We start from the raw sequence: 40,926 nt of genomic DNA, 5'->3' as shown, positions 1-40,926 counted from the left end.
TCACACCGAATCAGATGTATGAGAAAGAGAAAACCGAGCTAATGGTTTAACTCGGTTTTAAATGAAATACTGTCAATCTATTTCAGGACGTGACATTGATTAGCGTTTAATGACGATGGAATCAATGCCACTATGCTGTAAAGTTTGTTGTGCTGCTAAAGCGGCTTCTTGACTGTCATAAGGGCCAGAAAATACACGATACCAAGTTTGTCCATTTTCAACAGTTCTCACTACATCGGCGGATAATCCATTCAAAATAATTTCTGCGCGACGTGCGTCTGCACTATCAGGATCTGGATAGCTACGGACTTGTAGGATATACGTTGTCGGTGCAGGTGGTGTTTGTTCACTTGCACTAATATTGGCTGAATCTTCTGTCGTTGTAGTTTCAAGTCGAGGAGACTCAATAATTACGATATTGCCTTGTTGTTTGGTTTCAGGCACGGCTTGTTCGGGAATCGGAGTCACTTGTTGTTGTGGCAACAAATCATAGAAACGGTAATCTTTATTGGTGTTTTCTTCTTGATAGTGTTCAGAAGGCACCTGACTTTTTGTGGGAACAGGTTGCCATGGTTGCCATAGCATCAGCATGACGATGGCACATAAGATCGCTAGAATGGCGACAAACATGCCTAGCCATTTCGGGATAAGCGGTTTTTTGGGCTTATTTGGTCGTTCAGATACACCACGTTGCGTTTTTCCAAACACCTGAAATTCCTCTTGATTCTATTATGTTATTTCTAGCTTGAATCGTCTGAGAAACAAAGCATTATATTAAAAATAATGCTTTGTTTACTGTATTTTACTCACTCTTGTGTAAGAGCGTTGCTTTACTTACATCGCCACTTCGGGCATATGAGCCATATATGGCGCAAGATCTTGCAGCGATGTAAAGCGTTGCTTTGCTAATTACCGTTCACCTCAGGCATAGCCTTCGGTCTTGCGGCAATGCAAAGTGTTACTTTGCTTACATTGCCTCAGGAGCGGATACACCCAATAATGTTAAACCATTTCTTATCACTTGCTGTACGTTTATTGATAATAATAAACGGGCTTGTGATAATGGAATATTTGTTTCATCTACAAACTTCACACCATCTTGTGCGTACCAGCCATGGAATAGTGCAGCTAAATCTTTAAGATAGTTACCAATTTGATGTGGTTCACACACATTCGCTGCTCGCACCACAATTTCAGGGTAAGCTGCTAATTTCGCGAGAATTTCTGTTTCAGTATCTAAAGTCAATAGATCAGCAACTTGTCGTGCAGATATCACATCAAATGCAATGCCTTTTTCTTTAGCACGATTCACAATACTGTTTACACGTGCATATGCATATTGAATGTAATACACCGCATTGTCTTTGCTTTGTGAAACCGCAAGGTCTAAGTCAAAGTCGATGTGTTGTTCAGATTTACGCATCACATAGTAAAAACGCGCTGCATCATTACCGACTTCTTTACGCAAATCACGTAGAGTCACGAACTGACCTGAACGAGATGACATTTGTACCATCTCACCGCCACGCCACAAGCTGACGAACTGAACCAAAAGCACAGTCAATTTCTTCGAGTCATAGCCCATTGCATCAATGGCAGCTTTGACACGTGAAATATAACCGTGGTGATCTGAACCCCAAATATCAATCAGGTCAGTATAACCACGTTGTAATTTATTCAAGTGATAGGCAATGTCAGAGGCGAAGTAGGTGGTCTGACCGTTACGACGTTTCACTACACGGTCTTTTTCATCACCAAACTCAGTTGATTTAAACCAGATGTTGCCTTCTTTTTCATAGAGGAAGCCACGTTGATCTAAGGTTGCAAGTGCTTCATCAATCTTGTCAGCTAATGATGCTTCACTAAACCATTCATCAAAAGTCACACCAAAATCAGCAAGATCGTCTTTGATGTCATCTAAAATGGCATGTAACGCTGCTTGATGGAAAACGCGATAAGCAGCGCCTAAACGTTGTTGTGAGTTCGCAATTAGGCCATCAATGTGTTTTTCTTTATCGCCTGAAAGTACAACTTTGTTGCCTTCAGCATCAAGTTCTTCTGCATATTGAACATCTTCAGGCACGTCTTTATAGATATCAACAACTGGACGAACGTGTGCATCGCCATCTTGGTCAATAATGCTTTGTGCGATTTCTTTGACGTAGTCACCTTGGTAGGCATTTTTAGGGAATACCAGTGTTTGGCCAGTCAATTCTAAATAACGTAAATAAGTTGAAGTCGCCAAAATATCCATTTGACGACCTGCATCGTTGACATAGTATTCGCGGTCAACTTGCGCACCTGTGGCTTCTAATAAATTTGCAACCGTCATGCCATACGCTGCACCACGACCATGCCCCACATGTAGGCTAGAGGTTGGGTTGGCAGAAACAAATTCGACTTGGATTCTTTTGGCTGCATTGGCTTGGCTACGACCATATTGATCTTTTTGTGCCTGAATTTGATCAAGCACAGCAAAGCGTTGGTCTGCATTTAAAAAGAAGTTAATAAAACCAGGACCTGCAATTTCTGCTTTATTAATGTCAGCCACTTCAGGGAGTGCTGCTAAAATCTTTTCAGCAAGATCGCGTGGTTTCATGCCAGCCGCTTTAGAGCCGATCATGGCAATATTGGAAGCAAAGTCACCGTGACTTCGGTCTTTGGTACGGGTTAAATGGCTCGTGTTTGTCCAATCTGAAGGGAGTACACCTTGTTGTTGAAGGGATTGTACCGCATGATCAAGAGCTGCTTGTATTGCCGTATTCATAGTTACCGAAATAAATGTCGCGGAAAAACGTTAAATATAGCAAATTTTGAGGGCTTAAGGGGAGAGTCTATTCAGGGAATTCACATATTCCGATCAATCTTTTTTGAGTCCCACGTTGAGTGGAGATCATAAAGATGCTACACCATCGCGTGGCATAGCATCTTGCTGTTTTAATCTTCCAGTATTTGTTCTAGTAAGGTATGACTAGGCGCAAAATAATAAGCACCATCAACAGCCGTCGTGAAATGCAGTAAACGGTCATGAATACCATCACCTGCTGTGCCAAACATACGTTTTAACATTGCATCAATAATCGTTAAATTATTGGTATACGCGACAAAGAATAAGCCTTGTTCACCTTTGCCATCACCATAAGGGAGGCTGTGACGTAAGATTTCCATTTCTTCGCCCTCTTCATCTTCAACCACCGTACGGGCAACATGCGCATTTTTAGGCTTGGTCTCATCGTCTAGCTCGATTGATTCAAGCTTGGTGCGTCCCATGACATGCTCTTGTGCATCGACTTTGAGTTGTTGCCATTTCGCTAAATCGTGTACATAACGTTGTGCGAAAATAAAACTACCATCAGCAAAGATACCTGCGGATTCAGGCAACAAGGTTGCTTCGGCACGATCATCAGGGAATTGTGGGTTTTCAGTTCCATCAATAAAACCTGTTAAATCACGACCATCAAATTGACGGAAGCAAGCGCGCTCATCGAGTACTTCGACTTTGTTCTGAATCCCTGCAAAGAACGCTTGGCTCATGCTAAAGCAAAGATCGGCACGCGCACTGGCAAGATGAATAAATACATCGGCTGGCACGACTGGCATATTAAATGCCCCGAGTTGGGGATCTAATTGTTTAAACCCTTCAGGCATTTGTGCGTGTAACTTGGACCAAAGTTCAGGACCGAAGGCGATTGCAGTTTTGATCTGAGCATTTGGGTGTTGAGTGATCAAGCGATCACGAGTTAAAAGCAAAGCTGTAATTTGTTGTTTTAATTTGACAATCGTAAGATCTTTTAAACGCAGAACAATAAAACGTGCATGATCAGAAGGTAATGGAAGAATGACAGATTGAGCAGTCATTAATATCTCCTTAGTCATTTTAAGGCGGCAAAAAAAGGAATCATTGTGCCTGATGCGAACAGGGTTGAATAGTTTATTGCTGATGATTTTTACGATGCACGCTATTGCTAAAACCATTGCCCATCGTCTTTTCCTGCTGTAACGATAGATTAAATAGCATGTTTCAAATGCTTAGTTGGTTTTGATATGAGGGAATACTTTTTGTACTGCAAAAATCAGCGCAAAACAAAGTGCCATACATAAGACAATACTTAAACCTGTGGCAATGTTGAGTGCCGCACTTGACCATAAGCCGACAGTGATACCAAATTGAGCCAATATAAATGCCCAAATCACCATTTGTTTGGGCGAGTGCGCCAGTAAGCGAGCGCTCAGCGCGGGGATGACTAATAGTGCACCCATCAGTAATGAACCGACTGCACGCAATGCCAATACGGTAAACAATGCCAGTAATAGCATGAAAATCAAACGTTGCCAGTTTGCGTTGACGCCTTCACTCATGGCGACATCTGGGTCAATCGCAACTTGAATTTGGGCGGACCATGAGCGATACAGCGCTATCAGTGCACCTGCAATCACAACTGCAAATATTGGTAATTCAGCCCATCCAACACTGAGTAAATCACCAAACAGGTAGCTTAATAGTTCTGGACGTAAGCTTGGAAGCTGTTGGATGAGCAACAAACCTGAACAAAGTAATGTGGCTGAGCACAATGCCAGTAAAGCATCATTGGGTAAGCGTGAATCGTGCAGAATCCATAAAATTGCAACCAGCAATGCAGCTAAACAAGCCACACCGAACCAAAAAGGTAAATTAAGAATCCCAGCAATTGCCACACCCAATAAGGTGCCGTGTGCCATCGTATCGGCGAAGAATGACATTCTGCGCCACAACATGAGGCAACCCAACGGTGCGGTCAGAAATACCAGCAGTGTGCCCATAATCCAAGCAGGTAATAGCAGTTGTAACCATTCCATCATTGCTTAGACCTTCGGTTCAGGGTGGATATGAGGACGTGGATCATGTGTACATGGTTCGACATGGTCGCTATGCCCACAATCATCGTGATGATGCTGATAGAACATGCGTTGAGTCCCAAAAATAGCTTGGTACTCTGGATGTTGTTGAATGCTTTCAGGTAGGCCGCTACAGCAAATATGTTTATTGAGACATACCACACGATGAGTGCCTTGCATAACCCATTGTAAGTCATGTGAAACCATGAGTACGGCACAACCATAGCGCTCGGGCAGGCTGCGGACATATTCATACAGCTCTGCTTCAGATTGAATATCTAAGCCCTGCATCGGTTCATCCAGCACTAAAATATCAGGTTGGCGCAATAAAGCACGAGCAAGTAACACGCGTTGACGTTCACCGCCAGAGAGTTGTTGTACTTTTGAGTGTTGTAACTGCAGAATGCCAGTATCAGCCATGATTTCTTGGCGCAAATTTGCAGCACAAATCTCTAAGTCAAGTAAGTCTTGGACACGTAAGGGCAGACTGGCAGATGGATTGAATTTCTGTGGCACATAGGCCATCTTTAATTTCTTAGCAAAGCGAACTTTGCCTTTATTCGGTGACATGATGCCCAGTAACACTTTGATGAGTGTGGACTTGCCAGCGCCATTCGGACCAATCAGCGTCACAATTTCTTTTGCTTGTAATGCAAAATCCACATTTCTCAAAATAACACGTTCATCACGTTGAACTGAGATATTTTCAAGCTGGACGAGGGGAGAGCTTACTGCGATTTGCTGCACTGATGACATTTTCCAGAAATTTCAATGATGCTATGTTGAGCAGAAAACTGATCTGAGGTTGCGAGTTGATCAAGTTGTTGAAGCAGTCCTTGTGCGGATGCCTCTTTAACCGAACGGCATTCAGTACAGATTAAAAACGCAGCTTGATGTCCTTCACGTGGATGGCAACAAGGAATATAGGCATTAATAGAGGTTAAACGGTGGATCAGACCTTTTTCTAATAAAAAATCCAAAGTTCGATATACCGTCGGTGGTGCGGCAGGGCGGTCTGCTTGACCTTTAATTTTTGCCAATAAATCATAAGCACCCATCGGTGCAGATGCATTTAAAATCAGCTCAAGGACTTCTTTACGTAGAGGTGTCAGTCGAGCGCCAGTTGCAGCACATAAAAGTTCTGCCTCTGTGATTCGAGCTTTAATATCATGATGACCATGAACACCGTGTAAAGCATTGTCATGTTCATGTGAGCAAGAACTCATAAATGGACCTCATTGTTTGCCTTGAGTCGGTTGATCTATCACGGATAATCTTATGGTCAAAACACCTTGTGCTGTAGATGAGCACGCGAAGTATCTGTGAAATGTCAACGGACCGTATATCATATCATGCAATTCATTTGGAACTAACTATATAAGTCATTCAAGCAAGGAATGGTATTAAGAAGATAAAATAGACATAGGTATTTTTAAACTTTTGTTATATTATAACATGCTTTGCTAGGTTGAGTAGTGTTGTGATGTTGCGCCTTTTTCTATTTGTCTCGTTTTCAATGTTAAGCACATGGGGCTGGACACAAAGTTTGGTCGTCTCAACACATCCAATTTATTTGATTGCAAAAGAAGTGACCAATGGGGTAGAAACGCCAGTTCTTTTACTCAGCGATCAAACGGGGCATGATGTGCAACTCACGCCAGCCCATCGCAAAGCGATTCAAGATGCTTCTTTGGTTGTATGGTTGGGTAAGGCGCATGAAGCACCATTAGAGAGATTGCTACATCAAAATCGAAAAGCTGTCTCACTTTTGGATTCAGGTATTTTAACAGTATTGCCACAACGAAGTTTGCGTGGCGCGTCACTCGAAAATACGATCGACAGCCATGTTTGGTTAGAACCGAATAATGCGGTTCGCATCGCGTTTTTTATCGCGACATTACGTTCGCAGCAATATCCTGAAAATAAAGCCAAATATTTAGCCAATGCCAAAGACTTTGCACAACAAATGCGACAAGCTGCCCAACAGTATGAAGGTAGTAATAGAGCCAAACCCTATTGGTCATACCATGATGCTTATCAATACTTAGAAAGAGCATTGAATTTAAAATTTGCAGGCGCACTCACCAATGATCCGCATATTGCCCCAACAGCTGCACAAATTAAGTACTTAAAAGACAGCCGACCAAAGACAGAAATGTGTTTATTGGCTGAAATTTCAGCCAGCAGTAGCCAGTATAGAAGACTGAATCCCGTCATTTTTGAATCTGTGGACGAAAGTATGAATGGTGAGGACAATTTTATCGCTGCGTGGAAAAAATTGGCTGCAAAAACTGATAAGTGCGTATTAAGTGCCCAAAATTGATCAGAAAATTAAAAAAGCGTTGACTCTATCGTCAGAAAATGTGGTAACGAAAAAAGCAGACTTAGGTCGAGAAAAGATTGCATGTTCAGGGGTGTAACTCTATAATGCCAGCGATTCGAAACGATCCGTAATAAAACTTGTCAAGCAGTTGTGTTGTGAGTGGATAAAAAATGAGCCGGACTAGTCGCTTGATTGACCGACGATTAGCAAAAGCTTTGGTCTTCTTACAAGCATGTATGATTCCAATGGCAGCTTTGCTTGCATGGATGATGAAAGATATAACTGCTGCAATAAGTGCTGCGCTTGGGGCCTCGGTTTGTTGGTTAGCACACTGTTATTTTGCTTGGCAGTCGTTTAGAGCGGCGGGCGCAAGAGCATCAAAACAAGTCATGCTCAACATGTATCGAGGAATACTCGGCAAGTTTGCAATTGTGGTCGTGGGTTTTATTTTAATTTTGAACAATGTTGAACCACTATCACCGGTTGCATTGTTTGGTGGATTTATTCTTGTTCAAGCGATGGCGTGGGTTGCACCTTTTTGGGTGTCACGTCTGCAAAACCGAGGTTAAGCCACATTTTTGAGATTTTTGGAGGGTAAGGTGAGATATTTGCAGTTCGCAGTATTCATTTCCCTCCTTTTAATGATTGACATTGACCAGGTGTGATTTATGGCTGCTGAAGAACATGCCCTGACTTCGACCGAGTATATCAAGCATCACTTGACCAATATGACCTATGGCAAAATGCCAGATGGATCATGGAAGTTAGCTGAGACTGCTGAAGAAGCTCAATCGATGGGGTTCACTGCAATTCACTTGGATTCAATGGGTTGGTCTATTGGACTTGGCATCATTTTTTGCTTAATGTTCTGGATCGTTGCGAAAGCTGCAAATGCAGGTGTACCAACAAAATTCCAGTCTGCAATTGAAATGATTATCGAGTTTGTAGACTCAAGTGTCCGTGACACCTTCCATGGCAAATCACGTTTAATTGCACCATTGGCATTAACCATTTTCGTGTGGATTTTCCTCATGAACTTAATGGATTTAATTCCTGTTGACTGGATTCCTGTATTGGCTCAAGTTATTGGTGCAAACGTATTTGGTATGGACCCTCACCACGTTTACTTCAAGATTGTACCAACGACTGACCCGAACATTACCCTAGGTATGTCGTTGTCTGTATTTGCATTAATCTTGTTTTATAGTGTTCGTGAGAAAGGAATCGGCGGTTTCGTCGGTGAATTGGCACTTAACCCATTTAACCCAAGTAACAAATTTGCAAAAGCGTTATTGATTCCAGTGAACTTAATTTTGGAATTAGTAACTTTCCTTGCTCGTCCAGTTTCGTTGGCTCTACGACTGTTCGGTAACATGTATGCGGGTGAGTTGATCTTCATCTTGATCGCATTACTGCCGTTCTGGATCCAGTGGGCATTATCTGTGCCTTGGGCTATTTTCCACATTCTTGTAATCACGCTGCAAGCATTTATCTTTATGATGCTGACCATCGTTTACTTGAGCATGGCAAGCGAAAAGCATTAATGGTATTGCCTGACTATCAGTTGATGGTTGGGCTTAAATTTTAGTTTAATTTGGTAATAACCTAACCTCTGAGGAATTTTTCATGGAACTCACTTTAGGTCTAGTTGCAATTGCATCTGCTATCTTGATCGCTTTCGGTGCTTTAGGTACTGCGATTGGTTTCGGTCTTTTAGGTGGCCGCTTCTTAGAAGCTGTAGCTCGTCAACCAGAATTGGCTCCACAACTTCAAACTCGTATGTTCTTAATCGCGGGTCTTCTTGATGCTGTGCCTATGATCGGTGTTGGTATTGGCTTGTTCTTCATCTTCGCTAATCCATTTGTAGGTTAATAGCTTAATTCCTAAATCCACATATTGAGGAATAGCGAAATGAATATCAACCTCACATTGATTGGCCAAGCGATTGCATTTGCGGTATTTGTCGCATTCTGTATGAAGTTTGTTTGGCCACCATTAATCAATGCAATTAGTGAGCGTCAGCGTAAAATTGCTGATGGCTTAAATGCTGCTGAAAAAGCGAAAGCGGATCTTGCTGATGCACAATCACAAGTGAAGCAAGAGATCGACGCAGCAAAAGCACAAGCGGCTCAATTGATTGAACAAGCGAACCGTCGTGCAGCGCAATTGATCGAAGAAGCGCGTACCCAAGCTGCGGCTGAAGGTGAACGTATTCGTCAACAGGCGAAAGAAACTGTTGATCAAGACATCAATGCTGCTCGCGAAGAATTACGTCAACAAGTTGCTGCCTTGGCAGTTGATGGTGCAGAGAAAATTCTGAACCAACAAGTTGACGCAGAAGCTCATAATGCCATGCTGACTCAGCTGGCTGCTAAACTTTAAGCGAGGGAAATATGGCTGAATTCTTGACGTTGGCACGCCCATACGCTAAGGCAGCATTTGCTTATGCATCTGAGCAGAATGCAACTGACTCTTGGTCAAATGCGTTACAACTGCTCAGTGCTGCGGTGCAAGATGAGGCATTTTCCGCTTATTTAAATCGTCCTGAGTTGACTCCTGCGGAGCAGGTAGGTCTTTTTGCGAAGATTTTAGGTGAAGATCAAACTCAAGCTGTGTCGAACTTTTTGACACTGCTTGCAGATAATGATCGTTTAATATTATTACCTGAAATCGCGGCAGAATATGAACTACTTAAATCGCAGAACAACAACACATTGGAAGTAGAGATTGAATCTGCTTTCCCAATGGATGCGAAACAAGAGCATATTTTAGCTCATGCGTTAGAAAAACGTTTTAACAGAACAGTACATGTTACTGTGAACGTTGATCCAACGCTCATCGCAGGTGTTGTGATTCGTGCAGGCGACCAAGTGATAGATGACTCTGCGCTTAACAAGCTTGAAAAAATGCGGACTCGTCTTCTTGCCTAACAGCAAAAAGACTGAACTTAAAAAAGATTGAGGAATAGCGCAATGCAACAACTGAATCCATCCGAGATCAGTGCGCTCATTAAACAGCGTATCGGCGATCTGGACACCAGCGCGACCGCGAAGAATGAAGGTACCATCGTCATGGTATCTGACGGTATCGTGCGTATTCACGGTCTTGCAGATGCAATGTACGGTGAAATGATCGAATTCGACGGCGGCTTATTTGGTATGGCACTGAACCTAGAACAGGATTCAGTGGGTGCCGTTGTTTTAGGTAACTACCTAAGCCTGCAAGAAGGTCAAAAAGCTCGTTGTACAGGTCGTGTATTAGAAGTTCCGGTTGGTCCTGAACTTCTTGGCCGTGTCGTAGATGCTTTGGGTAATCCAATTGATGGCAAAGGCCCGATTGATGCAAAACTCACTGATGCTGTTGAAAAAGTAGCACCAGGTGTAATTTGGCGTCAGTCTGTCGATGAACCTGTTCAAACTGGTTATAAATCAGTTGATACCATGATTCCTGTGGGTCGTGGTCAGCGTGAGTTGATTATTGGTGACCGTCAAACTGGTAAAACAGCAATGGCGATCGATGCGATCATCGCTCAGAAAAGCTCTGGCATTAAATGTGTATACGTTGCGATTGGTCAAAAACAATCAACAATTGCAAACGTAGTACGTAAGCTAGAAGAAACTGGCGCTATGGCGTATACAACTGTTGTCGCAGCTGCGGCCGCTGATCCTGCAGCAATGCAGTATTTGGCTCCGTATTCTGGCTGTACAATGGGTGAATACTTCCGTGATCGTGGTGAAGATGCGTTAATTATTTATGATGATTTGTCTAAGCAAGCAGTTGCTTATCGTCAAATTTCATTGTTATTACGTCGTCCACCAGGTCGTGAAGCATATCCAGGTGACGTATTCTATCTTCACTCTCGTCTTCTTGAACGTGCTTCGCGCGTTTCTGCTGACTATGTTGAGAAATTCACGAACGGTGAAGTTAAAGGCCAAACTGGTTCTTTAACTGCATTACCGATCATTGAAACTCAAGCGGGTGACGTATCTGCATTCGTACCAACGAACGTAATTTCGATTACTGACGGTCAGATCTTCTTAGAAACATCATTATTCAACGCAGGTATTCGTCCTGCTGTGAACGCAGGTATCTCGGTATCGCGTGTTGGTGGTTCTGCTCAAACCAAGATCATCAAAAAATTGTCTGGCGGTATCCGTACTGCGTTAGCGCAATACCGTGAATTGGCTGCGTTTGCTCAGTTTGCTTCTGACCTTGATGAAGCAACGCGTAAGCAACTTGAGCATGGTCAACGTGTAACTGAGTTAATGAAGCAGAAACAATATGCGCCTTACTCAATTGCTGACCAAGCTGTTTCTGTTTATGCATCTAACGAAGGCTATATGTCTGACGTAGAAGTGAAGAAAATCGTAGACTTTGATGCTGCGTTAATCTCTTACTTCCGCTCTGAACAGGCTGCGTTAATGCAACAGATCGATGAAACTGGTGATTATAACAAAGACATCGAAGCGGCAATCAAAGCAGGTATTGAGAGCTTCAAAGCGACTCAAACTTACTAAGTTAAGCTTTAGTTAAGTTTGGTTCACGGATCAACCTTCGGAAGCTCGCAAGAGCTTTCGACTACTAGGTTAAGCGTATGGCAAATTTAAAAGAAATTCGCGCCAAAGTAGCTAGTATCAAGAGCACGCAAAAGATTACTCGCGCGATGCAAATGGTAGCTGCTTCTAAAATGCGTCGTGCGCAAGAGCGCATGGCACAGGGCCGTCCGTATGCCGATAATATGCGCCGTGTAATTGCTCACTTGGTACAAGCAAACCCTGAATATAAACACCGTTATATGGTTGAACGTCCTGTAAAGCGCGTTGGCTATATCGTGGTGTCTTCAGATCGTGGCTTGGCAGGTGGCTTGAACATTAACTTGTTCAAGAAAGTTGTGCAGCATGTCAAAGCACAACAACAGCAGTCAATTGAAGTTGAATTTGCTTTGATTGGTCAAAAAGCGGTTTCGTTTTTTAAGAATTACGGCGGTAAAGTGCTTGGTGCGACCACCCAGCTTGGTGATACACCGAGTTTGGAACAGTTAACTGGCTCAGTGCAGGTTATGCTTGATGCATTTGATAAAGGCGAATTAGATCGTATCTATCTCGTTTCAAATGGCTTCGTCAATGCCATGACTCAACAGCCTAAAGTAGATCAACTTGTTCCTTTAGCATCAGCAGAAGAAAGCGATGACCTCAACCGTACTTATGGTTGGGATTATATCTACGAACCAGAAGCAGAAATATTGTTAAATGGTTTGTTGGTTCGCTATATCGAGTCTATGGTTTATCAAGGTGTGATTGAAAACGTCGCATGTGAGCAATCTGCACGTATGGTCGCAATGAAAGCAGCGACAGACAACGCAGGTCAGTTGATTAAAGACCTACAACTCATTTACAACAAGCTGCGTCAAGCCGCGATTACTCAGGAAATTTCCGAGATCGTTGGCGGTGCCGCTGCCGTTTAACATTATTAAGTTTGAATTGAGGAGACAGCAATGAGTAGCGGTCGTATCATTCAGATCATCGGCGCGGTTATCGACGTCGAGTTTGAGCGCAATAGCGTTCCTAAGATCTATGACGCTCTCCAAGTTGACGGTACTGAAACTACGTTAGAAGTTCAGCAACAGCTTGGCGATGGTGTAGTTCGTACCATCGCAATGGGTTCTACAGAAGGTCTTAAACGTGGTCTTACTGTAACCAGTACAAATGCACCGATTTCAGTTCCAGTGGGTCCAGCAACGCTTGGCCGTATCATGGACGTTTTGGGTCGCCCGATTGATGAAGCAGGTCCTGTTGCAACAGAAGAGCGTTTGCCGATTCATCGTCAAGCTCCTTCTTATGCAGACCAAGCTGCATCTACTGACCTTTTGGAAACTGGTATTAAAGTCATTGACTTACTTTGCCCGTTTGCGAAAGGTGGTAAAGTTGGTCTATTCGGTGGTGCCGGTGTTGGTAAAACCGTGAACATGATGGAGTTGATCAACAACATCGCGAAAGCACACTCAGGTTTATCTGTGTTTGCTGGTGTTGGTGAGCGTACTCGTGAAGGTAACGACTTCTATCACGAAATGAAAGATTCTAACGTTCTTGACAAAGTAGCAATGGTCTACGGTCAGATGAACGAGCCACCGGGCAACCGTTTACGTGTAGCGTTGACTGGTTTGACCATGGCTGAATACTTCCGTGATCAAAAAGATGAAAATGGTAAAGGTCGTGACGTATTATTATTCGTCGACAACATTTACCGTTATACACTTGCGGGTACTGAAGTATCAGCATTGTTAGGTCGTATGCCATCTGCAGTAGGTTACCAACCGACACTTGCAGAAGAAATGGGTGTCCTTCAAGAGCGTATTACGTCTACTAAAACTGGTTCGATCACATCGATCCAAGCAGTATACGTACCTGCCGATGACTTGACAGATCCATCACCTGCAACAACCTTTGCTCACTTAGATGCAACAGTTGTATTGAGCCGTGACATCGCATCTTCTGGTATTTATCCAGCGATCGATCCACTTGACTCAACTTCACGTCAGTTAGACCCATTGGTTGTTGGTCAAGAGCATTATGAAATTGCACGTTCTGTACAGAACATTTTGCAACGTTATAAAGAGCTTAAAGACATCATCGCGATCTTGGGTATGGATGAATTGGCTGAAGAAGATAAATTGGTTGTTTACCGTGCGCGTAAAATCCAACGTTTCTTCTCTCAACCATTCCACGTTGCTGAAGTGTTCACTGGCGCACCTGGTAAATTAGTATCGCTTAAAGAAACCATTCGTGGCTTTAAAGGTCTATTAGCTGGTGAATACGATCACATCCCAGAACAAGCGTTCTATATGGTGGGTGGTATTGACGAAGTGATTGCTAAGGCCGAGAAACTTTAATTAGCAACTCTAATTTAGGAGGTTCTCATGGCGACGATGCAATGTGATGTCGTAAGTGTGAATGAGTCAATTTACTCTGGCACAGTAACGATGTTGATCGCTAAAGGTGCAGGTGGTGAACTTGGTATTTTACCTGGGCACGCTCCACTTGTAACTTTACTCCAGCCTGGACCGATTCGTGTTCAGTTGGAAAATGGTACAGAAGAAATTGTTTATGTATCAGGCGGCGTGTTAGAAGTTCAGCCTCATGTTGTGACGGTGCTTGCAGATACTGCAATCCGTGCCGACAACTTAGATGAAGCAGCAATTTTGGAAGCTCGTAAACAAGCTGAACAATTGTTGGCGAATCAAAAGAGTGATTTGGACTCTGCTGCTGCACTTGCTTCGCTTGCTGAAACAGCGGCTCAGCTTGAAACAATTCGTAAAATCAAAAATCGTGCAATGTAATTGCTGATTTAAGATTAAAAAAGCCACCGTCAGGTGGCTTTTTTAATTGAAAAATAACTTAAAAAAATATTTAAATGATTGTCATTTTCATATACAGTGCTTCACGCATTATATAATCAAATGAGAAACATCATAATGAAAATCTTACTTCCTGTTGTGCTTAGCCTTGGATTTGTTGGCTGTGCTACAGTGCCTCAAGCAACACCAGAATTGTCACAACAAGCAAAAAAGCTTGATGCTCCAGCTGAAGGTAACGCTGCGATATATGTTTATCGTTCTAATAGTGTTGTTGGCGCTGCATTGAAAAAAGATGTATGGATTGATGGTGAGTGTTTAGGCGAAACTGCCCGTGGCACATTCTTCTTGAAAGAAGTGACTGGTGATCAAAAACATACAGTTTCGACTGAGTCGGAATTTTCACCAAATCATTTAGTGCTTCAAACTGAAGTGGGTAAACAATATTTTATCCAGCAATATATTAAACCTGGTGTATTAGCAGGTGGGGCGAATCTAAAACAAGTTGATGAACAAGTGGGTAAAAAAGCCATTGCTCAATATCAATTCGCACAGTCTGGTAAATGCAGTAAACCAACGATTAGCCTAGAAAAGAAATAAGGAATCGTCATTGTAAGGCGGCTATTTCTCTATTAAAAATTGGATGAATGAGAAACATAAATCCAATGCTCAGCACTTTCAAAGTTGATCTTGATAACGACCTTGAAGGTGCTTTTTTATTATCTAAAAACATAATATGATGAGGACTTGGGGCGATATGGATCACATCACGCTAAGCGATAAATAACGCGTATATTTAATAAAAAATTAGGAAAAATATGTTAGCCAGTAATGTCTTAAAGTTGCGCTTGGATCGTATTGAACAACAAGGACATCAATTATCCGTCAAAGATCAGTTGAAACTGGTGACGCTTGCTCAACCTGAATTAACCGCAGGCTTATATAGCCATCTCTTTCATGTCACTTTGCCTAAAACATGGCATTTTCAGCATGATACAACAGAAGAAATAAACTGCTCATTACGGCTAAGCGCATTGATTCATCAGGTTTTTATACCAGCCTATAAGCAACATGCGCACCGTTTTGCTTGGTTTGAACAATGTTTGGTATTTCGTCTGCAATATTTGACTCAAAGCTTGAGCCAGCAACAACGATACGACACTGTCACGCAGTTGGCAGACTGTAAAGATAGCCCGCTAAAATTAAGTATTTTAAAGCAATTGCATGATGAATATGATGATGTTGAGATTAAGTATGCATTGGCTGCGCTATATCAACGTTTAGAAGATTGGTCACTCGCAATTGGAATCTATAAAACGGTATTCTCACAACCCGTCTCACATCCTGAGCATATACATTATGATTTTATCCATTGTTTATTGAGTCGGAATCGTCATCACAATGAGCAGGGCAATAGTGATGTGGTTGAAGCATTACAGCATTTGGGGAATTTAGAACAGATCCAACAACAGCAGAAACATGAACAGTTAACACATTGGGCTGTTTCGTTGATGCTGCCTGAGCATTTACAATCAAGTCCCGTTGAGGCAACCAAGCGATTGATTGATCTACAACACCGATTAAAATTTGTTGGCCATTCTTTAAATCATTGGTTGGTCAGCCATGAATTTATGGTGCCTTATTATAAAAATGTGATTGAAAGTGCGCCTAAACTGTTGAATAACAGTGAGCTTGTGATGAGCTTAGATCGGCATAAAGCGGCCAATGAGGCTTTGCAGAAAATTTTAACAGGTCGAGACCTAAAACTGCTGAGTGGTATTCATCCTGCGCATTATAGTTTGGGTTTTATTTGGAACTATTTACACATTAATCCTTTAGTCTTGGATGCCTTAGTGACTGCTTCCAAAGGTCATCCCGATGCATTTTATAACCTAAAACAAATTCCAGCACCAGATTATGATCATGATGCAGCCGTATCACGTCTGTCATCTTACTTGGCAAAGCAACAAGTTGCTTATAACTTGAGTCAGCAGGGGCATACGATTGAGTTTGCAGAACATTCACACTTGGCTGGTTTTGACCTGATTGTAGATGGTACGCCGATGCAGGTGAAGTGTACTCTCGCATCTGAAGCAGTAGAATCCTTTGCAAAAAGCCATCCGCATATTGCAATTATTGTGAATATTGAATTGGCGCATTTGCAAGAGAAGTATACTTCTGTTTTTGCAGATCTAGCATTGAGTTATGAGTCTGTTCAACACATCGCCCAATCGAGTTTGCAAGATTTGGCTGGTGTTGATGATTTTCTTCCTATTCCGCTGATGAATACAGGCTTTGCGGTGTACCGTAATTTTAGCTCGTCACAGACGACACCTGTGTCTCGTCCATATTTAGCCTATAAGCCATCAAACTCAGTGATGAAAAACAGTCTGGCGATTGGCGCTGCGATTGGAGGCATTGTTTCGGGGTCGATCGGTGCTTTTGTTGTGGGGAGTTTTGCAGTTTATCGGACTTGGCGAGTGCAGAAAGTCGAGCAAGCTAAACCTTTGCAAGAAAAGCAACAATTGATTGCTCAGTGCAATCAAATTATGGAGTTACTCATTGATTTCGCTGAGTGGTTTAATCAAAACCTCTTAAAATATCGCGTTGATTTATATGCTTATCAACTTCGACAGATTGAAACGAAACTCATCGGCAAGATCCCCGAAGCTGTGCTTTCCAGCACTTTATATGCTTATCAATTTGAAGCTTATCAACGCGCATTGAAATTGCATCAATGGATGCAAAAACAACTCGCTTATGAAAATCCTAAGCGCAGAGTACAAGCGGGCTGGGTGGCTTTGGCACAGTCAGATCAGTTTATGTCGGTTGAATTAAAGCAGCGGGTTATTCAACTCAATGCTGAATTAATCAAATATAAAACCATGACACAACGTGGCTTACCTTTATCAAACGTTGCTCAACATGCCTCGAATGATATTGCTAAACCTGCTTATCAGATGCAGGCAATGCGGGTTTAGCCGTCATATTTACGCTGCTGTCTGAGATTCAGAATCGGTATTGCCCAAGATGAGGGTCGCTAGTTTAAGCATATCCATTTGAATACGATTAAATTGTTGCTCAATTTTTTCAATGTCCAATTGGCTAATATCCAGTTGACCATGAAGGATGGGCATGTTTAAAAGTTGTTGGTTGGCACTCAATAGGCTCTGACGAATTTGATCGACTTCATTACTTTTTAGATGAAGCGATTGTAAGGTGTCGTGTAAACCATGCAAATTTTGTTTGAGGTCCGCCGTTGTATTTTGCAGTTGTTGGGTATTCTGCTCTTGAATCGCTTGCTCAAGCTGATGCTGTGAGCTTTTGAGCAGAGCCGTATAGTCATCGGTTTTTAGCTGTAGTTGTGCAACGTCACGTACGATATTAAATAGGTTACCACTGCTTAGCTTTTGAATATCCTGCGGTGTTGTTGTATTAGCATCATTGGTGCTGATGCTTGAGTCAAACTCAGTGTTTGGTTCAGCAATTTGATGGTTTTCTTGAGGTACTTGATCACAACCGACGAACGCGAATGCTGTAGCAAGTGTTGTGGCTGAGCACATGGCTTTGATGGAGCGATTTTTCATCATGGCTGAACTGCACCAAAATATGAGAAGATCGTCACTATAATGAGAAAGTATGAAGAAAAAAGTGATTTTTGCAATTCATTAACATTTTAGTCAAAGAAAACAATAGCGATGGGGTGCGGGTTATTGGGCAGAGAAGGACAGCAATACCATCCTTCTCTTTGGATATGTGAAACTTATTTTGCTAATTCAGCTTCAATCGCAGTCACAATGCGCTCGTCATCAGCAGTAATATCTGGTGCAAAACGAGCCACGATCTCACCATTCTTATTGACTAAGAATTTTTCAAAATTCCACAATACTTCGGGTGGGTTATTGGGTGTTAAACCATAATCAACCAAATCTTTCCACCAAGGGCCTTCACCAGTACGTTCAGGAATGGCTTGGGTTAAGGTTTGGTATAAGGGATGTTTATCATCGCCAGCGACTGAGATCTTCGCAAATAATGGGAAGTGCACATCATAATTGAGTGAGCAGAATTGTTGGATTTCATCGTCTGAACCTGGTTCTTGTTCTAAGAAATTATTGGCAGGGAAGCCCAAAATTTCTAAACCTTGATCTTTCTTTGCTTGATAGAGTTTTTCTAGACCTTCATATTGTGGTGTGAGTCCACATTTTGAAGCAACGTTAACAATCAGTAGAACTTTGCCTTGATATTGGTCAAGATCAAGGTCTTGACCTTTGATATCCTTAACAGGAATGTGATAAACCGATTGGCTCATGAGATAGATCCTAATTTATTGTTGTGACAAGTCTTGATTGTTTTAACTGCTATTGGCTGAGAGTGCAATCTTAAAGATATGAAAGCATACAAATAATCGTTATATCGCAGCATTTTTAAGTTGAATTGGGGTCTGTCCTGTATAGCGTTTAAAAAATTCGATAAAGCTAGAACTGTGATGATAACCCAATGCAAAAGCCAGTTGTTTAATGGTCATGCCTTGACGGATTTGATGAATGGCAAAAATGATTTTTGCTCGATTACGCCATTCGGATAATGAAAGTTGTAACTCCTGTTGACTTAGGCGTAGCACATGACGTTCGCTGACAGAAAAGTTTTGTAATACTTGCTGTAAGCTGGTGTTGAATAAATCAGGGTCGGATAATCTTTCTAAGATAGGTGCCAAAATAGGATGGCTACTCTGTGGTAAATAGTGCGAATAGGCTGGGGCTTGTTTGAGTTGATCAAATAGAACTTGCAGTAAATGTTCGAGATATTCAGGATGAGCTGCTTGTTTTTGTTGTTCTAATATTTTGACCACTAAAGCACGGAAAAAAGGTTCGATACTAAAGCAACGACAAATATCACCTAAAGATTCCCCAAATTGGGGGTGTAACCGAATACAAATATAATGAATTTCGTGCTCAACAGGCAGAGATTTATGTTCGGTACGAGGCGGCAACCAGAGTCCATAGCTGGGTGGAGATAAATAATATTTCCCTTCAATGTCAAACTCTAAAGTACCATTTAAACTAAAATTAAAGTCACCCCAAAGGGAAGAATGAGGACTGACAATATCGTCTTTTTGATAAAGAAATTCATGCACTTCTATACCATTCAGAAAAGGGACTTGTTCAGCCACATCATGCTTCATTGGGAGGCTCATGTTAATTTTCGCAGGTGAGTTTAGGATTATTTAAACCGCGTGCCAGTGTAAAAATCAAGACCAGTGAACAGAGCACGAGTGGGAGCATGGCAAAAAATAAGATCGTACCATCAAAATGATCGACAATAATTCCGCCAAACATACTGCCTAAGGCAATCAAAATTAAGAAGGTCAATGTGACCATTGGCATGCCTTTTTCCACTGCTTCAGGTGCATGGGTAAACATCCAAATATTCACCGCAGTTGGGATAATGCCATAGGCAAAGCCCCATAAGGCAGTCAACACAATTGCGACCATGACATGGGTGCCAAACATGGGGAGACTTAAAAATGCAAGAAAGAAGGCAACCCCACTTACTGCAAAGGTATAGCGAATATTGATTTGACCAAGGTAACCCGCAAAGATATTACCGAAAATCCCCGCCACTCCATACACCAACAGTAAACGGCTAATGAGGTTGTCTGAGAAATCAATCTGATGCTTAAAAAAGGCAGAAAAATAACTATAAACGGCAAAGTGTGCAAATCCCATAAAGATAAAAATAATCAGTCCTTTACGGGCAGCAGGATGTTGTACGAGGATCGGGAGTTCTTTCCAGCGTAGGGAAGATGATGGTTTTAATTGCGGCAGGTATAAATATTGGAATATAAAAAGCAAAATTCCCATCAATGAAATGACCGTAAACGAGGTACGCCATCCATTATATTGCGCGAGCCACGTACCCATTGGAACACCCAAGACGCTCGCCAGCGTGACACCGAATGCAACCCATGCGGTTGCTTTGGCAATGGGTAAATGCGGTGGAGCAAGACGACCACTAAGGGCCACTGCAGTTGCCCAAAAGCCGCCAATCGCAATCCCCAAAATAATTCGCCCAAGCAGTAACAGGGCAAAGTTTGGTGCAAATGCCGTGATGAAATTCGCGAGAATCATCAAGAGGGTTAGAATCAGTAACAAGGGTCGGCGATCTAGTGTTTTGGCAGACACGGGAATGAGCACGGCTGCAAACATTCCGACGACGGCGGTTAAAGAAACGGTTAGACCTGCTGTGCCAACAGAAATCTGAAAATCACGTGCGATTTCATTGAGTACACCAACGGCTAGAAATTCACCCGTTACTAAGGCAAAAGCACTGAGGGTCACAGAGAGCAGTGCAAACCAATTGCCTTGCGTTTGGCTGGACTGAATGGGGGGTATTTCGCTAGAAAGGGAGTTTTCCATAATAATTTCCTTTATTGTTAGAGCGATAACAATAAAATTGAAAATGAATAAATTTTTATAACGATCGTTAAAAAATAAAATAGTTGATAAAAGTCGCTGCGTCAATTAATTTAATAGTGATCGTTATAAAAATATCTGTGACTGTTATGACTGATGCATATGAGCCCTTGTTAGCACCGCATGATGACACGCTAAAGAAAAAGCGTGGACGACCAAAGTGTTTTGATGAGCAGCAGGCTTTAGAAAAGGCAATGTTGCTGTTTTGGGAGCATGGTTATGAAGCGACTTCGATTAGTGATTTGACTCAAGCTTTAGCACTGACTGCACCGAGCTTATATAGTAGTTTCGGTGACAAATCAGGATTATTTTATAAATGTATTGATTATTATCTTGCGCATGAAGCTTGCCCAATTGAAGCGATCTTTTTAGAAGCAAAGAGTGCCAAAGTGGCATTCGAACTTTTTCTGTATGACAATGTACAACGCTTAGCCCAACCGAATAAACCTTCTGGTTGTATGTTGGTGGTTGCAACCATGAATTGTTCGGATAATGCTCAAGCCATACAGCACAATATTCTGGAAAAGCGTCTGCAAACCAAACAAAAAATGCTGCAACGTTTACAGCAAGGGCTTGCTGAGGGTGATTTGCTGGAAACAGCACCATTACAGGAAATGGCTGATTTCTACTCCACTGTTTTGCAAGGCTTAACCATACAAGCACGTGATGGGGCAACGGTTGCACAGTTACATAAAGTGGTGGAACACGCGATGCGGGCTTGGGAATTATTCTAAACGATGTCGTAAGCGCGATATAAATGTCTGAAATACGATATTTCAATTAATTGAGACATATTTCACAATACGGACATTGCTGAGATATTGTGAGAAAGGTGATGGGTCAGTTAACAAAGTATCAGAAATGGGCATTTGTATTGCCCTTGGTTGCCGTCTTGATTTGGTCACTCAATATTGCGGTGACACGCTACGTTGCTGACTATATTTCACCTGTGAGTATTAGTTTTTATCGCTGGTTGGTGGCTTTTCTGATTTTGACACCCTTTATGTTGCCAAAAGTTTGGCAGCAACGCACTTTAATTCGCCCATTGCTGGGTAAATTAGCAGTATTGAGTGCTTTTGGCATGGTGTTGTACCAAGGCTTGTCTTATACCGCTGCACATTATACCACTGCAACCAACATGGGGATTGTGAATGCTTTTGTGCCTGTCTTTACCATCTTCATTTCTTATCTGATCTTAAAAGATCGGCCCAATCGTTTTGCTGTTTTGGGGAGTCTGTTGTCATTTGCAGGTTTGATTTATGTCATGAGCCAAGGACATATTTCGAGCTTGTTTGCCCAAGGCGGACACTGGGGTGATGCGGTGATGGTACTTGCGGTTGGCTTTTATGCCTTCTATGGTGTATTCCTGAAAAAATGGCAACTGCAACTGCCATTAATGACCAGTTTATATGTGCAAATTGCATTTGCGTTGTTGTATCACCTGCCATTTTTACTTTGGTTTGGCTTAGACCATATCAATGCTGAAAATGCAGCAAGTGTGTTGTATGCAGGGATGTTCCCATCATTGATTGCACCATTATTATGGATGCTTGCTGTGCAGACAATCGGCCCAAATCGTACCAGTATTTTTATGAATTTAATGCCAGTATTTACTGCAATTATTGCGAGTATTTGGTTGGCAGAAAGCTGGACGATTTATCATAGTATTGGAGGGGTGATGATTCTTGTGGGCATCGTGATGGCACAGAAAAAAATCGTGAAAGCATCATCTCGGGTACTTGAGCCAAGTACCTAAGATCATAAGCTGAGTTGCATTTGTCTAAAATATAGACAAATGCACAAAAAATATAGATATGAAGACGATTCTTTCTATTTGAAATTAAAAGTTTATTTCTAAGAATGGCGATATTTATGTTCAAAAAAAGCTGAGTAAAAATAGAAATATAATTTTATTGAATATACAGAAGTGACAAAATTGGTACGCTTTTCACACTTTTTGTTAGGCAAATAATATATTTGTATAAATAGGATGATTCATCCATAATAAGCGCAGAAGCAAATTGATACATTTTAGATTGATTGCTGACCAGATTTACGAACCCTCTGGATGTGATTATACACATCCTTTTTATGCTCAGTTATCCCTATATAACTGAGCTTTTTTTTGTCTGTTTTTTAGCTCATTATTGGTTCTTTTAAGCTCGAATCACTTCACCTGTGAGCGCATTTAAAATTCGACTGGGTTCTTGGCTTTGTCCTAGATCACCTTTTAAATAATTTAATGCTGAACCAAAATAGTGTTGGGCGTGTTCGAGACTATGCGCTGGGGTTAAACCTGCGGGATTGGCGCTGGTCGAGACAATGAAACCACCAAATGTATTGCATAATTCGATACACAATGGGTGCGTGGTGACACGAACAGCAACCAAAGGATGCTGCCCTTTAATCCATGTTGGAATCTGCTGATCCGCGGGGAGTAACCATGTGGTTGCACGTTCAACAGCGGTGCGGTTAGACCAACTGGTGATGACTTGCTGACGTATTTTTGGCGTCAGCGTTTGCAGTAAATGTTCCACTTGTGCGATTTGTCCAGCCAGTAAAATCACACCTTTTTCCATTGGACGGTGTTTAAGTTCAAGAATCTTTTGAAATGCGTGCTCGTTGAGTGGATCACAACCCAATCCCCAAACGGCTTCTGTCGGATATGCCAGTACTTGACCTTGTTTGAGTAGCTGAGCGGCTTCAGAGATTGAGGACGTAATCATGTGGGGGCGTATAGAATAGCAATAAGAGAGTGGTTTAGTTTAAAGCATTGGGCGACAACGTACATAGCGTCCACCCTGTTGTGTGCATAAACCTAATAATTCAAGTTCCATCAATTGTGCCGTCAACGCGGCAATTGCACTTTGGTTGGACTGGGCGAGTTGATCTAGGTCTTGTCCGACCCAGTCTAACATTTGATAGAGTCCGATGAGATGAGGTGGAAGACTCGGTGCTGCTGGAATAGTGTCTTCAACTTGCTGTTGTTGAGTCTGCCATTGTGTGGGTAATGCCAAATCCTCAATCACTTGCTCTGGATGGTCAACCAGAATCGCGCCTTCACGAATCAGTTGATGGCAGCCTTGATGGTGTTCACTATAAATATGCCCAGGGATCGCAAATACCATTTTGCCTTGATTGGCTGCCTCATTCGCGGTGATCAGTGAACCACTTTTTAATGCGGCTTCCACCACGACGACACCGAGACTTAAACCACTAACAATACGGTTACGCCGAGGAAAGTGTTGCTGTAAAGGCATGGTGGTGGGGAGAAACTCGGTCACAATTGCACCTGACTGTATAATTTGTTGTGCAAGCTGTTTATTTTGAGCAGGGTAAACAGTATCTAAACCTGTGCCGACAACAGCAATGGTTCGCTGATGGGCAAGTCCACCTTGATGTGCAGCTTGGTCAATGCCATGTGCCAAACCACTGCTAATATAAAAACCTTTTTCACTTAAATAGTAGGCAAAATCATAAGCGACTTGTCGGCCATGTGGACTGGGTTTTCGGCTGCCGACCATGGCGATTTGAGGCTGTAATAAGGCTTGTGCCTGACCTTGTCCAAATAAAATCGGCGGATGATCAGAATAAGGTAAAAGTTGGGTGGGATAACCCATATCCTCAGGGGTGAGAATAAAATCGCTATGCTGACAAATCAATTGAACCAGTTGTTCAAACTGTTGTTGTCCTTGAGTGGTTTGGAATATTTCGATGCGTTTTAAGTGATTGGCATGTAAGCCGAGTTGTTGCCATTCTGAAAAACGATCTGCTTGGGTCGCTTGTTCACAATCGCCAAAATAGTGGACGAGTTTTTTGAAACTAGAAAGCGAATGTTGAACCAAATACCACAGCAACACAGTGTGGTAGTGATGAGGTGATAATTGATTCAACATTTCAGATCAGTACTTCATCAGCAACTAGTCTTCAAGACGAGGTGGCTTGATGTTTGAGCCGACTTTAATCGGTAAATCACTTTCGAGTACATAGGCATAGCTAAGACGATCAAAGCTCTTAAAGATCATGACATTACCGACGTATTGTCCCGGTAATTTAACGGTTTCTTTGGTTTTAGGATCTTTGACTGTTTCACCGTCTTGGTAAGCATTAAACACTTGCCCAATTTCAATACCGTCAGTCGTACCACGATCAACGGTCACTACACCATGTTTAGCAGCAGTGCCGATAGAGCCCATTACACGAATGATTTTACCGCCATCTTTCACTTGATTGGCATCAGTCGGATAGAACAGAGTTGGTAACATCGCATCTTGTTCAGCCATGACACGATCGCCACGGCGTACTTCACCATTGTAGCTATCGGTTAACTCAACTGTCGTAATGTCATTTTCATTGCTAATCGCAACCCCTGAAGCCACTTGCGTGAGTTCGATACCGAGATTTTGCTTTTTACCATGTTCATCCACAATGATGTAGGGTTCGCCTTCGCGGAATACGCCATAGCGATGACCATTCTCCAGCCCTTTACCACGTACATAGACACTCTGACCTTTACCTGCAAGGACACGTTTGTCAGCGGTTCCTAAAATGTATGGGGTGTGAGCAATGGTATCTGCTGGAAGAATAGACGTGCGTTCTAACCATTGTTGAATATGCGCCAGTGGAATCACTGGTACACTGTCATTCAAGGCTTCAACACGGACTTGTGGGCGTAAGGTTGAGGTATTGCCCGTGTAGCGACGAATGATCCCTGCACAGCCATCGCCTTCATCTCTGCCAATTAAAGGTTTGCCATTTAAGGTGCACAGTAACAGGCGATCACCAGGATAAATCCAGTGTGGGTTTTTCACGTGTTTATTGCTTGCCCAGATTTCTGGCCAGCGCCAAGGTTTACTTAAAAACTTGCCCGAAATATCCCAAAGTGTGTCACCTTTTTTCACTACATAGACATGAGGTGCACCAGCTTTGACAGAAGGAGGGCTGACATTTGGACTTGCTGCATGAGCGAGATTGACGCTCATCCCCAATCCTGCGCAAATTGCGACAGCAATCAGTTGTTTTTTTAACCCCAAGGCATGAAATGAGTGTATGCCGTTTAAAACCTTTTTCATTATCATAATTCCTAAAAATTATGTGTGTAGTTGCGTTATAATAACGACATTACACACATTTTTTTTTGATCAAGCATTCCCTTCAGTCGGTTTTCTGATCAACGGCATAAGTTGAGGATGTCAGTATGGCCTTATTACCTATTCTAAGTTTTCCGGATCCCCGCCTTCGTACCATTGCCAAGCCAGTCGAAGAAGTCACTGATGATATTCGTCAGCTTGCAGCAGATATGCTTGAAACCATGTACGAGGCGCCGGGTATAGGTTTAGCGGCGACTCAGGTTGATCATCATATTCAGCTTATTGTTATGGACATCTCTGAAGAGAAAAACCAACCGATGGTGTTCATTAACCCCAAAGTCACTCCGCTGACTGTAGATACACAGCCTTATGAAGAAGGCTGTCTCTCTGTGCCTCAAATATACGATAAAGTTGAGCGTCCGTCACGCGTAAAAATCGAAGCAATTAACCTTGAAGGTCAAGCATTTGAGTTAGAAGCTGACGAACTTCTCGCTGTTTGCATTCAACATGAAATGGATCACTTAAATGGCAAACTTTTTGTGGATTATTTATCGCCATTAAAACGCCAACGTGCACGTGAAAAAGTCGAGAAAGTGATTCGTCAGCGTGAAAAAGAAAAAGTTGCAGTAAAACGTTAAACTGTAAAAATCATTTGAAGATGCTTTCTTTGTTTCGTTGTGGCTTGCTGCTCGCATTTGCCGCGGTTTGTTTGCAGATCGCGGTATTTTTGCAACCGTTACTTCCGAAGCAATATCAAATCGCACCTGTGTGTGAAACCATTACTCAAGCTTTACTGTTACCTAAAATACAAATCGACCCAAGCCACGTCGAACATTCTTCGCATCATCATGCCCATCAGCTTGAGCACACTCAAGTTTCGATGCCACAACATGATCATCATGATCCGAATCATCAATGTCAGTATTGTACCGTCTATGCCAATTTGATCTTGCCACCTGAATTGGGGGTTAAAGAGATTTTGGTTCGGATACAAATTCGTTTGGTGGCTTATCAAAACGCCTTTAAGCACGTTTATTTTGCGCTACAACAGCTATTCTTATTACCCCAAGGGCGAGCCCCACCGCGCTTAGCATAAATTAAAAGCATGTTTATCTAGGGTTTGCATGAACTCTAGTCTTGTTGAATTTATGTTTTAAGAGAACCGATCATGGCTCAACCTCAATTTTTACTACAACCGCTTACGGTTGCGATGTTTGCTGCCTCAAATACCGTAATGGTATGGGCAAATACTGAAACTCAATTAGAACAACAGCGTGCTCAAGTCGTTCTGGCACCAATCGTTATTACAGCACAGCAACCCAATCTAAATAATGGTTTGGTGATCCAAGCCGATCCGAAGCAACCGATTCAGCCTGTGCCTGCAACGGATGGTGCGGATTATTTACAAAGTATCATGGGCTTTAATGCTATTAAAAATGGTGGGACCAATGGCGATGTCACCTTCCGAGGGATGTTTGGTTCACGCATTAAAATGTTAGTCGATGGCAGTGAAAACCTAGGTGCTTGCCCATCTCGGATGGATGCACCCACATCGTACATTCAGCCTGAAAGCTTTGACAAAATCACGGTGATTAAAGGACCTCAAACGGTTCAATATGCAACACCGGGGTCTGCGGCAACCGTGATTTTTGAGCGTCAGCCTGAAAATCTCAGCAAAGATCAACCTTATCGTGGTCAAGCCAGTATGTTGATCGGTTCTTATGGTCGTTTAGATCATAATATTGAGGCTGCGATGGGGGATGAAAGTAAATATGCACGTTTGAATGCCAATCGTTCTGTCGCTGATGATTATCAAGATGGTGATGGGACAAACGTTCACTCCAACTGGGAGCGTTGGGGTGCTGATCTTGCCTTAGGTTGGAAACCGACCGATGATGCTTGGTTAGAACTTCGTGCAGGCAAAGGTGATGGTGAAGCGGCTTATGCAGGTCGTGGTATGGATGGCTCGCAATTTAAACGCGAAAGTTTAGCCTTACATGCCGAACAGAAAAATCTCACTGAGGTGATTAAAAAAGTTCAAGCGCAAGTGGATTATAGTTATAACGATCACATCATGGATAACTTTAGCTTACGTACCCCGCCGATGGCCAGCATGAATATGCACGGTATGCCGATGATGGTACCCAATAAAATGTCGATGCGTGTCGATCGGCGTACCTTGAATACGCGTTTGGCTGTGACGACCGATTGGGATAAATTCAGTGTGGTCTCAGGACTTGATAGCCAGCATAACAAGCATGGCGGCGACATGGTAATGTATGCCATGCCGACAATGAGTTCCCCTTATGCTGAGGATTTAAAATTTCAGTCTTATGGCGCGTTTAGTGAGTGGACCTATAACGTTGATGCTGATCAAAAATTAGTTGCAGGTGCGCGCATCGATCAAGTCAAAATTGATCAACTTCAAAATGGTAAAAACCGCAAGGATACCGTGCCAAGTGGATTTATGCGTATTGAAAAGGCGTTACCTGAACATGGCGTAAAAACCTATGCAGGTGTGGGCTATGTCGAACGCACGCCTGATTTTTGGGAATTGTATAGTACCTCAACAGATCGTGGGGTAGGGATCACCGATATGATGGGGGTGACCAGCTATCGTATGGTTGATAACTTAGACAATCTGAAAAATGAACGTACTGCACAGCTCGATATTGGTTTTCAAGCCGAACATGGAGCATGGAATACATGGGCTTCTGCCTATGCAGGTTTAATTAAAGATTTCATTTTGTTGGAATACAATACACCTGATAAGCGGAAACCTTTGGCACGTAATGTTGATGCAACCATTGCGGGTGCAGAAGCAGGCGTGGGCTATCAATTCACTGATCATTTTCAAGCCGATGTTTCCAGCATGTATGCATGGGGCAAAAATATTTCTGATAGTCGTGCCTTACCGCAAATTGCGCCTTTAGAAGGACGTGTGAATCTTCGTTATGTCGATGAAAAATATAGTCTAGGAGTGTTATGGCGTGTAGTAGCCAAACAAAATCGTATTAGCTTGAATGAAGGCAATGTCGTGGGCTATGACATGAATCCAAGTAGAGCATTCGATACTTTGGCTTTGAATGGCACATATAAACTAACGGATGCGGTGGATGTTTCTATGGGCGTGGATAATGTGCTGGATAAAAGCTACACCGAGCACTTAAATAAAGCGGGCGCATCCATGTTTGGATATGGTGCTAGTGAACAGTTCAATAATATTGGACGCAATTACTGGATGCGCATGAGCATGAAGTTCTAATCAACAAAAAAACAAGGTGGAGCTTCCACCTTGTTTTTTTCTATTTTAAGCTAGAGAGTTTAAGCCAAACAATCTTGTTTTGGCATTAAACTATCGCAATACAATGGGTTCATTGCACATTGCAAATCATCAATCTGTTCTTGTGTCACATAACCTTTAGTTTTGAGATATTCAGCCACGCGGTCGTCACGTAAACTCAAAAATGCGGCATCATACACGCCTAACTCAACAAATAATGCAGCCGTTTCTAGACTATTAAAGTGATCTAGGAACACATCATTTTCATACATTAAAAAAATATGTTCGATTTCAGTATTGCTCTCAATTTTTAAGCGCTGTGCTAAATTTTCAGGACGTGTTTTGATAAACAGTAAATCTGAAAGCTCATCAAATTGAGTTCGATCAAGCTGATTTTCACCTGCTTTCACATGACCCAACCATGCTTTAAAGACCAGTACCGCACCACCGCGCAATAACATGCTCCACATTTGATGACGAGTCTCTTGATCAAGATGAGATGATTCCGTTTCAAGTGCTTTTAAGAAAATTTCTTCTTGTTGAGCTAACTTTTCAAATAAACCTAAACCTTGTGGCTGATAGGCCGCAGGCGCGAATACATCAAAATGTAGCTCATCGAAAACATTTAAAGCGAGCGGAACAGCAGCTTGATAGAGTGTATTCAGTGCGCGTAGATGCGTGTCGTTTAATTTGTTTTGAACGAAGATACTTTGCCAGTTGAGTTGTGGTAATAGCGCATTGGCACTGTATTGGCGATAAAACTGTTGTGAGCGATGTTCAGGGGTAGGCTGGGGACTATTCATGGTCAATATCCTTTCTAGCGGTATTATTCTGAGAAACCTTAAAGACATCGGTATTGGTTTCTGTCGATTCGCTAAATTTATGCTTTATTCAGAAAGCAAGTAGAATACGACTAAAGTCTTATATGGCAATTTTTTGTATAAAAATATAATTAAAACAATAGATTAATAAATTGTAAGTAAGTGTACAAACGTTCACTAATGTAAGTGGACATTTTTGCCATAGTCAAAAATCATTTGAGCACTTCGGTCAACTTTTTAGCGACCGAAGGATGGTTTTTTGATGATTCTTGCCTATGTTTCAAAATATTATGCTATTTAGGGTCTGTTGATATTTCAGCCATGCATTGCGTTATCGGCTAAAACGACATAAACAAGGCATGAAACGCAGGCAATGGCGAGACCCTTGTCAAGTTTCATAACGCAGTTTAGGGATGTTTTAGCCATAACCCTATGGGACAGGGACATTTTTTGCCACTACGGCGTTATGTCTTATTTATTTAGAATGACTAAATTGCATAAGCCATGCCTTGTATCGTCTAAAAATGTCCTCTGTCGCAATGAGAGCTATAGCTCGTAAGGTAAAATGTCAACAGACCCTATTCCATCGGCATGATTTTTAAACCTGACAACCATGCACGTAGACCTGCGGGTTTGAGTGGTTTCTTGAGCAGCACAATGTTCTGTTTTTTCAGTTGTTGTGGCAATTCAGGATCAGAATCTGCGGTGATCAGTGCCACAGGAACATGTACAGGTCGATGTTGTTCAATAAAATCCAAACCACGTTGATCGTGATTTAAATGCTGATCAATCAACCAGACCTGAATATCATGTTGCGCTATGAGTTTTAGCGCCTCTTCAGGTTCGCTCGCTGTGAAAATTTGATAGCCCCACTTGTTGAGTAAGGTTCGCATCCCTTCCAAAATGGTTTCATCATTGTCTAAACACAGGACTTTATAGGCGGTATGCTGTAGCGCGATGGTGTGTGTGGCTGGTGCATGTGTTTTTATGGCTTCGGTCAACGGCACTTCAATCATAAAGCAGGAACCTTTGCCCAGCTCGGAATAAACATGCACAGGAAAGTCGAGTAAGTGAGTCATACGTTGCACAATTGCCAAGCCGAGTCCAAGCCCTTGTTCTCCCCAAGGTGATGTATGTCCACAGCGTTCGAATTCTTGAAATAGTTTAAGCCGTTGTTGTTCATCAATTCCCGGGCCTGTATCCCAGACCCCAATCCGAATATGATTTGGGCGTTGTGCTGAGCGTAACACACCGACCACAACGCGACCCTGTGCGGTATAGCGTAGCGCATTGCTGACAAAATTTTGAATAATACGTCGCATCCATTGCGGGTCGGTATCGACCCAAAACTTGGTGTCATGGACGTTGAGCTGAATATTTCTTTGGGCGGCAATGGATTTGAATTGTAATTCGAGGTCATTCAATAGGTCATGTAGAGCATAGGCTTGACGTTTTGGCTGAATGCTTCCACCTTCCAGACGTGCGATATCTAACAGGGCGGATAGCATGCTTTCTGCGCCGTATAGTGCACGATCAAGTTGTTGTAAGGTTTGTTGGTCTTCAGTCGAGTGGATGCTTTGTTCTAATGCGGTACTGAACAATCGTGCGGCATGCATGGGCTGTAATAAATCATGGCTGGCTGCAGCAAGGAAACGACTTTTGGACTGATTGGCTTTATCGGCTTGTTGCAGTGCCAATTGTTGTTCAGTGAGCGCATCTGCGAGCTGTTGGGTGCGATCGTGGACGCGTTCTTCTAACACGGCTTCATTGGTACGGAAAGCGGTGATATCTGCAAAAGTCGTGACAAAACCACCTCCTCTGATTGGATTGCCACGCATTTGGATGACCACACCATCTTTACGAATACGTTCAAACTCATGTGCGCTACCGACTTTCATCCAGTGAATCCGTTTCCGTACATGCTCTTCAACTGAACCTGGTCCACATTCACCACGTTCAGCGTTATAGCGAATCAGATCGGCAATTGGACAGCCGACATAGACCAGATCTTTAGGATAATCAAACAGTTTTAGATATTGATTATTCCATGCCACCAAACACATATTTTTATCCACCACACTCACGCCTTGGGTCATATGGTCAATCATGGTCATGAGTAGGTTTTGATTAAAACGTTGCCATTGTGAGGCTTGGTCCAAAATGTTGGCGACTTGCCCCAAGGCTAAGCCATTATTGATCATGGCGGTGGTTAGCAATGTACGTGCAGAAGCTGCTCCAATAGTCCCTGCGAGATACTGTTCAGTAAAGCGCCACCACATGCCATTGGCCATATGGTTTTCATTTAAAATCACATGATTTTGTTCACAGAATTGTTGAAAGGCTTGGCGCGTCGGTTTTTCACCAGTCACTCGCTTCGCCAAAGCCAGCAAATCGCCAACTTTCAGACGAGCCGCATTTTGATGTAAATCTGTCAGATCAGCCGTAGATTGAGTAGAAGGTAGCGGTTTGCTTTCATAATAAAAAAAGCTTTCAGCCTGAATCTGTTCTGCGACACTGGGGCGATAAAGACGAGAGATCCAGATATATAAAACAAGGTTGAGACCCAAAGACCAAAGTACACCATGCGTCAGTGGTGCAAAGGATTCAAAACCGAGTAACGCTTCTGGACGTAAGCTATGAATGTCAAATGGCCCAAATAACAGAATGTGCTGTGCAAAGTTCTGATAGTGTTCAGGCAAGCTCCGCAGCAAGGTCGGGAAAAGTAGGGTATAACTCCACATCACAAAACCGACAATCAGACCGACATAAACCCCTTGACGGCTTGCCCCACGCCAATATAAACCACCAATCAGGGCGGGTGAGAACTGTGCCACGGCACTAAATGCCAGAAGACCGAACACCGAAAGCTGATTAATATCATTGAAAAAACTAAAAAATAAGAAACCCAGTAACATTACACTCAGGATACTGATCCGCCGTGTCAGCTTCAGGACTTTGGGCAACTGTCGGTCATGTCGAGAAATAATTTTGAAGCGCCATAGCGCAGGCATGATCAAGTCATTGCTGAGCATGATCGAAAGTGCAACCGATGAAACCAATAGCATGCCAGTTGAAGCAGAAAAACCACCTAAAAATGCCAATAAAGCCAACCAGTCTTGTTGATAGCTCAGTGGGAGGGCTAAAACGGCAATATCGTATGTACCGAGTGATTCAGGCAGTGCATGCAATGCCCAACTGGCAATTGGAATGATTGCGATGATGGTCAAGATTAAATAAACCGCAAACCAATGCCGTGCGCCACGAATATGCTTTTCATCACGCAGTTCAACCACAGCAACGTGAAATTGGCGAGGTAAACAGATCATGGCAAGTGCCGCGAGTAAGGTTTGAACCCAAAAGGTTTCAGGTACACCGAACTGTTGTAAATTATAAAAATGCTGGGAAATGTCATTATTGACTTGTTTAATATTATCTGGTGATTGTAATAAGAAAAATCCTGCAACGCAGAGTAAAGCAAAGAGTTTTACGAAGGACTCAAATGCGACTGCAAGCATCAGACCACCGTGTTGTTCGGTATTCGCAATATGTCGTGTTCCAAATATCATCGCCAAAATGGCAAGTAGAGCAGTCAACATCAAAACGCTATTGGTCGTGGTGTGTATATTTGAATTTTGATCCAGAATCACCGCAGCACTCAGCGCAATCGCGTGTAACTGGAGTGCCAGATAGGGCACAATCGCAATCACAGCCAAAATGGTCACAAGTGCGGCCAAACTGCCACTTTTGCCATAACGTGCAGCAAAAAAATCGGCAATGGATGAAATGGAATGGTACTGGCGAATGCGTCCTAAGCGTTTCCAAATATCATAACCAAACCAAAGAAACAGTAATGGCCCTAGATAAATAGGTAAGAACAATACGCCGTCACGAACCGCTGCGCCCGTTGCTCCATAAAATGTCCAAGATGAGCAATATACGCCTAAGGTTAGGCTGAACAGCAGCATTCGACCGCGCGCACTGAGTCGACTGGCATGTTTTTCTCCAAAAAATGCACAGCCAAATAACAGCGCGATATAAAGCGCAAGTACTCCAAGAATAAGCCAACTGTTCATCGTGCTCACGTGATCGAATTCCATTTTTTATCATACCCGAAGAGCGGGCATTGAGATGCGTACAGACTTGCTCGTAGCGACCAAAGTCTAAGTTACGGCATCATCATAAACTTGCTAAGTTGGATAGTGAAGAATCCCATAGAGAAAAAGGGGTCCATGGTTGGACACAAAAATAAGGAGTTGGTTATGGATGATTCACAAGTAGAGCAGATTCTACAAAATCCGAAATTTAAAGAAATGGTGAGAAGGAAAAGCATATTAAGTTGGACATTAACAGCAATCATGTTGTTTATCTATGTTGGTTTTATGCTTTTGGTTGGCTACAACAAAGAGTTCTTATCAAGCTCCTTTAGTGGTGGAGTAACCACTTGGGGCATTCCCCTCGGTTTAAGCATTATCGTGTTGTCCTTTTTATTATGTGGTGTGTATTCCTACATTGCCAATAATAAGCTTGACCAACTCAATGAAGAGGCTCTCAAGGAAGTTGAGGCGATTGCACATGAAAAAGGGAAGCACTGAGATGAAAGGGACATCATTTAAAGCGACACTCTTGGCACTGACCAGCATGTGTTGTTCAAGTATCGCACTTGCAGGACCTGATTTAGGTGCAGCAGAGCAACAAGCAACCAACTGGCATGCAATCATCATGTTTATGATTTTTGTCGGTTTAACCTTGTTGATCACCAAATGGGCCGCTAAAAAAACGCAATCTACGCAAGATTTTTATACCGCAGGCGGAGGCATTAGTGGCTTCCAAAATGGTTTAGCTATTGCCGGTGACTATATGTCCGCGGCATCATTCTTGGGTATTTCTGCCTTGGTATTTATGTCAGGCTTTGACGGTCTGTTGTACTCATTAGGCTTCATGGTTGGCTGGCCAATTGTTTTATTCTTGGTGGCTGAACGTTTACGTAACTTAGGTAAATATAATCTATCTGATGTGGTTTCATTCCGCTTGGAAGAAAAGCCAGTCCGTACTTTGGCAGCGATTAGCTCATTGGTGGTGGTGGCATTCTATCTGATTGCTCAAATGGTGGGTGCAGGTCAGTTAATCAAACTGTTATTTGGTTTGAACTATAATCTTGCTGTGGTAATTGTGGGTCTATTGATGATGGCCTATGTCATGTTTGGTGGAATGTTAGCCACCACATGGGTACAAATCATTAAGGCGGTGATGTTACTCAGCGGTGCAACCTTCATGGCCTTTATGGTGATGAAAGCAGTTGGTTTTAGCTTTACCAATATGTTCAATCAGGCGATCGAGGTTTATAGTCAAGCACACCATTTAAGTTGGGATGAAGCACTCAGAATTATGGGACCAGGGACACTCACTGCGAATCCAATTGATGCGGTTTCACTTGGTTTGGCCTTGATGTTTGGTACAGCAGGTTTACCACACATTCTTATGCGTTTCTTCACGGTGAAAGATGCAAAAGAAGCACGTAAATCGGTTGTGGTAGCGACAGGCTTTATTGGTTACTTCTATCTTTTAACCTTCATCATTGGTTTCGGTGCAATCTTATTTGTTGCAAACAACCCACAATTCCTTGATCTTGCGAAAATGGCTGTAACTGGCAAGTTAGAGTTGGTGGGTGGGAATAACATGGCTGCGGTGCATCTGAGTGATGCGGTTGGTGGCGATTTATTCATGGGCTTCATTTCGGCTGTGGCCTTTGCAACGATCCTTGCGGTGGTTGCTGGTTTGACGCTGTCAGGTGCCTCTGCGATTTCACATGACTTGTATGCAAACGTGTTTAAAAAAGGTAAAACCACGCCTGCATCTGAGTTGCGTATGTCAAAAATTGCAACTTTAGGTTTAGCCATTTTTGCAATGATCTTGGGTATTTTGTTTGAAAAACAAAACGTAGCGTTTATGGTTGGATTGGCATTCTCTGTTGCGTGTTGCGCAAACTTCCCAATTCTTGTGTTATCAATGTTCTGGAAAGGTTTGACCACACGTGGTGCAGTGATTGGCTGTTTGGTTGGTTTGGTCGGTGCTGTTAGCTTGATCATCCTTTCTAAAGCGGTTTGGGTGGATACTTTGGGCATTGCTGAAACTGCGCCAAACCCATTTAATGGCCCAGCATTATTTGCAATGCCATTATCATTCTTCTGCTGTTGGTTCTTCTCTGTAACGGATAAATCAGCACGTGCTGAAAAAGACCGTAAAGCATTTGATGCGCAGTATGTTCGTTCAATGACGGGTGTCGGTGCTACAGGTGCTTCCGATCACTAATCAAAACGGATTGTAAAAATAAAAAGCCCTCACAATATTGAGGGCTTTTTTATATGCTTATTGGTGCATACTGGCGAGCTGTTGTGATTGCTTCTGGTACAAAGACAAGCCAGATTTTTGCAAGTGTCGACCATTGCGCTCTAAAAAATCATTCAATGTGGGAAGATATCTTGCACCTGTATACAGTGCCAAATTGCGTAGCAGCAGATAATAAGCAAACCAAGGTGCGAATCGAGGAGGTAGTCCTAAACGTTGCATCTTTTTACGTCCAATAAAAAATTGGGTCATTTCTAAATGTTGTCGATAAGCCAGCTTTTGTTGAAAAGTGCCTAGATAACGATATTGCCGTTCAAATGGTTCTTTAGAAAGACTTGAACCAAGTGAAATGCTACTTGCATCCGATTGCGGATGGGCGAATTGCATCCAATAGATCAGCTTCCAGCCATCTGATTCTTTATCCACTAGCCATTTTTCATCAATCCCCATCAGCCAACCTGCATATTTCCAAAAATGCAGAAAACTTTCTACTTCTTGCGGCTTGGGGAAAATGCCGAGCGCACGAATGCCAATCAAAACCACACCGCTAAACGCGATATTGGTCATGGCTTGGTCGTATTGATTAATGGGTACTCCCCACGTCTCAGCATTCCATTTCTCCGATTTTTGTAGTTGATGACGAACCAGCGAATGAATGAAACGGACATAGATTGTTGAGGTGAAACCTTTACCAAAGCGCTCAAAGCCATCTTGTTCAGTAATGTCGATCCACCATTTGGTGGTTTCAGCCAAACGTGTTCCTGCTTGCTTATTTAATGCGCCTGTGAGTAGCAATGGTTGATTAAATCCCGGATACATATAACCCGTCATCAAGGATAAATCTCTTAAAATGAAACCATTATTGGCGCCTAAGCGATAGGTAAATTTGAGTGCTGCATCTATTTTACTTTGCTCATACCAACTCGGCGTTTGTTGCACCAAATTAAAAAATGCAGTCAGTTCTGGAATGTCATGCGGCAACTGATCTAAACCTTGATATAACGCCGTTTCAAAATACTTCTTGTGCTGTTTCGGATTGAGCATCACCCAGCGCAGCACTTGATCCATCGGTTCATCACCACTTTGTAGAGCCGTGTTGAGCGCGAGATATTCTGCATAACTCGGTTGGACTGTTTGATTAGTGATATAACTTAAAATTCTAGTTTTCATATTTGACTGCGTCATTTCCTGAAAGGGAGCCAAACGTTTTGGTCTAAAAATACTTTGCATTGCATAACGCCTTTGATTGTTATTTAATCAAAGCTTAATATGAATAAATATTCGCATTCAATTCGCATTTAACTTGAGGTTGAGAATGAGAAAACGACCACAGCAACAACGTGCCAAAATGATTGTGGAAAGTATTTTGGAGGGGACGCAAAAATGCATTTCAGCATATGGCGTATTACATGTCACCACGCCAAAAATCTCTGAAAAATCAGGCGTCAGTGTCGGATCAATTTATCAATACTTTGAGAATAAAGAACAGATTATTGCTGAACTGCTGTTACGTAAAAGTGAGAACCTAGGACAGGCATTAAAACAGCTAGTCACCTTGCAACAGCAGGAGACTATTCAAGACATCATCACATTAAGCATTGCATTTGGCTTTGAATCTTTAAAATCAGATCAAGGTTTTTTTATTGAAATCTTAAAGAATTGGCATGCCTATAGTGATTCGGAAGCGGCACAAGTTTTGGAGCAACACTTTTTAGAAATCGGGATGTATTTATTTGGGCGTTACTATCCACACTGGGATTTTGAGACCTTAAAACACAAATCTTTTGTGATTATTAACAGTACCTTATTTACCATGATGCGTTATGTCAGTAAGAATACTTTTTTGATCGAAGAACAACGACTACAACAAGAACTGTCTAAGATGATCGTTTCTTTTTTGGATGCAAAATAATGCTATAAATCCAGTTGCAGTGATAGCAGCACTGAGGAAAATAACATAGCAATATTATGGTGATGTGGTTTTGATCCAAGTGATCTAGACAAAAAAGGAACCTTGTTACAGCATTACAACTGCGTTATTTTTCATATTTTTTATAATCAGAATCGAGTTTTACGTTTTCTGAACTTGCTTTTATTCACAATGTGAATGTCTTATTTGACCAGTAGGGTCTTTCATTATCATTAAAAAAACATGGGGGAACTATGCCTTCCAAGCCATCTTCGCCGTTTGCGAATGTGAATCCGAATGTGTTTTTGAGTTCGGTGATGATTATTGCCATTTTTTTGGCAATCGTCGTTATTGCACCGAATTCATTCGAATTTATGACACAGCAGTTAAAACAATGGATTACAGATTCTTTTAGCTGGTTTTATGTGTTATCGGTTGCGGTCTTTCTGATTTTACTGATTTATATTGCTTGCTCTGCTAGTGGCAAAATTAAACTTGGCCCTGATCATAGCCAACCTGAATATAGCAATGGTTCATGGTTTGCCATGCTGTTTACTGCTGGGATGGGGATTGGCCTCATGTTCTTTGGTGTGGCAGAACCTGTCATGCATTATGTCAATCCGCCCAGTGGCGATCCTGAAACTGTTGCCGCAGCACAACAGTCACTGAGAATTACTTTTTTCCACTGGGGACTGCATGCTTGGGCGATTTATGCTGTGGTTGGTTTATCACTGGCTTACTTTGCTTATAGACATAATTTACCTTTAAAAACGCGTTCAGCTTTATATCCCATCATTGGTAAAAAGATTTATGGACCTATCGGTGATGGCATCGATACTTTTGCGACCATCGGGACGGTATTTGGTGTTGCGACATCACTTGGTTTCGGTGTGACGCAGATTAACTCAGGTCTACACTATCTCTTTGGGATTGAACAAAGTAATCATGTACAAGTGATTCTGATCATCTTTGTCAGTGCATTGGCATCATTATCGGTCTTTCTTGGTTTGGATAAAGGGATTAAACGATTATCTGAGCTCAACTTGGTCTTGGCACTGATCCTACTAGCGTTTGTATTCATTGCTGGGCCAAGTATCTATTTACTGCAAACTACCATTCAAAATGCAGGCTCATACATTTCCAACCTATTTAGCATGACCTTTAATCTCTACGCTTATCAGCCAAGTGGCTGGATTGGTGGTTGGACGATAATGTACTGGGCATGGTGGATTTCATGGTCACCATTTGTGGGGATGTTTATTGCTCGTGTATCACGAGGGCGTACCGTTCGAGAATTTATTGTTGGTGTGATGTTGATTCCAACAGGATTTACCTTGATCTGGATGGGTTTCTTGGGAAATGCGGCGCTATTTAGCATTATGCAGGAAGGTAATACTACCTTGATTCAGGCGGTACAACAGGACTCTTCCGTTGCACTTTTTGAGTTTTTGCATCATTTACCTTTTGCCACAGTCATGAGTTTACTTGCGACGGTCTTGGTCATCCTCTTTTTTGTGACTTCTGCCGACTCTGGTGGCTTAGTCACGGATTATCTCACGGCTAAAACAGAAAACTCGCCAACATGGCAACGATTATTTTGGACCATGATGATGGCAGTATTAGCCATTATCTTATTGCTGGTGGGTGGTTTGTCTGCCTTGCAGTCAGCCGTCATTATGAGTGCTTTGCCCTTTACTTTTATCATGTTGATCATGAGTTGGGGGCTACTGAAAGCGTTGAAGTTGGATGTAACTAAAATGCAGGCGATTCAGGAGGCACGAACCACGCCAAGAGCAATTCATAACCCGCGTAGTTGGCAACAACGTTTAGGCTTGATTATGCACTACCCACATACTGAAATTGAAGTTAATCAATATATTCAGACTCATGTATTGCAAGCATTCCAAAGTATTCAGCGTGAATTTAAACGCCGTCATTTAGAGGTGGATATTCAAGAGGTCGCACAAGGTCTGCAATTGCGTGTCGATCATCATCATGAAATCAACTTTATTTATATCGTCGTCTCACGTGAAACAGTACCGCCAAGCTTTATGCTTGGGCGTGCTGATACGGATGATGCTAATTATTTTCAGGCAGAAGTTTCACTGAGAGAAGGTGGGCAAAACTATGATGTCATGGATTGGACACAGGAAGACTTGATTCAAGACATTATTGATCAATACGAACGCCACTTATACTTTCTGAATGTTGTCAGAAGCTAATAGAATGTAGAAAGTAATGATAAAAGAAAGTCCTTCGGGGCTTTTTTTTGTGGTTTAGGGGATAAAAGTCCATATTTATGCCGATAAAAGCAGCAAACCGATGGATTTTGTAGAAAAAAGGAACAAGCGGAAGGGAATAATGAGAAATGGGGTTGCGTGGTGTGTGAAATGCTGTAGAATGCACATCCATCGGCGGTGATGCGGATAAAAACTTGTTGATAAACAAGGATTTGG

The 40,926-nt window shown here is 42.3% G+C and carries 37 protein-coding genes; 21 read left to right on the top strand and 16 right to left on the bottom strand.

The annotated features are described in order from the left end of the window. Positions 1-99 precede the first annotated feature (99 nt). The 6 genes from MMP72_RS15245 to MMP72_RS15220 all read right to left on the bottom strand — a co-directional run bounded on the left by MMP72_RS15245 (position 100) and on the right by MMP72_RS15220 (position 6,101). Positions 100-708: an SPOR domain-containing protein gene (locus MMP72_RS15245; protein WP_241406120.1), complete on the bottom strand. Its 609-nt coding sequence runs from the start codon at positions 706-708 to the stop codon at positions 100-102. A gap of 259 nt (positions 709-967) precedes the next feature. Beyond that, positions 968-2,767 (bottom strand): arginine--tRNA ligase, encoded by a 1,800-nt coding sequence (argS, locus tag MMP72_RS15240; protein ID WP_241406119.1) that lies wholly within the window; start codon positions 2,765-2,767, stop codon positions 968-970. A gap of 170 nt (positions 2,768-2,937) precedes the next feature. Next, complete coding sequence (locus MMP72_RS15235; protein ID WP_241406118.1) at positions 2,938-3,858, bottom strand: Dyp-type peroxidase; 921 nt, start codon at positions 3,856-3,858, stop codon at positions 2,938-2,940. 171 nt (positions 3,859-4,029) lie between these two features. Further along, positions 4,030-4,839, bottom strand: coding sequence for a zinc ABC transporter permease subunit ZnuB (gene znuB, locus MMP72_RS15230; protein WP_241406117.1), 810 nt, complete (start codon positions 4,837-4,839; stop codon positions 4,030-4,032). 3 nt (positions 4,840-4,842) lie between these two features. Beyond that, positions 4,843-5,631 (bottom strand): zinc ABC transporter ATP-binding protein ZnuC, encoded by a 789-nt coding sequence (gene znuC / locus MMP72_RS15225; RefSeq protein ID WP_241406116.1) that lies wholly within the window; start codon positions 5,629-5,631, stop codon positions 4,843-4,845. Next, positions 5,604-6,101 (bottom strand): transcriptional repressor, encoded by a 498-nt coding sequence (locus MMP72_RS15220; protein ID WP_241406115.1) that lies wholly within the window; start codon positions 6,099-6,101, stop codon positions 5,604-5,606. Before MMP72_RS15220 ends, znuC begins: the two co-directional genes overlap by 28 nt. A gap of 257 nt (positions 6,102-6,358) precedes the next feature. Between MMP72_RS15220 and MMP72_RS15215 the strand changes: the two genes are divergently transcribed. The 12 genes from MMP72_RS15215 (at position 6,359) to MMP72_RS15160 (ending at position 17,530) form a co-directional block, all read left to right on the top strand. Next, positions 6,359-7,198: a zinc ABC transporter substrate-binding protein gene (locus MMP72_RS15215; protein WP_241406114.1), complete on the top strand. Its 840-nt coding sequence runs from the start codon at positions 6,359-6,361 to the stop codon at positions 7,196-7,198. 170 nt (positions 7,199-7,368) lie between these two features. Then, entirely contained in the window at positions 7,369-7,767 is a 399-nt protein-coding gene (locus MMP72_RS15210; protein ID WP_241406113.1) for an ATP synthase subunit I, read from the top strand. Positions 7,768-7,866: 99 nt separating this feature from the next. Then, the gene (gene atpB / locus MMP72_RS15205; RefSeq protein WP_241406112.1) at positions 7,867-8,742 is read left to right on the top strand and encodes a F0F1 ATP synthase subunit A; all 876 of its coding nucleotides are present in this window, start codon (positions 7,867-7,869) and stop codon (positions 8,740-8,742) included. A gap of 82 nt (positions 8,743-8,824) precedes the next feature. Then, positions 8,825-9,070, top strand: coding sequence for a F0F1 ATP synthase subunit C (atpE, locus tag MMP72_RS15200; RefSeq protein ID WP_000424060.1), 246 nt, complete (start codon positions 8,825-8,827; stop codon positions 9,068-9,070). A 39-nt stretch (positions 9,071-9,109) separates the two neighbouring features. Beyond that, positions 9,110-9,580: a F0F1 ATP synthase subunit B gene (locus MMP72_RS15195; RefSeq protein ID WP_004668107.1), complete on the top strand. Its 471-nt coding sequence runs from the start codon at positions 9,110-9,112 to the stop codon at positions 9,578-9,580. Positions 9,581-9,591: 11 nt separating this feature from the next. Continuing rightward, positions 9,592-10,128: a F0F1 ATP synthase subunit delta gene (locus MMP72_RS15190; RefSeq protein WP_241406111.1), complete on the top strand. Its 537-nt coding sequence runs from the start codon at positions 9,592-9,594 to the stop codon at positions 10,126-10,128. A 42-nt stretch (positions 10,129-10,170) separates the two neighbouring features. Further along, entirely contained in the window at positions 10,171-11,715 is a 1,545-nt protein-coding gene (gene atpA, locus MMP72_RS15185) for a F0F1 ATP synthase subunit alpha (RefSeq protein ID WP_241406110.1), read from the top strand. Between the two features lie 77 nt (positions 11,716-11,792). Then, a complete protein-coding gene (gene atpG / locus MMP72_RS15180) occupies positions 11,793-12,662 on the top strand; it encodes a F0F1 ATP synthase subunit gamma (protein ID WP_241406109.1) in 870 nt (289 codons plus the stop codon). A gap of 30 nt (positions 12,663-12,692) precedes the next feature. Then, positions 12,693-14,087: a F0F1 ATP synthase subunit beta gene (atpD, locus tag MMP72_RS15175; protein WP_004668113.1), complete on the top strand. Its 1,395-nt coding sequence runs from the start codon at positions 12,693-12,695 to the stop codon at positions 14,085-14,087. 27 nt (positions 14,088-14,114) lie between these two features. After that, positions 14,115-14,534 (top strand): F0F1 ATP synthase subunit epsilon, encoded by a 420-nt coding sequence (locus MMP72_RS15170; protein ID WP_004668114.1) that lies wholly within the window; start codon positions 14,115-14,117, stop codon positions 14,532-14,534. Between the two features lie 135 nt (positions 14,535-14,669). Beyond that, the gene (locus MMP72_RS15165; RefSeq protein WP_241406108.1) at positions 14,670-15,149 is read left to right on the top strand and encodes a DUF2846 domain-containing protein; all 480 of its coding nucleotides are present in this window, start codon (positions 14,670-14,672) and stop codon (positions 15,147-15,149) included. Between the two features lie 218 nt (positions 15,150-15,367). Next, on the top strand, positions 15,368-17,530 hold the full coding sequence (locus MMP72_RS15160) for a hypothetical protein (RefSeq protein ID WP_241406107.1): 2,163 nt from the start codon (positions 15,368-15,370) through the stop codon (positions 17,528-17,530). A gap of 9 nt (positions 17,531-17,539) precedes the next feature. Here the strand turns inward: MMP72_RS15160 and MMP72_RS15155 are convergent, their stop codons facing one another. The 4 genes from MMP72_RS15155 to MMP72_RS15140 form a co-directional block, all read right to left on the bottom strand. Then, positions 17,540-18,139, bottom strand: coding sequence for a hypothetical protein (locus tag MMP72_RS15155; RefSeq protein WP_241406106.1), 600 nt, complete (start codon positions 18,137-18,139; stop codon positions 17,540-17,542). 173 nt (positions 18,140-18,312) lie between these two features. Next, positions 18,313-18,858 (bottom strand): glutathione peroxidase, encoded by a 546-nt coding sequence (locus tag MMP72_RS15150; RefSeq protein WP_241406105.1) that lies wholly within the window; start codon positions 18,856-18,858, stop codon positions 18,313-18,315. A gap of 99 nt (positions 18,859-18,957) precedes the next feature. Beyond that, positions 18,958-19,731, bottom strand: a complete 774-nt coding sequence (locus MMP72_RS15145) for a helix-turn-helix transcriptional regulator (RefSeq protein ID WP_241406104.1) — start codon at positions 19,729-19,731, stop codon at positions 18,958-18,960. A 13-nt stretch (positions 19,732-19,744) separates the two neighbouring features. After that, positions 19,745-20,965 carry an MFS transporter gene (locus MMP72_RS15140; RefSeq protein ID WP_241406103.1) on the bottom strand — a complete coding sequence of 407 codons (1,221 nt, stop codon included), beginning with the start codon at positions 20,963-20,965 and terminating at the stop codon, positions 19,745-19,747. Positions 20,966-21,102: 137 nt separating this feature from the next. Between MMP72_RS15140 and MMP72_RS15135 the strand changes: the two genes are divergently transcribed. Both MMP72_RS15135 and MMP72_RS15130 read left to right on the top strand, forming a co-directional pair. Then, a complete protein-coding gene (locus tag MMP72_RS15135) occupies positions 21,103-21,756 on the top strand; it encodes a TetR/AcrR family transcriptional regulator (RefSeq protein ID WP_241406102.1) in 654 nt (217 codons plus the stop codon). Positions 21,757-21,857: 101 nt separating this feature from the next. Next, positions 21,858-22,778: a DMT family transporter gene (locus MMP72_RS15130; protein ID WP_241406101.1), complete on the top strand. Its 921-nt coding sequence runs from the start codon at positions 21,858-21,860 to the stop codon at positions 22,776-22,778. Between the two features lie 400 nt (positions 22,779-23,178). Here MMP72_RS15130 and MMP72_RS15125 read toward each other — a convergent pair whose 3' ends face one another. The 3 genes from MMP72_RS15125 to MMP72_RS15115 are packed head-to-tail and all read right to left on the bottom strand — an operon-like array spanning position 23,179 to position 26,094. Further along, on the bottom strand, positions 23,179-23,748 hold the full coding sequence (locus MMP72_RS15125) for a Sua5/YciO/YrdC/YwlC family protein (RefSeq protein WP_241406100.1): 570 nt from the start codon (positions 23,746-23,748) through the stop codon (positions 23,179-23,181). Between the two features lie 39 nt (positions 23,749-23,787). Next, positions 23,788-24,918, bottom strand: a complete 1,131-nt coding sequence (gene dprA, locus MMP72_RS15120; RefSeq protein ID WP_241406099.1) for a DNA-processing protein DprA — start codon at positions 24,916-24,918, stop codon at positions 23,788-23,790. Between the two features lie 24 nt (positions 24,919-24,942). Continuing rightward, positions 24,943-26,094, bottom strand: a complete 1,152-nt coding sequence (locus MMP72_RS15115; RefSeq protein WP_241406098.1) for a LysM peptidoglycan-binding domain-containing protein — start codon at positions 26,092-26,094, stop codon at positions 24,943-24,945. A 125-nt stretch (positions 26,095-26,219) separates the two neighbouring features. Between MMP72_RS15115 and def the strand changes: the two genes are divergently transcribed. The 3 genes from def to MMP72_RS15100 all read left to right on the top strand — a co-directional run bounded on the left by def (position 26,220) and on the right by MMP72_RS15100 (position 29,377). Continuing rightward, a complete protein-coding gene (gene def, locus MMP72_RS15110) occupies positions 26,220-26,750 on the top strand; it encodes a peptide deformylase (protein ID WP_241406097.1) in 531 nt (176 codons plus the stop codon). A gap of 20 nt (positions 26,751-26,770) precedes the next feature. Next, a complete protein-coding gene (locus MMP72_RS15105; protein WP_241406096.1) occupies positions 26,771-27,208 on the top strand; it encodes a DUF2946 family protein in 438 nt (145 codons plus the stop codon). Between the two features lie 72 nt (positions 27,209-27,280). Next, positions 27,281-29,377 carry a TonB-dependent copper receptor gene (locus MMP72_RS15100; protein ID WP_241406095.1) on the top strand — a complete coding sequence of 699 codons (2,097 nt, stop codon included), beginning with the start codon at positions 27,281-27,283 and terminating at the stop codon, positions 29,375-29,377. A gap of 59 nt (positions 29,378-29,436) precedes the next feature. Here the strand turns inward: MMP72_RS15100 and MMP72_RS15095 are convergent, their stop codons facing one another. After that, positions 29,437-30,198: a hypothetical protein gene (locus MMP72_RS15095; RefSeq protein ID WP_241406094.1), complete on the bottom strand. Its 762-nt coding sequence runs from the start codon at positions 30,196-30,198 to the stop codon at positions 29,437-29,439. A gap of 596 nt (positions 30,199-30,794) precedes the next feature. Then, positions 30,795-34,289, bottom strand: coding sequence for a PAS domain-containing hybrid sensor histidine kinase/response regulator (locus MMP72_RS15090; RefSeq protein ID WP_241406093.1), 3,495 nt, complete (start codon positions 34,287-34,289; stop codon positions 30,795-30,797). A 186-nt stretch (positions 34,290-34,475) separates the two neighbouring features. On the opposite strand from MMP72_RS15090, the gene MMP72_RS15085 reads away from it, so the two are divergent. Beyond that, a complete protein-coding gene (locus MMP72_RS15085; protein WP_130162542.1) occupies positions 34,476-34,808 on the top strand; it encodes a DUF485 domain-containing protein in 333 nt (110 codons plus the stop codon). Position 34,809: 1 nt separating this feature from the next. Next, the gene (locus MMP72_RS15080; protein ID WP_241406121.1) at positions 34,810-36,525 is read left to right on the top strand and encodes a cation acetate symporter; all 1,716 of its coding nucleotides are present in this window, start codon (positions 34,810-34,812) and stop codon (positions 36,523-36,525) included. 57 nt (positions 36,526-36,582) lie between these two features. Here MMP72_RS15080 and MMP72_RS15075 read toward each other — a convergent pair whose 3' ends face one another. Beyond that, positions 36,583-37,791, bottom strand: a complete 1,209-nt coding sequence (locus tag MMP72_RS15075; RefSeq protein ID WP_241406092.1) for an oxygenase MpaB family protein — start codon at positions 37,789-37,791, stop codon at positions 36,583-36,585. An 85-nt stretch (positions 37,792-37,876) separates the two neighbouring features. Here MMP72_RS15075 and MMP72_RS15070 point away from each other — a divergent pair, with 85 nt between their 5' ends. Together MMP72_RS15070 and betT are read left to right on the top strand one after the other, a co-directional pair. Continuing rightward, the gene (locus MMP72_RS15070; RefSeq protein WP_241406091.1) at positions 37,877-38,473 is read left to right on the top strand and encodes a TetR/AcrR family transcriptional regulator; all 597 of its coding nucleotides are present in this window, start codon (positions 37,877-37,879) and stop codon (positions 38,471-38,473) included. Positions 38,474-38,724: 251 nt separating this feature from the next. Further along, positions 38,725-40,692 carry a choline BCCT transporter BetT gene (gene betT, locus MMP72_RS15065; RefSeq protein WP_241406090.1) on the top strand — a complete coding sequence of 656 codons (1,968 nt, stop codon included), beginning with the start codon at positions 38,725-38,727 and terminating at the stop codon, positions 40,690-40,692. The last annotated feature ends 234 nt before the right edge of the window (positions 40,693-40,926 follow it).

This window comes from Acinetobacter sp. NIPH 2699 (assembly GCF_022549355.1).
In the GTDB taxonomy this organism is placed as follows: Bacteria; Pseudomonadota; Gammaproteobacteria; order Pseudomonadales; family Moraxellaceae; genus Acinetobacter.
Note: the sequence above shows the minus strand (reverse complement) of the source record. Positions and strands in the feature narration are given on the sequence as shown.

Excerpts from the sequence above, each read along its gene's own strand:
- argS (WP_241406119.1), bottom strand. The coding sequence starts at position 2,767 with ATGAATACGGCAATACAAGCAGCTCTTGATCATGCGGTACAATCCCTT.
- MMP72_RS15235 (WP_241406118.1), bottom strand. The coding sequence starts at position 3,858 with ATGACTGCTCAATCTGTCATTCTTCCATTACCTTCTGATCATGCACGT.
- znuB (WP_241406117.1), bottom strand. The coding sequence starts at position 4,839 with ATGATGGAATGGTTACAACTGCTATTACCTGCTTGGATTATGGGCACA.
- znuC (WP_241406116.1), bottom strand. The coding sequence starts at position 5,631 with ATGTCATCAGTGCAGCAAATCGCAGTAAGCTCTCCCCTCGTCCAGCTT.
- MMP72_RS15220 (WP_241406115.1), bottom strand. The coding sequence starts at position 6,101 with ATGAGTTCTTGCTCACATGAACATGACAATGCTTTACACGGTGTTCAT.
- MMP72_RS15215 (WP_241406114.1), top strand. The coding sequence starts at position 6,359 with ATGTTGCGCCTTTTTCTATTTGTCTCGTTTTCAATGTTAAGCACATGG.
- MMP72_RS15210 (WP_241406113.1), top strand. The coding sequence starts at position 7,369 with ATGAGCCGGACTAGTCGCTTGATTGACCGACGATTAGCAAAAGCTTTG.
- atpB (WP_241406112.1), top strand. The coding sequence starts at position 7,867 with ATGGCTGCTGAAGAACATGCCCTGACTTCGACCGAGTATATCAAGCAT.
- atpE (WP_000424060.1), top strand. The coding sequence starts at position 8,825 with ATGGAACTCACTTTAGGTCTAGTTGCAATTGCATCTGCTATCTTGATC.
- MMP72_RS15195 (WP_004668107.1), top strand. The coding sequence starts at position 9,110 with ATGAATATCAACCTCACATTGATTGGCCAAGCGATTGCATTTGCGGTA.
- MMP72_RS15190 (WP_241406111.1), top strand. The coding sequence starts at position 9,592 with ATGGCTGAATTCTTGACGTTGGCACGCCCATACGCTAAGGCAGCATTT.
- atpA (WP_241406110.1), top strand. The coding sequence starts at position 10,171 with ATGCAACAACTGAATCCATCCGAGATCAGTGCGCTCATTAAACAGCGT.
- atpG (WP_241406109.1), top strand. The coding sequence starts at position 11,793 with ATGGCAAATTTAAAAGAAATTCGCGCCAAAGTAGCTAGTATCAAGAGC.
- atpD (WP_004668113.1), top strand. The coding sequence starts at position 12,693 with ATGAGTAGCGGTCGTATCATTCAGATCATCGGCGCGGTTATCGACGTC.
- MMP72_RS15170 (WP_004668114.1), top strand. The coding sequence starts at position 14,115 with ATGGCGACGATGCAATGTGATGTCGTAAGTGTGAATGAGTCAATTTAC.
- MMP72_RS15165 (WP_241406108.1), top strand. The coding sequence starts at position 14,670 with ATGAAAATCTTACTTCCTGTTGTGCTTAGCCTTGGATTTGTTGGCTGT.
- MMP72_RS15160 (WP_241406107.1), top strand. The coding sequence starts at position 15,368 with ATGTTAGCCAGTAATGTCTTAAAGTTGCGCTTGGATCGTATTGAACAA.
- MMP72_RS15155 (WP_241406106.1), bottom strand. The coding sequence starts at position 18,139 with ATGATGAAAAATCGCTCCATCAAAGCCATGTGCTCAGCCACAACACTT.
- MMP72_RS15150 (WP_241406105.1), bottom strand. The coding sequence starts at position 18,858 with ATGAGCCAATCGGTTTATCACATTCCTGTTAAGGATATCAAAGGTCAA.
- MMP72_RS15145 (WP_241406104.1), bottom strand. The coding sequence starts at position 19,731 with ATGAAGCATGATGTGGCTGAACAAGTCCCTTTTCTGAATGGTATAGAA.
- MMP72_RS15140 (WP_241406103.1), bottom strand. The coding sequence starts at position 20,965 with ATGGAAAACTCCCTTTCTAGCGAAATACCCCCCATTCAGTCCAGCCAA.
- MMP72_RS15130 (WP_241406101.1), top strand. The coding sequence starts at position 21,858 with ATGGGTCAGTTAACAAAGTATCAGAAATGGGCATTTGTATTGCCCTTG.
- MMP72_RS15125 (WP_241406100.1), bottom strand. The coding sequence starts at position 23,748 with ATGATTACGTCCTCAATCTCTGAAGCCGCTCAGCTACTCAAACAAGGT.
- dprA (WP_241406099.1), bottom strand. The coding sequence starts at position 24,918 with ATGTTGAATCAATTATCACCTCATCACTACCACACTGTGTTGCTGTGG.
- MMP72_RS15115 (WP_241406098.1), bottom strand. The coding sequence starts at position 26,094 with ATGAAAAAGGTTTTAAACGGCATACACTCATTTCATGCCTTGGGGTTA.
- def (WP_241406097.1), top strand. The coding sequence starts at position 26,220 with ATGGCCTTATTACCTATTCTAAGTTTTCCGGATCCCCGCCTTCGTACC.
- MMP72_RS15105 (WP_241406096.1), top strand. The coding sequence starts at position 26,771 with ATGCTTTCTTTGTTTCGTTGTGGCTTGCTGCTCGCATTTGCCGCGGTT.
- MMP72_RS15100 (WP_241406095.1), top strand. The coding sequence starts at position 27,281 with ATGGCTCAACCTCAATTTTTACTACAACCGCTTACGGTTGCGATGTTT.
- MMP72_RS15095 (WP_241406094.1), bottom strand. The coding sequence starts at position 30,198 with ATGAATAGTCCCCAGCCTACCCCTGAACATCGCTCACAACAGTTTTAT.
- MMP72_RS15090 (WP_241406093.1), bottom strand. The coding sequence starts at position 34,289 with ATGAACAGTTGGCTTATTCTTGGAGTACTTGCGCTTTATATCGCGCTG.
- MMP72_RS15085 (WP_130162542.1), top strand. The coding sequence starts at position 34,476 with ATGGATGATTCACAAGTAGAGCAGATTCTACAAAATCCGAAATTTAAA.
- MMP72_RS15080 (WP_241406121.1), top strand. The coding sequence starts at position 34,810 with ATGAAAGGGACATCATTTAAAGCGACACTCTTGGCACTGACCAGCATG.
- MMP72_RS15075 (WP_241406092.1), bottom strand. The coding sequence starts at position 37,791 with ATGCAAAGTATTTTTAGACCAAAACGTTTGGCTCCCTTTCAGGAAATG.
- MMP72_RS15070 (WP_241406091.1), top strand. The coding sequence starts at position 37,877 with ATGAGAAAACGACCACAGCAACAACGTGCCAAAATGATTGTGGAAAGT.
- betT (WP_241406090.1), top strand. The coding sequence starts at position 38,725 with ATGCCTTCCAAGCCATCTTCGCCGTTTGCGAATGTGAATCCGAATGTG.